Source organism: Sphingobacterium gobiense (assembly GCF_002980575.1).
Classification (GTDB): domain Bacteria; phylum Bacteroidota; class Bacteroidia; order Sphingobacteriales; family Sphingobacteriaceae; genus Sphingobacterium; species Sphingobacterium gobiense.
In genome coordinates this window covers 1,326,440-1,384,110 of the sequence record NZ_PVBS01000002.1, presented here as the reverse complement: position 1 = coordinate 1,384,110, position 57,671 = coordinate 1,326,440, and the positions used below count along the sequence as shown (strand labels likewise).

Here is a 57,671-nt window from a genome sequence, read left to right as displayed (position 1 = left end):
GGGTATCAGTTTCAGATTTTTGACTAATAGTCGTACCTTTCTCGAATAAACTTAGGATTGCGGCTTGTTAATGTAGGAAGTGTTTAGAATGAAATAACGGAAAAAGTAGACTATTAAAATGGAAGATACCATCATCCTCTGGCAGGGGGAATATTACAACTCTTTAGAACATTGCACTATTCAGCTTGATGAAAACGCAGTGAAAATCTATTCGACGATTGTGGGGCATTTGGATAATAAGATTTACAACATAGCCTACTTTATCGAAGCAAACCGCAATTGGGAAGTGCAGCATTTCAGCATCAATGCAAAAATAAACAGTTCTCCGTTTCAAGTCGAAGGACGGAAAACCAATGGCCATTGGAATGTAAACGGATCGGTTATAAACAATTTGTATGCCTGTGTGGATATTGATATTTCTTTAACTCCCTTGTCTAACTCGTTTCCGATTAACCGGTTAAAATTAAAAGACGGCCAGCAAGCGCATATCGATGTTATTTATATTGACGTACTTGAACAAAAAATAACAGCGCGCGAGCAGAAATATTCGCGGCTGAGTGCAGAAAAATATAAATACGAGAACGTACCAAACGATTTTGAAGCTATAATAACCGTAGACAAATCAGGCTTAGTAGTTAGTTATCCTGAACTGTTTGAAAGAGTGCATTAATTCGAACCTTACTGCCGGGTTTCTTGTGCGTTTTTTATCACTATGTTATATACGATAACCTGACCTAAAGAAAGTTATGATAACTTCACAGTATCTCTTGAATGGAGTCGTTGGCAACAGTTTACTTCTAAGATGAAATGAAATAGATGGAGCATAGCAATTTTAAAAGGTTGTAAGAGCCTGTTGGAACCATTGCTTGATATGCTCCAAATGATCACGTCCTTACACGTTGATAAATCGACGTGTCTCGGGAAGATTTTCATCTTCATAAACGGCCAGACGTTTCCTCGCGAATTCCAGTTTCAATGGAATCCCACACTTCTTTTCAATGCATATTTTCCAATCTTCAAAATTTTGTGGAATGCGCATAGTTATCTCATTTTTTAATTCAAAAATAAGAATAAAATACTTAAATGCAATTATATTGCTTTTAATATTTTGTGTTTCCATTTCTGAGTGCGCGTTTAATGCAGTTCTATTTGCGCTGGTGGCCGATGCATACGGAATTAATCAGCTATTTATCAAAATCTAACACAACAGCATTCAAAAATATACCATTCAGGCTCGGCTGGAATTTCAGGATGTATTCTACTCTCCGCATCCCGCTTGTTTTTTAAACTCGCTTCGATTGAAAAGGATTTGTTTCGCTTCGGCGGGAAGAGAGCGAACGGCACGAAAACGGGGTGAGAGGTGGGTGGCGGAGTAGTGAGAGAGAAAGTAACATGAGATTAATATCGGTTTAATGTTCAAAATGGTTAGATTTGCAGATAATATGTTTTAGCGCTGAAATTAATCTGAAATAGCTGTAATAAACAGCTAGCTAATAAATAGTTGACAACCTACTAAATGAAGAAGCAGTTTCTATTTTTGTTTTTTTTATTATTTACGTTTAATGCAATCGCTGGCGATGGCTGGAAGCAAGAGGTTGATTCAATCTTAAGTAAAGCAAAAGAATTCGAGATGAATGGTGAATCTTTGCCGCAGCTGGAAACTGCTTTGAGCGCTCTGGCGCTGTCTAATGTGCATAACTATGATGAAGGAAAAGCAAGAGCTCATTTTTCGGCAGCTAACGCACTTGTAAATGTTGGGGTGTTTAAAGAGGGTGTTGAGCATCTTGAACGTGTTGAGCGTACGAAATATTATAGGAAAAAAATGCTTATGCAATCCGAAGTCCATCGGGTGAAAGGGAGAGCTTATACACGACTCAAGTTGTATAACCAAGCGATTCGGGAGTTTCATTTGCAGCTAACCTGTATAAAGAATTTGACAGGGGATGCACAAAAAATATCCTATGTGTATACATATGGAAATTTAAGTACTGTTTTTGATCAAACGGAACAACTTGATTCGATGCAGAAGTATATAGAGCTTCAATTGAATGCTTTGCGGGATTTTGATGAAAAGAGTGCCGCTACGATGTATCTAGGGGTTTATGATGACCTAGGGCAGTTATATGTTAGAAAGGACAATTTTGCGAAAGCACAACAATACCTCGATAAATCCCTTGCCCTTGTGGAGAAATATAACATCCCTGTATTTTATAATACACTCACTTTTCTGGGCAATTTGGAGAACAGGAAAGGAAATCATCAAAAAGCATTGGCTTTTTATCAAAAGAGTTTAGCGAATATGCGGGAAGTTGGCAACAGAAATGCAATTAAGGACACTTACCGTCATTTAGCAGATTATTACCTTAATAACGAGTTAGATAAAGCCAAGGCTGACGAGTACGAATTGGCCTTTAGCCGGCTCAATGATTCTTTAGAAAGGGAAAATAGACAGGTGGTAGATTTGGTACTCAACCAGATTTTGAAATCAAAAGATCAGGAATCTGCCACTAAGGTTTCGAAATCAATTAGGGTTTCATTAATTGCTATGGTATTGCTTGTTGTGGCGATCACGTTTTTTGTATGGCGCGCTAGACGCAACCGTAGGATTTTGGATCAAAAAGAAGAGGCTTTACAGGAAACGGAAACCGTCAACAGGGAGCTGACGGAGCAAATCGGGGAAAATAAGTTCAGTAACTTGATTGAGCTGGCTAAAAGTAATAACCCGGAGTTCCTGACTTTATTTACCGAATTGTATCCTCAATTTATACAAGCGTTGAAATCACTTGATTCAAATCTTAGAAGCACCGAGCTTGAATTTTGCGCCATGGCGTTTCTCAACTTTTCAACAAAAAATATTGCGGAGTATACCTTTGTTACAGTCAGGGCTGTACAGATCAGAAAGAACAGATTACGTAAAAAATTTGAAATCCCGTCGGACGCAGATTTCAATAACTGGATGCGTGGATTGACTGATTCTTAATCCAGTGCAATTTGGCAACTCGACTTGAAGGCACCCTCATCCTCACCTTGCCCTGAAGGTTCTGTTCGCTGACATCCCCCTATCGAAAGACATCCCGAAGATTTCTACGATGATTACGACGAAGACTACTGGGATGGGGTTTGACGATTGATCTGTCTCTTTAGCATGAAAATGGGAGGATACCACCCCCGCGCTGATGGGAGGCGATGGTACAGGTAGCTGTCAAGCCTACACAAAAATTTTTAGGCAGTCGTTCAACGCCGAAAATAGCTCTGGAATGTTGCCCTCTATCAGCCAAAACTCGGACGAAGAGGTCGGAGGCGCCATCTGCCAGTTGGGGAGCTTCATCCCATTCGGCTGTCGCCTGAAAATATATGTCCAAGTGGTTTATCCCTATGAACTGATCTATGGATGAGTGCGCAGTTATCTGCGACAACACATTTAGTGCGCAAATGCCGAGAGCTTTGTAGCCATCGTCGGTCGATAGTTCTTCGCCGAGTTTTCCCTGATAAACAGCTTTGTTATTCCATATCGGGAATTGGATGGCAATGTACGCAATATCTTTACGAATGTTAAAGGATACGTAGTTACCACCGGGCGTAGTGGGGGTTGGAAGTTCCAGGTCAAGTTCTTTTAGTTTTTTTAATATGTCCATATCACGATTTAAGGCAGGGTAAAGATAGGGAGTGTGAGCGTGATGTTTTCGGGTCAGCTACCGGAAAGAAGATTCCCGTAGCACTACGCAGGAATCATCTTCTCTCTTTTTCTTCTACATTCATTACCGGACGGCAAAGCGATTGATCCTCCCGAAGCGTTCTTCTATAAAAACAAAGCGATGAGAAAAGTCATTCCCACCAACGCGCACGCATTTATAGACTATGGGAGGGCATTAATTTTACTTGCAGGTCATTTGTGCTCTCTGGTATGTTCTTACTCTCAATCCCAGGACAATACCGAAAACGACGATTAAGATGCCAAAGCAATATGCTAGGGCAACGTCTTTTCATTTTCACAATACATCTTTAAACGATAAAGGAACATCGCCCAATTATAGCTGCACCATCTATAGTAGTCAGTCATATCTTTCCAATTATAGTGTCTGAGTACGACAGTTGTGGTATTGTTTTTTTCTGAAAGGTCAAAAGAAATTCCCGTCCCTACCCATTCCTCATCAGATGCTATACATTCCCAAACGACTTTATCGTTTGCGTGCAATTCAATTATTTTCATTTTTGTGAGGTACCCTTCGTTGAAATCAAACTCATTTATGAAGCCAATCTCAGGTTTTACTTTCAATTTCTTTGTCCATACCTGTCCTAGGCCTTCTTCTGTTGTGAGTGCTTTGTATACTAATGTAGCGGGGGCTTTGATGTAGTTAATTTGTTCTATTCGTTCCATTTACCTTATATTTTTATGCATTGATTTTTTTCTGTCGGTTAGGATTGTTATGGTTCAAAACTATAACATAGAAAAAGGAAATCACTTGTCTTATGACAACTAATCAGTACTACGACTAGAGATTTGTTTCACCGAGTGGACAGGTACTTATCTACCTGAATGGCTATTAACTTAGGCAAATAATTAGGCGTACAATTTTTAGCCACTATTTCATCTTTATACAGTCCGGTACGTTCTCCGAGTGCAACGCATCTTGAACGATATTTTTCTTCAAAAATCCCGATTTGAGCCGCAGTGAAATTCATTGCCCATTGGACTTCCGGCACTTCTTTTTCAATGCGTGTTTCAATTTTAGAAAGCAATTCTTCCGTGTTCGGCGGGGGTGTTTGCCCAACCCAACGTAAACGGGCTTGATAGTACCAAAAAACTCGTCTTTGCAATGAAGACTGGCTGTTTTCCCAAGCTTCCATTAATAAAACTGTCTTTTTGTCTTTGGAAAGTTGATTTGCCATTAGCCAGTCAATTAATTGAAGTTTTTCATCTTCATTATGGTGCCTAATGTCGTTGTCTAAATTGTCAATTAGTTTTTGGGAAAGTTGCTTTTTGTCCATGATCAAAATGGCAAGCTGTCGAGGTAAAAATCGACCTGTTGACCAAAGTTCTAAAGCTAGTTCGTGGTCTTTTTTGATCTCACGCGCAATTTTCCGTAGGTCTCCTAACTTAGTTTCTGTATTGATCTGAGCCAAGATGTTTTCTGCTTTGGAAGAACGCTTCATATCAATCTTTGTTTTTCATAATAAAATAACTTGACCTTCAAAATTCGTCCGTGTACTTTGTCTACTAAGATACGATTTATTCAGGTTTTATTTCAATTTTGCCTGCCTCGGAAGACAGCTCACATAGTAGACATTTTCTGATGGATTAGATGGGGGTTATTTAGGAAATGACTCTTTGTTTTTTAGTCTCCAATAGAAATATACTGTTGCAATGTTTATAAAAGCAAGCACCCATAGTAATGGGAAGGAAAAGAAGCTTTGGTAACTACCACCTCTGGGAATTTCTACAAATGGTACGGTAACCACGGCGTCTAGAATTAAAGCGGTTAGGGCCATAATGATCCCAACTTTCATTCCGTGTTCTTCATTACCGTTCTTGTAAAAAATGGATGCTCCAAATATTGCATATGGTACAATTAGTATACCAACAGCTAATACCTGCAGGTTCAAAGAATCTTTAATTGTGGGGACATATTCTAATACGGCAAATGTTAAGAATATAAATACCCAAACCATGGCACCTATTGAAATTGCTCTAAAATGTTTCATTTTTCAGTCATTGATTGATGATAGCACTAATATACAGGAGCTTACTCTTTTAGGTTTGTCTTAGAAGAATTATGATTTGTTCAAAAAGAACTGTTGTTTGATTTCATTTGGCCGAACACCAAATTTCTGCCGGAATGCATTGGAGAATGAACTTAGACTATCGTATCCAACATGCCAAGCCACTTCTTGTACACTTTCGCCAGTGTTACTTAACATCTCGTAGGCTCGGTTGAGGCGTTCTTCTTGTAGAAACTTAAAAACAGGGACACCAAAAAGCTCTTTGAAATTCTTCTTCAGTTTATTGTTGTTAAGTCCAATAAGTTTGGATAGCTCACTCAAAGAAGGAGGACTGGAAATATTGTTTTCCATAATCTCTTTAGCTTTGAAAAGCTTTCCTTTATCTTCGTTAGAAATACTTTCTTTCTTATCAGAAGCAAGAAATGCAAAGAAATGAGAAAGCAACTCATTTACCTGACTCTTTAAAAACATTTGTCTAGTATTTCCTTTGTAGGTAGTGGTCATAATTTTATGAACGGCATTTTGCATATCGGGTGTCATGTAAAATCTTGGACCTTCGACAAAGTCTGCGATAGGGTTCAATAATTCCGGCAAAAAATCACTAAAGATCTCGTGCTCTTCTTGTGGTAAAATATGTAGGTTATTTAGTTTTGAAAAGATACTGACAGATTGTAGTGGTCTGTTAGGCCCAATTTTATGAGAAAACTCTACTTTACTGTTGCCGAAAAAAGAAATAGCAACGCCTTTTGTGTTAGTAACTATTTTTGTTTGATTTTGATGTTTAATTTCCAAATTAACTTCACCAGAACCATAAAAAGCAAAGCCTACTGCATCTCCATCAATGGCACAAGTTTGCACAATCGTCTTATCAGCGTTGGATTGCTCGATTAAAACTATGAAGTTGTTAACTTCTACAATATCTGTTGTCATTTTGAAGGTCAATTAGTTTCATATGAAGTTACGCTCTCATTACATCAAACGCTTGTTAAATCAAACCTTCGGAAGCACTTACCTAGCTTTGTGAAGACAGGTGTGCTTACATGTTGTCAAGTTCTTCTTTAGTGTAGCCTCCCGAACAATCCATACAAGCGTTAGCATACGCTTCGTATTCATTGTAGGCCGCGCCGACTTTTCCAAAAAGTGTTATGATACGATCTACTCTTATTCGAAGTCCATTGTCCATTAAGATGAATACTCCTGCACTTTTTTCTTCTTTTATCTCGACTATTCTTCCCCCTACTTCTTCCAGTTTGTTGTCGTCGTCAAAATAGAACACTTTTCCGCTATTCTTTTTATTGATCTGCTCTTCAATAATTTCACGGTATTCCCATGCCACTGGAAGGTAGGAATTTTTGTTGTCTGTAGTTTTGTTAGTCATTACATCTTAATTTCAGCCGATAAGGCTATACAAAGTTACAGAAAATAGTATGCCATTAAATTGGGGCTATCAGTACGGTTTTTTATAGTTCTGTTACATGAGTTTTGTCATTCAGTATATCGTAATGCCTAAAGATAAGATTTCCATTTTTAAAATGAAGCTACGAAATGTGTCCTTTTGTATGCGTACTATGTCGTATCAACCGGAGCATCAAAAAGTTTTAATAATTTTGCATTTGCTGCGTTAACTTCGAAAAGGATTATTTTTTTACTACAAAATGCTCCAACCTGATCCATAAAAAGTATTAGTCTCTACCCTACCTTTATGTAAATGCCATTTTATAAAAAAACAAGCGGTTTTTATTGTGAAAAACATATTAAAATCGATATTTTTGCGAGGATTTAACTAAATCCTGCAGGAAAAACAATGGGTTTAATAAAATTTAGCATATTAATTGGATAATGGAATACAATGCTCCGAAATAAAGACCTGAAAGTAACCAGCAGAAACTTATTTAAACACATTACCAAAGAAAAAAGCGACGTTGGAAATATTTATATTTATGCATTGTTCGCGGGATTGGTACAGCTAAGTATTCCACTAGGTATACAAGCTATTGTGAACTATGCCATGGGAGCAACTATGGTGACATCTCTTTATTTATTAATCGCCTTTGTCGTAATCGGGACCTGGTTAACGGGGTATTTTCGACTCAAGGTTATGCAAATAATTGAAAAGATCGAGCAAAAGATTTTTGTAGAATATTCTATCGCCTTTGCCGAAAAGTTACCCAAAGTTAACCTTCAAAATATCAAAAAGTATTTCTTACCCGAATTAGTTAACCGTTTCTTTGATACACAGAATCTTCAAAAAGCGGTTTCGAAAATTCTACTGGATATTCCAACAGCGCTTATTCAAATTGTTTTGGGGCTAATACTACTGGCTTTTTACCACCCGTGGTTTTTGGTTTTTGGGGCATTAGTAATCATTATTGTAATTATTATCTTTAGACAGACTATGCATTCGGGCATCCAGTCTAGCCTGGAAGAGAGCGAGAGTAAATATGAGGTTGCGTCTTGGCTAGAAGATATTGCTGGAGCGGTAAAGACATTTAAGATAAATTCTGGAACAGACTTACATCTGGGAGGAACAGACCAACGTGTAGGCGACTATCTTGAAAATCGCACGTCGCATTTTAAAGTTTTAATATTGCAATATAAAGCAATTATTGGCTTTAAAGTCATTATCACCTTCTTCTTGTTGTCTATAGGTACTTATTTGTTGGTTACACAACAACTTAATATAGGTGCTTTTATCGCCACAGAAATCGTTCTGCTTACGATAATGGCCGCCGTAGAAAAGCTGATTATAAATCTAGAGAGTTACTACGATGTCGTTACGTCATTGACCAAATTGGGTAAAGTCTTGGATCTTGACGAAGAGCCTAACGCTCAATTAGCACCGTCTCACAAAAATGGACAGGGTATGCAAATCGATCTTGTGGATGTTAATTTTTCATTTGTCGATAACAAACCGATTCTTAAGGAAATTACCACCCGAATTGAAAGTAATAGTATGACGGTAATATCGGGTTATCTGGGGGCAGGAAAAACAATTCTGCTCAACCTCATCGCTGGATTTTATGAACCCACCTCGGGCAACATTCTTTTTGACAGGGTGGCTATACGCAATATGGACAAGACTGTTTTACGCGAACAGATTGGCGTCTACCTCGAAGACATGCCATTGATTAAAGCTACCGTGTTTGAAAATATCCAATTGGGACGGGCAGATGTGAAGCGGGCAGACGTATTGGAACTGACGGAAAAACTCGGTATAGAAAATTTCTCCAGTCGGTTTACCAAAGACCTCGATACAAAAATAAGGGAGACGGATACAGAAGTATCTTTTAGTACAAAAAAGAAAATTCTGTTGCTGCGAGCTCTTCTTGGTTCCAACAGGTTACTTATTTTGGAAGATCCGATTGAAGGGATGGATCGAGATTTTTCTGAAAAATTCGTGGACTACCTACGCCAAATAAAGAAATACACCACTGTCGTTATCGTTTCGGAAAATGAAAAATTGATCCACGAAGCTGATCAGCATCTTATGCTTGAATATGGAAAAATTGTAACCTACCGATAAATGATCTTATCATAAAAATGAGAAAATTAGAATCCATAGACAAAATATATCACATACACAAAAAGAATAACATCAAAAAGTGGTTCATCATTTTTTTTGTATTTGGTGTTGTCGTACTATTTCTGCCATGGACACAGAATATAAAAGTAACGGGAAAAGTTAGCACGCTCTATCAAGATCAACGTCCGCAGCAGCTCAACTCACCCATACCGGGAAAGATTATCAAGTGGCACGTTAAAAACGGAGATTTCGTAAAGAGAGGTGATACTATATTACAACTTGCCGAGATAAAGGATGCCTATATGGATCCTAATTTAATCGAACGCACCCAGCAGCAAGTCACGGCTAAACATGGCGTGCGCAGTTACTACCAAGCGAAGATAGCTACTACTGACAGCCAAATAGCGGCCCTAAGGTCGGTACGAGACCTCAAACTCGAGCAACTAGCGGTAAAAGTAGATCAGCTTGAAAGCCGGCTAGATGGCGAGAAAGCTGAGTTGCAAGCCATTGAAGCAGAACTATCCTTAAGTGAAGATCAATACAATCGACAAAAGAAAATGTACGAAGAGGGGCTGGTTTCGCTGACACAATTTCAGCAGCGTACACTTGCCTACCGTAATGCAGTCGCAAAAAGAGCATTTGCCGAAAATAAGATAATGCAAACAAAGCAGGATATCCTCAATGCTGCTATCGAACAGCAGGCTACGCGACAAGATTACGCAGAAAAGCTAAGCAAAATGGAGGGCGATAGGTTTCAAAGTCTAGGACAAATAGAGAATAATAATGGAGAAATAGCGAAACTTGAAAACCAAATGGCGAATTATCAGGTAAGACAAGGATTATATTTTGTATTGGCATCTCAAGATGGCCAAGTCATACAGCTCAATAAATCTGGTATTGGGGAAATTCTCAAAGAGAATGAAAGTATTGGAACCGTTGTTCCTTCAGATGTTGCCTATGCGGTTGAAATAAGTATCAAACCCGTTGATTTACCGCTGTTCAAGGTTGGCCAACGTGTCATGTGTATATTTGACGGCTTTCCAGCCATCGTATTCTCAGGATGGCCAAACAGCAGCTATGGTACGTTTGCTGGGAGAGTAATTGCAGTGGAGAGTAATATCAGCCCGAGTGGAGCTTTTCGTGCACTAGTTGTTCCCGATAGTGAATCGAAACCCTGGCCTCCTCAAATTAAGATCGGCACTGGAACACAGGGTATAGCTATCCTGAACGACGTACCGATCTGGTACGAGTTATGGCGTAACATCAATGGTTTCCCTCCCGATTATTATATGTCCGAATCTGAAAAGCAAGCGCTGAAAAAATGAAGAAATTCATAGCTAGGATAATCATCCTTCTTTTGTCAATGGGCTTTAGCTGCCAGCCCATACTTGGACAGCAATATCATCAATTGTCCTTGCTTGAATTTCTAACTATTGTTAAGCATTTCCATCCTATGGCGGAATCTTATCAGACGGATCAAGAAATTGCGCGGGCGGAAGTACAGAAGGCAAGAGGGCAAGTTGATCCTGTATTGAGCGCGAAGACTGGGACCAAAACCATTGACCAAGTAGACTATTACGAGGAGAGTAACGTTCATTTGCGGATACCCACTTGGTATGGTGTGGCGTTCGAAGGATCTTTTAACCACATAGAAGGACAAAAGCTCAATAACAGCGATACAAGAGGCGGTTTGTATCAGTTTGGCGTAACAGTGCCGTTAGCTCGAAATCTAATTTATAATCAACAAAGAGCAATACTTGATCAGGCTCAGGCTGCGCTAAAAATGACGCAGGCCGAACAGGTTATGCTTACCAACGCTCTTCTCGCGGAAGCAGAAAGTGTATACTGGCAATGGGCTAAATCATATGAGTCCCTTACGCTATTATCGGAAGCGGCTAAGGTCAATCAGCTACGCATAGAGATGGTGCGCAAGTCCCATCTATATGGAGAGAGCGCAGCGATTGACACAACGGAAGCTTTGACGCAGCTGCAAACTTATAGACTACGTGAACAACAAGCCTATTTGGATTTTGTAAAAAGTACACAGGAGTTACAACTTTTTCTTTGGACAGAAAACCAGGAGATACGTAAACTAAACGAGTGGACCGTCCCCTCAGATCGGCTTAGCGATTACAACTTGGTCGATTTATATCCTGGGCTCTTAGCTGACGTGGAAGAGCAACTGATCGACGCCCATGCTTCCTTACGCGTGTATTTACAAAAACAGGATATCTTGACCAGCGAACAAAGACTGAAACGGCAGGCATTGTTGCCAAAGATAGATTTCACCTATAATTTTTTAAATAAACAACATTATAAGACAGATATATTCCCGCTATTTCTCAACAACTATCAGTATGGCGTTAAACTTGAGATACCCATATTTCTCCGACAGGCGCGCGCCGATTACCGCATAACACGTCATAAATTGGCCCAAAACCAATTAGATATTGATTTTAAGAGACAGGAGATACTGACAAAGATAGAGAACTATAAGAACGATATCGTCAACTACCAACAGCAGCTCCAGACGATGACACTGGCAGCAGCAAACCAACAAAAGTTGCTAAGCGCCGAAGAGACAAAATATAGTAATGGAGAAAGTTCCTTATTCTTGATAAATACGCGAGAAAATAGTCTAATTGAAATTCGAGAGAAAGAGATTGAAACAAAATTGAAAGCTGTTCGGTCTTACAGTCAACTAAAATGGCTGAATGAGAGTTTTTTATCTCAGGATAGCTCTGCGTCACCTCGATCAGATCAAGAATAACGTCCTCACGAGAGGTTCTGGTGTGCTTTTTGCAGATTAGAAAATTAAAATCAGAATTATGCACACTATGCGTTACGTTTTTTTGTTTTTAGCTGTAGTTTTTTACAGTTCTTGTAGGGATAGAACCTCTGAAACTAAGAAAGATACCCCGCCTGAGCTGCCCGATACTCGACTGCTGATCAGTATATCGCAACGGCAATTATATGCAATTGAAGGAGACGACACGATAAAACGATATGCTATATCGGTAGGTAAGCAGGGACACCCTACCCCGCAGGGCGACTTCGAAATACACCAGATCGACTGGAATCCGGATTGGACACCACCAGATAGTGAGTGGGCACAAGATGAGCGTTATAAGCGACCCGGTCAGTCCGGAAATCCGATGGGGCGGGCTCGTATCATATACAAAATGCCCTATACCATACACGGTACCACTGATCTTGAATCATTAGGTGAGGCGGAATCGCATGGTTCCGTACGCATGGCTAACACAGATGTGATCGAGCTTGGACGTTTCCTGATGGAGCGAACGGGTACAAAGCGATCCCAGGAATGGTTCAATCAAGTGTTGAGCGATTCAACAACTATGGAATCGGTGAAGCTGGAACAGTCTATTCCACTGACGAATGTAGAATGATTGGAGGACTAAGGAAAAGCTTTAAATAGCCTCTTTTTCGATAGATAGATTATATTTTCCTCTATCCAAACCATATACCTCCGTCATAAATTCATGAAACGTTGCATATTTCTCCTTAGGATAGATTCCCTCCCGTAATTGAATCATGCGATAACTAGTCAATACACCATTTGATATCGAAATACGTAACTCGTATACGCCCATTTCGGTTTCCAACCGTTTGTTAACGGGTATGGCGGATGTACCGATATCTTCCGGGAGCGTATAGTGTATAACGTCGATATCCGTATAGCCACGGTTAATATACAAATCATTGGTTCGGTTTCGTGTCGCAGGTATGGGTTGTGCTTGATTAAATATATTGTTATGTAAAATGGCGTACGCATCCGACCTTACCACATGGCTTTTTATAGTGAGGTCTAGGGTTTCACGAAACGCAATCGAATCCTTATCTTCTGAAATCATTTCGTAATCAATCTTCCGGACGCTGATATTATCGACATCATACCATTTCCTGATGTTTTGTGTTTGGTCCTGTTGATTTAAAAAAGTGTTGTAATAATGGTTATCAAACTGCCCACCTTTAAATGTAGTCGTTAAAACCCCTTCAAGTGAGCCGTCTGCCAGTATCTTAAAGTGGCCTTCCCGATATTGTAAACTTTCGGTATCGCTGAATTTAGGTGTACGGAGTATTTTTCCGCCATCAGCCGAGCAGGCGAGGACAAGCCGATCATCCGTAAAATTACTTAAATATCCAAAAGGGATTTTCTGATTGGTGCATTCCAGCCAAGTCGTGTCGTTTTCAAAAGGTATGCATAGGATAATATGATTCCCATCAGAAACATTGGCAAAATCGGCCGTAATGTCTCTCTTATATGAACCCGCCTCTACAACGCAATAATAAGATGGAATAGCTACAATGTCTAATAAACTCTGCATATAATTGACCAACGCTTTACAATCACCATACCCCAGCTTGTCGACCGTTTCGGCCGGAAACGGTTCAATTCCGCCTATCCCCACTTGTATACTGATGTATCGGGTTTTATCCTGCATATATTTATATAATGCTTTCGCTTTCTCTTTGGGTGATTCCATGTCCTTCGTCAGTTCCTGTACATGCCGAACAGTCGCTTCTGGAAGTGCACGTTTATCTGCCAGCAGATAATCATAATTCCATTTTCCAAGTTCCTGCCAGTCCTTGAAATGACCTGTTTTCTTAAAGTACTGAAAATTTTCCGGAACGATTCTAACATGTGTAGCATAGTGGTGACGGGGCGGGCTATAGGGTTCAGAACGCCGTGCTTTTATATCTTTTAACTCCCACCTGTATATTCTTGACTTAGCGGTCTCCTCCACGATCGCATCCCCTTTATAAGTTTGTTGATGTATACGAATTTTATCGGTCGGACGACACGTAAAGACATAGCTACTCTGTTCAATAGCCACGTCGTAATCATAGTCCGGTGCCCATGACGGAATTAACAGATTTTGATTCTCCTTAATTTCTACGCTGTAAGCAATGGTATAAGGATAGTTATATACCGCTGGATTATAATTTTTCATCCGAGTGTCATCATATAGATTACTTTGGCCGGAAGCACTCCTATCCCGAAAATCCTTCAATGAGAATTTTCCAATAGAAATACCAAATTCATTAAATATTTCCCCTTTTACACTTCGTATCTTTCTTGATTTATTATAATATAATTCGATAGCTCCGTGCGCCTCTCCATTCTTATTATGGACAGTCACCGCGCGAGTTATCCGGATGGTGACATCGTTAGCACTTTTCATATCAACTTCCAGGCATTCGTTTCTAACCGTTGCGTCTGCCCGTTCTTTTAAGTGATCACTCATGACGTCCACGGCATATATGATTTGCCCCTTTAAATATACGTGAATGACACTGGTGAAGATCAGAATTAACCATAATTTCCTTGTCATAGTCTACTTTTTGGTGAATGCAAAATCTACTTTTTGGTGTTGGATTATTCTCGAGTAAAACTCTTTAAGATGAAAATATTCATCGACCTCATAAATTGCTTTATTCAGACTCAACTCCTGCTTAAGTATTAGCGTATCCGCTCCATAATGTGACTGGAAGGTGTACCTTGCTGCAGCTTCTGGCAGCGTCAAAGCGGTATTCTTCGGTTGCCGCTCGACATGGTAGCCTTCTGGTAATTGGACTGAAATGGTGTATAATTCTTTCTGTCTGGAACCGAGGTCTACCGGATAGTTTCTTTCCTCCAAATTGAAAGGGTTTTTTGTCATTTTATTAATCAATATAGGATTGAAAACAAAACTTGTTCCTCGTAGGTTATCAGAGAAATCCATACTAATTTCGTAGCTTTCGACAAGATTATTGTCCAGACTGTCCAGTTGATAAATTGTACCCTCCTCAATTTTGATACTGGCGGAATTATTCATCCGCTCCTCTATATAGGCATCCAAAGATGAAAATCCCCGAATATAGTTTCTACGGTTCAACGCGTCCAATCCTTCATAGATCATACGGATCGTTCCTTTGAATTGACCTGCATCATCTATCTTTCCGGCGATATCAAAATGCGTAGAGGCTTTAATCGCGTTCTCAAGCTTTATCCATTCGGAAGATTTTTTCGAATAGATAATACGGCCATTTCCGTTAATACATCGCAGTGGTAAAAGACCGAATGGCAGATTTTCTTCCGATGCGTCCAGAAAATAGCTCTTACCATGCACTCGAACCTGGGCGACAAGATAGTTGAAATCGGAAATAACTGGATGTATCGTTTTAGGAAGTCCATTTTCCCGAGTAGATACCAACACGGGGTATGCCTCAATTCCCGCGGCGCTACAGGCGGAAATCAATGCGAGATTAATATCGCCAATATTGCCGTTTCTTTTTTCTAATGCTTCTTTTACTCCAAATTGACTATATTTCCCGTATACCTTATTCCACTTAATCTGCCTTTTGATATAGCTGTATATTTTACGAGCCTTATCTTCTTCGGAATCGCCTTCTGCGTATATTTCGGGCAAAATCCGTTTGAAATTATTCTCTCGATTAATCTGGCCGCCGAACGAACGGTTACTCAACAGCTCCCTGTCCACGTCTTTCCATTCTTTGGTTAGGTCCGCTCGTCCTCCATTCGTCATATAATACTGCATGAGCTCGAAGTTGATTGCCGATTTATAGTTTTTCGGCGCCAACATATAGCTTTCCTCATGGAATGCGGGAATATCTTTCATAATATAGGTTAACTGCGAACAATCAAACCGACGACCATTCAGTAAAAAATAATCTTTTAACAGCCTTGATTTTTGGTCTGTTAATTTGTAGAAACCATTCAATGTTACATTGTAATTATAGACGGCCGGAATTATCGCCGTATATTCGCTATAAAGTTTAGGTATATCGTCTTGATATTTCCAAGTTCGGTAATTAAAGATATCGGGTGATCGTATCTCGTATTCGATATCGATAATACAATTTTCCGTAATGTTGGGTAAAGTGAATTTGCTTAAGTTTACAAATTCGTTCACTTTCTCATGAAAAACAGCTCCTTTCTCCATCTCGACAGTATGTATCTTCCCATCTATATAATGTGTATATCCGCGAATATGACTCGCGCTCTCAAATTTATTACCGATTTTATACAACGGAATAACGTAGTTGGCTTTGTCAAAACCTTCCTTATCCAAAATCTTAATCCGGATACCATAGCGGTGTATGACCTGCAGCTCCCTCTCCCCTTCGTCCACCTGTATGTCCGACCTTCCTTTTTCTATTATAACTATTGCATGAGAGGCCGAATCGATTATTGGAGAATCGGGTATATTAAAATCACGAAAAGAAATCGGTGGTAGTTCATTCGTTTGGGCATGCGTATTGGAGAAACACACTTGATAAATCAAAATGAGAGCAAAGAATCTGTGCATCATATTTAGGCTATTTTGGTGTGAATATAGTAAAAAACCAATATATCTAAAATAGATGTACTATTATTTATTAATAATGATGATCGATCTCGTCCCCGTCAATAATGTTTTGAACTCCCAGTTACTCTGCCAATCGTTTCGTAAAAAAATTGTCTATCAATTCCACCACTTCGTCGAAATTTGTTTCTAACAACATATGTCCACCCTCTAAGATGTGAACCTCAGCCTGTTCCAGGTCTCTTTTATAGCAATTTGCTTCCGCCACATCAAAATATACATCATACTTACCCCAGATTATAAGAGCAGGTGGCTGGTATTTGCGAAAATACTCTTGAATAGCAGAAAATAGTTCAAAGTTGGTTGGATACGTACAGTTAAGCTTAAACTGCATGTCTAGGTTTTGTGGTCTGTTAAGTCGTTCCCAATCAATGATCCAACTCTCCGGGCTAATGTTTTGTTTGAGATTTTCTGGAACTCCTGCAAAATACTGTTCTTTCGTTCCTTCCGCGCTTAGGAAGGCATATACTTTTTTCTTTTTTTCTTCGGTAGGATTTTCCCAATAGGCTTTAGTCTCATTCCAATTAGGACCATGTCCTTCAAAATAGTTATTCCCATTCTGTACAATAATTGAATCAATTTTATTGGGATTTTTTAGACAAAGTCGCATACCAATATAACTTCCATAATCGTGGAAGTAGATGGAAAATGATTCCAGCATAATTACTTCCGTAAACTCGTTAATATACAAAGCAATGTTTTCAAATGAGTAGTCGAACTCCTTTACCGATGGAAAGTCGCTAAAGCCAAAACCCGGATAGTCAGGTGCAATAAAGTGAAACTTATCAGAGAGTGCCGTCATTAAATTCTTAAACATTAACGACGACGTTGGAAAGCCGTGTAATAAAAGAACTGTTGGATTTTTTGGATCGCCCGCTTCTCGGTAGAAAATCGCTACCCCATTTACGTAAACTGTTTTATTAACTATTTGTCTCTTCATGGTTATTCTATAAAATACTGCATAGTCAGGTTCATCGTAATCATATCACAAAAACGATATTATCGTGCAAGCCTGATACCTGTAAACTGCCAGCGTAAACTAGCGTGAAAAAAATTTCGGTAGGTATTGCGGCTATGTCCTTTGGAGGTTGCAACCGAAGCCCCTCTTAGTACCATTTGGTTAATCATGAACTTTCCGTTGTATTCACCAACAGCACCAGCTTCTTTTTTAAACCCCGGATAAGGTAAGTACGCACTTCCTGTCCATTCCCACCGTTGTCCCCAATTGAATTTCTCTGACGCTATTTCCCATTCCGCTTCGGTCGGTAAACGCAACCCCTTCCATGTTGCATACGCTGATGCCTCATAAAAATTAACGTGGCAGACAGCTTCCTGCGTATTAATTTCTTGTAAACCATTCCATCCATATTGCATCCAACTACCATCAATCAGATACCAGTACAAAGGAGCTTTCGCAGTAATCTGTTTTACCCAGTCCCAGCCCTCCGCATGCCAATACCTAAAATCATTATAGGCATCTTCTTCTATAAATTGCAAGTATTCACCATTTGTGACAAGGCTATTGGATATTTCAAAATCATGGAGATAGACTTTATGCCGCCCGAGCTCATTATCAAAACAAAACCCTGCTTTATCGAATCCTATTTCATAGATTCCTTGGGGAATTTTAATCATGCTGTATTCCTCAGCTTCTTCTTTGACAGGTAGCGTATCTTTGGTGTAAGCCGGAAAAAGTGGGTTATGTCCTAGTATGTATTTGATATCTGTCAGCAACAACTCCTGATGCTGCTGTTCGTGATTAAGGCCAAGTTCGATCAAGGGTAGTATACTTTCCGTCAGAAAATCACTTCGAAGAAATGCCTGCATTTGGCGATCTACATACTCCCTATAGCGGTAAACATCCGCAACCGAGGGGCGGCTTAGGTTACCGCGATCTGTACGAATGACTCTCGCGCCAATAGTTTCATAATAGCTATTGAACACAAAGTTGTATTGCTCATTAAACACGGAATAACCGGGCATGAATGGCAAAAGAATAAAGGTCTCGAAAAACCAGGTTGTATGGCCTAAATGCCACTTTGGAGGACTGACATCGACTATGGGTTGTACGACGTAGTCTTCAATTTCAAGTGGTTTGCATATCTGTACCGTATGATTCCGGATATCGATGTATTTTGATTGTAGTTCTTTGACGTAATCTGTCGTATGCATTACTATTGTTTCTGTACGTAATTTATTTTACTTGCCAAACCGCGTCTACAAACCATTTTTGGGCATCGGTAATTTTGGTTATCGTGTCGAAACCAGCATATTGAGCAAAGTGTTCGATTTCGGGTAACGAAAATTTCTGTGATATTTCCATCTCAATAGGTTCATTTTCTCTAAAATTGATTGTCTGGTTGCCAAAAGTCACCTTTTGGTCTTTTAGACTAACAAGATAGCTTCTGCATGCTCCACTGATAGGATCGTAGTTTTGGTAATGCTGAAATTGCCGCAGATCAAAATCTGCCCCCAGCTCCCGGTTGATGCGTGTAAGTAGATTGAGGTTAAAGGCTGCTGTAATCCCTGTCCTATCGTTATAGGCGTTCAAGATAATAGATGGGTTTTTCTTAAGGTCAAAGCCGATTACAATGATATCTCCTTTATTCAACTTGGCATTAAGTTGTTTAAAGAAATCATGTATTTCATCCCGCTCCATATTGCCTATGTTACTTCCCAAAAGCAATACTATTTTTTTCCTTTTGGAGAGGGAATTAGCTTTTTCGAGCATGTCAAAATATTCCCCTTCAAGGGGGACAATATCCAAATCAGGGATATCTTTTCTAAGGTTGTCGTTCAGTATGGACAGTATGTTACCTGATATATCAATCGGTATATATCTAAAATCCATATCCTCCCTGACAAGATATTTTAGGAGGAAAGATGATTTCATGGCATCACCAGCACCAAGCTCGATGAGATCAAATGGTTGTTCGCTGTCGGAAATGATGCCAGTGGCCAGTTCAGAAGTTTTGTTACTGAATATATCCAATTCACATCGGGTAAGGTAATATTCGGGCATGGACATAATTTGCTGGAAGAGCTGGTCACCCTTCTCATCGTAGAAATATTTTGAGGGTAACTTCTTTGGATTATAGCTTAAGCCATCGATTATATCACTATAAAAATTTTCTTGGATGCAACGCTTCGGCGGTATATAGGTTGACTGTTTATCTCGGTGTACTTCTTTGATTTTCTTTTCCGCAATTTCTTCCATAATATTTATGATGTTGAATTTTGAGTCTTTTGTTTGCGATTAGTATCGAACCTTTAAAGCAATATCGCCAACATCCAATTCGTCGTTATCTTTCAAGAATAGCACGCGACCATTTTTAACCATAACCTCCCATGCAATCGTACTCGTGATATCCTCCACACTTCCCTCTTGCAATGGGTCGTCAATCAAAGTGAAAGTCCGCTCATCATCCATCATCACGGCTTGTGCAAAATGTTCATGTACAACTAAAAGATCTCCCCGCCCATCAATTGCTGCTTGATATATCTCTTGTAAATCTGTAATCAGTAAACCTTTTCCAATGGCTTCTTGAATTTCGCCGATATCTGTTTGGCGTACTTGCTTTTGGCGGTTCCTAACAATCTCCCAAGATTGCTTTACGATTTGGTGCGTTGCCGTATTGTTGTAATCGATAGCTGCATACCCTAGGTAGATATCCTCTTGATCAGCTACTTGAAGTAATCGACTGTAATTGTCCTCGGTACAAATCACAACACAGGGTAAGTCTGTTTCTTGACAAACACGTACTACAGCCTTATCGACCTTATTGAGGAACTCCCGAACCATATTATCCACTTGCTTACCGTCGCTTGCCTGTGCTGCATTCACCAGATAATGAGGATTCTCGCCAAATGGAAAATCAGCGTTTTTTATTTCAGCAATAATAGTATCATTTACCGCTTCGTATAATTGAACTCCACTTTGTGACAAGAGCATCACAAGGTATTCGTAACTCCGTGTATAAGATTTTATCAATGACCGTGTAGCAAAATGGTCTGCTATAATTACACCTTCGTTTGAAACTGGCCAAGTAGATCTGATAACTTCTTTCGTTTGGTCCGACACAAAAAGGTGCAAACTTTCCAGATTATAATTTTCGTCGATCTCTGATTCGACCTCTTCTAAATTCGCTATCAATTCAGCAGCAGGGCGTTTGCCGAATTCGTCCTCGACTCGTTTCCGAGCTTCCGTAATGTAGTTCTTCAATTTAACACGATCATTCTGATTTGCTGGATGCGTGCGGTGTGTATTAAGAGAAATAGTTACACAAGGTGCTCCTGATTCGGCAGCAATTTTTTCTAACTGTTTTTTGATAGCCATACTTTAAAATTTTTATAAACTTTGTCTATTCTCCGCAACCAAACCCAAAAGAATTCGTATCTGAGATTTTATTCTCCTCGTAATGAATACTATTAATTAGGAAAAGTTAAAACAGATGTTTTTCTACTCCTTCTTATGGATTTTTAGAACTGCGGTTGATATACTTATATAACGACTATACCTGTAGATTGTTTGCCGCCATGATTAAATCATACTACCGTCGGAAATTTTTCAAAGCAATTAAGTTGCTTTTAAAAACACAAATACTATATTTGCATCAATGTTGCTTTTATGCAAAAAACAATTAACTTAAAAAGAAAATAAAAATGAACAAAAAAACGACGAACAAATTAGGAGTATTCGTGATGTTATTAGGTTTCACCGTAGTAGGATTCTCATCATGTAGCAATGACGACGAACCTCAACCTATTAAAGAAGGGATTGAAAAAGCGGAGCTTACGCTGACAGAAATCAGCGGGGAAGCCGTATATCCACACGGTGATCACTTCCATGGTCTGAACGGTGGAGTTGAAGGGGAAAAAGTTGTTATCGCTTTTGATGAAGATGGAGTAGCGACAAAGAATGGTCATCTACACCTCGAGGCAGACGCTGTTTACAAAATAGAATTGAAAGCGTGGGACTACGAGGGTAAGGAGGTTCAAAACACCTTTATAGAAAACAAAGCTGTCGCTAACAGTTATAAAGCGTTTCTTGTTGGAGGTAACTTTAAACTAAATACAGATTCTGAAACCGAAGAAGGCGCGATTTTTCAGCCACGCGAACAAACATATGCCGACGGTTCAGCGGTAGATGGTAAATATGATACAACCGGTATCCTGAGCTATTTTATCGTAGGCCATGAAAATGAAAGTTCGACGAAAGAAGTAACCTACGTTTTAAGAAAGCTTAATGAAGGCGTAAAAGCACAAATTGAGCGTACCGACTGGAACCGTGAAGATTACAAAACAGCGTTTGCTGGTGAGAACATACTCGAACTTAAATTCGAAATACACGCTGAACACGGGCATGACCACTAGTTCGTTTATGGACTATCTCCAAAAAGAGGTAGTCCATTTTCGTAAAATATAACTCGTCCATCCTGCTTTAAATAAAATTGCTTGATGAACGAGTTTAAGAGAAAGTTATGTTTTACGTTTTATCAATCATACCCCGGGTTCTGATATGCTGCTTTTTCTGCTCCATCTAACTCCATTGCATCCATTTGCCCTTGCGGTATCGGACGTAGATAATGGAATGGTTGAATGTCGCGGTTGAATGTAATAGGTGTATGATCTTGAATATTTGGTCCGGCAATCTGGTATGTTTTAGCCCGTTCCTGCCATGTTTGCGTTCTTACTAGGTCAAACCAACGATATCCCTCTCCAAAATACTCTCTGGAACGCTCGTCCAAAATATAGTCGATCGTTATATTCGCTGGGGTTGCCGCTGTCATCTCCGTGCTATAATCTTCGTTTTTTTCGACATTACCATTATTATCCCAACGCCATACACCAGCGCGTGCACGGATAACATTGATTAAGTCCCTAGCACTTTTTCCCGCCTGCGTTGAAGCGCCTTTGACCGCAGCTTCTGCCGCCACAAAATACAATTCGGAAAATTTTGCGATATTAAATGGTCGTGTACTTCCTCCATTCGGTTGCCCTAATCCATCGCCATTATTGGTACGATATTGTCCAAGTTTCCACAAGTTTGGATATTTCCTTCTACTGATTGCGCTCGGAGCAATAACAAAATCCGCCCTGCCCGATAAAACGCCCGCTCCGACATTACTTTTGTATGTCGTATTTGAATAATCTATGGCCTGTGTAGGTTCGTCATCTAGAATGGTCAGGATTGCATCTCCTGGACTGACCGGCATGCCGTTTGCGTTGTATAGAACCTCATTGGGTACTCCGGCTTTATTCCAATTGCCCCGCCATGTCGTTACAAACGTCCCATCATAGCGGGAGTCATTTTTCTTATCAGCAAACGTATTGATAATCACATTTTGCGTTGGCGCCATACGTGTCCATGGTCTACCATATGCTTGCGCAGCCTCACGTTGAACAGACCTCACCACAGATGACCAATTTGCAGCTGTCGCACTTTCGAGGAAGGTATAATCCCAGGTAACCATCCATACAGCAAAATTATCAGGTGCTCCCCCACTTCCATAGGAATGACTACCCCCGTTAAAGTATTCACTTTCCTCAGTGTGATCGGCGTAGAGCATAATTTCGTTATTCCGGTCGTTAGGACCATTATGCACATCATAATAGGTTTCCTGCAAATGGAACGGGCCTGGGTTGTCAATGGCCTCAATCGCAACGTCATATGCTTTTTGATAATAATATGCCGAGTTATGGCCGTCGGGATCGGCACGATCTGTTGCTGGATAAGTCGGTATATTATTTGGATTTTCTAGCCACCAACCATACGTTAGATAAGCCTTTGCTAAATACAAGCGAGCTAACGTTTTGGTTGCCCCACCTTTGACCCGACCTACGTCAGGCAGATCTTCAATAGCTTTCAGCAAATCTGGGAATACGGCGCGCGTATAAACTTCTGGAACCGTATTGCGGACGGAAGTACGGACAGTGGACGTATTGAACCGCAGTTCTCCCGAGCCAAGATCGAGCGGTACTCCGCCAAAGGTTTGAGCTAACATGAAGTAACCAAAGGCTCTGAAAAAACGTGCTTCGGCAATAATCGCTGTGGAAATGTTCTCAGCCTCCACGGCGTTTTCGATAACGCCGTTGGCGGTATTGATAGCCGGAAAAGTTTCATTCCATAACACATCCGAGCGACTCGTAATAGGTGTCAACGCGCCTACTCCTGATAAGTCTATGTCCCTAAAATTCCCATCCGCTTGCTGTGCATAGGTATACTCATCTGTTCCCGTTAAACAGGCGTTATAATAGTAACCGTTCCCGTATATATTCCGTAAATGTCCGTATAATGCCGTAACCCCACCAACGACGCCTTTCTCCGTTTTAAAAAATTCCGGGGTAAATACACTTCTCGGTTCTTCTTCTAATATTTTTGAACAACTGCCCAAACCTAACGTTACAGAAAAGACAGCACCCGATATAAGTTTTATATATATATTTTTCATAATTAACCTCCTCTTTTTAAAATGACACATTAAGTCCGATCAAGTAATTTCTGTTGGCAGGCGTATTCGTCCCGATAAGTAATAGGCGGTTTTGGTATGCTGACGTTACAGCTTGATTCTCATCGCCTCTCGAATTAGGTTCTGGATCCATCCCAGACTCCCGGTGATACGGAGAAAATAATACAAAGGGATTTTGTATCGTTCCGTAAATTCGCAATCCGCCGATACCCGCTCTTTGTAGCCATCCTTCGTTACTGAAATTATACCCCAATGAAATCGTTCTAATTTTTAAATAAGAGGCATCAAAATACCCCAGTGTGCTTCCATACTTTGGATTATCTCCACTGGCTATACCTCCCGGCTTCGGATATTTGGCATCGGTGTTCTCCGGTGTCCAATAATCCACTTTCACATTATTCCGGCGTCCGCTCATCAAGTTTAAATAACTTGCAGAAGAATAAAGCGAACTAATTAATGTTCCACCCTTCTTAAATGCCGCAACCAGTCCCAGATCAAAGCCTTTGAAAGCCAATCGCGTATTAAATCCACCTTCAAATCTTGGGTTTACGTCAATAATTTGTCGGTCATCCGCGTTAATTTGCCTTACTGGCGTCCCAGATGCGTCATATTCACCGGTATACTTCACCTTAATCATCCCCACATTGCCTCCTGGTTCAAGGATATCCAGATATGGATCACCCTCTTGCCACAGTCCAATCTTTTCGTAGTCAAAAATAACGTCTATCGGATGGCCAACGAACCACCAGTTTCCTTCGTCGCGTAAACGACCAGAGGAAAGAGCTAACAATTTGTTCCTGTTTAAGTACAAGTTGAAACCTGCTTCCCATGTCAGTCCATCGGGATTATCTAAAATAAGTCCATCTAATGAAAACTCAAAACCTTTATTTTGGGTTTCACCAATATTCCCCATGTAGCTCCCGACACCAGAGGAAGCGGGTAAACCAACGCTTAATAATAAATCTTTCGTATGTTGTGTGTAATATTCAAACGTACCTCGCAACCTATTATTCAGTAGGGCAAAGTCTACTGCGTAATTCCATGTCTTCGTGTATTCCCAACCCAGTGCGGCGTTCGGTAATTCCGTGACATAATAACCTATCGCAAATTCATCAGCAAAGTTATAAGGCCGTGTAGAAAGCTGCCCTAGTGTTTTATAAGGTGCGACGGATTGGTTCGAGGTCTGTCCATAGCCTACACGGACTTTCAACAGATCTAACCAAGCTACATCTGATAAAAAAGCTTCCCGTTTGGCATTCCAACCGGCCGAAATCGCTGGATAGGCATGCCATTTCTTTCCGGGAGCTAAGCGAGACGACCCATCCGTGCGAATCGTGGCACTTACCATATACCGTCCGTCATAATCATACATCGCACGGGCCATCCAAGACATCAGTCCAGTCTTATAATAATCTTGGTTATTAGGGTCGACTGTGATCTCACCCGTGGCATGCCCTAGATTATAAAATTGGAACTGGTCTGCCGGAATATGTAAAGCAGAAACATGTGAGCTGTTATAGCGGATTTGTTCGGCGGAGTAAAGCCCTACCACATTAAGATTATGCTTTTCAGCAAAGGTACGATCGTATGTCAGCAAATTTTCAACGGTCCATTGCGTATGCAACGAGTTGTTGATGGATGCCGTAGACGGATTATTAATCTCCGAACTGAAAATACCTTCCCCCGTATATGCGCCCCCGTTCGTCGTCCTAAAATTAAGCCCGACATTTGCCCTATATTTCAGTCCCTCTATACCAGGGATATCTATTTCGCCAAAAAATGTATTGTAAGAGCCAAAACCCTTCGCCATATCGACCCATTTATTTCCGAGGTTTTCTATGGTTTCCCGCGAATATACCCAATGATTATCCTGTGCCATCCGGACGATGTTTTTAAAGGAACCGTCCTCATTATAGGGATTTGCGATAGGTGTCGTACTCAAAGTCGTGTAGACACCTAAGTTACCACCTCTATTAACCGAGTAATTATTATTTGTACTGAAGCCGACACGTATCCGTTCCCCAATTTTTTGATCTAGACTTCCCCGCAACGAAAAGCGATCGAAATTTTGGCCGGGTAAGACAGCTTCATCTCGAAAATAGCCGGTACTAAAATTATAAATTGTTTTCTCTGTACCGCCTGAAACACTAAGGTCTTGACTGGTCATGATACCATTTTTGTATAACAGATCCTGCCAATCTACATTGACGTCATCGGTTTCGTCCTCACCGTTCTGATATAGGTTAGCGGCTTTTCTAAGCTCGACAAACTCAGCACCATTCATCATAGGATAACGCGCAAAAAGTGTTTTCAGTCCTGTATAGCTATTAAAAGTTACTCTCGCTTCCTGTCCAGTATATCCTTTATGTGTGGTTACTAAAATGACCCCGTTAGCGCCGCGCGAACCGTAAATAGCGGTCGCTGATGCATCTTTTAAAATATCTACACTTTTAATATCAATCGGATTAATATCTCCGATAGAACCCGCAAAAGGAATTCCATCTAAAACAACCAGCGGATCATTACTTGCATTTAAAGACCGCGTACCGCGGATGCGTATCTGCATAGCCGCTCCAGGTTTAGATGAAGTTTGTGTCATCTGTACGCCCGCTACACGTCCTTGCAATGCCTGGGTAATATTCGCTGCCGGCACTTCGTTCATCTTTTCGCCGCTGATAGATGCAACAGAACCGGTAATAGCTTCTTTACGCTGCGTGCCGTAGCCGACGACGACGACTTCGTCTAATTGTGCGTCTGTAGCTGCTAATGTAACCTGCACATCGGTTTCATCCCCCAGAACACGCTCTTGCGGATTGAAGCCTATGTAAGTGAAAACGAGGACGGAGCCGGGGTTCGCCTCAATGGAGAACCTACCGTCGCTTCCAGATGACGTATTTCTGTCTGTCCCTTTCACATGAACGGAAACACCCGCTAACGGTTCACCACTTTGTGAAGCCACGCGTCCTTGAATCAATCGCTCCTGTGCGAATAGCTCACCGACACCGACAAACAGGAGGAGCAACAATATAAAAGAACGCAATAACTGGCATGTGGATCGCATCAGGACACCAGCTAATAAAAAATCGGGTTTTGTGATCATAATAAATTTAGTTTTTGTTTTTCATTTTTTGCACACTACACAACCGGTTGCGTCGATTAAAAAACAACAGCTAATACGCTAGTATTATTATTGGGATTCAGTTTATAAATTGTATTCCCCACAAGTCTGTTTACCCTAAACTAGGGCTAGCTTATTTGGTTGCTTAGGCAATAATAAAGGTATCCCTGCAGAGTGACACCTTTATACGTAACAAAAACGTTTCAATTTGTTACACCTGCATTTATAGACGCTTATCGGGCGATTTTAAGGAACAAAGTTTTCAAATTGTGATCTGCCGAGGTTCCACCGTACAGGATAGAATAGTCACCCGGTTTCAACACCAATCCATCTTCACGCTCGTCATAAAATTGAAATGCGTCCGGATGGATTTCCAAATCGACCGTTTTCGTTTCCCCAGCTTTAATGGGAACACGTGTGAAAGCCCGAAGCGATTTTAAAGGAGCAAGTGTATCATCTCGCCGTGCCACGTAAACTTGTACTACTTCTTCTCCATCGACCTTTGAAACGTTAGTTACTGGAAGGGATAGTTTTACAACTTTACTTCCATCAATAGTAGGTTCGGCTAACTTAGTCTGACCATAGGAAAATATGGAATAACTTAATCCATGCCCGAACGGATATAACGGTGTATCCTTCATATAACGATATGTGCGTCCCTGCATATCGTAATTTTCAAAACCTTGCCGTGCTACGTCGCCAGTTTTGGTCAAGGCATTATCCAATTGCGCCAATGTCTTATAAAATGTTATGGGCAATCGACCCGCTGGATTATAATCACCAAAAAGTACATCTGCAACTGCCGTCCCAGCTTGTTCCCCACCATACCAAGCACAAAGTAGTGCATCGTAGTTTTTCTCATCCTGCTCTAGCGCTAAAGCACTTCCGGTACACAAAACAAATACTACCGGTTTTCCCGTTTGGCGAAGCGCCGCCAATAGATCCCGTTGGACTTTGGGCAGATCAATCGACGTCCGGTCTCCGCCTTTAAACCCTTCTGCATCAACATACATCTCCTCTCCCTCCAATTGTGGAGACAATCCTCCTGCATACACAATGGCATCTACGTTCTTCAAGCGATCAGTCAGATCCGTAAAGTCGGCCTTTTCTTTTTTAAAAACGGACAGTCCCATGGTTAGAATACTTCCTTTTTGCCTATGTTCGAACACTACGGGGTAGGTTTTTCCTTTTTGTACCTGTACTGCATATTCTGCACCACGCACAGCTTCGCGCCCTTCCATTTTTCCTAGTTCTTTCCCATCGAAAGTCAGAACGTAACCATCATTCGCGTTTGCTTTGAAAACGACTTCTCCAGTATACGGTGCTTCAAACACGCCGGATATACGGGTTGAGGTATTTTCCAAATTCACATCCTGCGCCAGGGCCGTACCGCCGCGATTCGAATATTCGATGCCCAGTCGGTTCGTCAGGGTACGTACCGGTTTTCCTCCCAAAGCATTATTGTTATAAAACTCAACTTTTAGCCCTTTTTCACCATTTTCGGTCGTTAAAAAAGACTCATATAAAGAACTTCTAACCCAGGGGTCGACCAAATCGCTTCCTTTCTCATACATTATTTCGGCATTTGGAATCTTTTTCTTAATACCATTTAAAATCGTGACGGTCGAGGTTGGCGTGCCATTATAATTGCCCCAGAGCATCATACTATCCGCGGCATTTGCCCCCACCACAGCTATCCGTTTTATATTTTTGCTTAGCGGAAGCGTTTGATTTTCGTTCTTTAGTAAGGTCATGGACTGCCGCGCCACGTCCAAAGCTTGCTTTCGGTGTTTTTCGGAAGCAACAATATCATAAGATAACGTACTCCACGGCACACGGTCTTCTGGATCAAACATCCCCAATTCAAACCAACCACGTAACACGCGCCGTAATGAACCGTCAATTTGTTTCTCCGTGATCAACCCTTGTTTTACCGACGCTAGTAAATGCTCGTAAGACTGTCCGCATTCTAGATCAGTGGAGGTTAACACCGCATTCGCTACAGCTTCCGCAGGCGTGTCGTGCGATTCATGATGGCCTTTTTTATAAAAATCATCAATCGCCCAGCAGTCCGATACCACCATGCCTTCGAAGCCCCATTTATTCCGAAGAATATCCATCATCAGCCGATCACTTCCGCAACAGGGCTGTCCTTCAAAGGCGTTATAAGCGCACATCACTTCCTGCACGTTTCCTTCCTGTACCAACGCTTTAAACGCAGGCAGATAGGTTTCCCAAAGATCACGATCGGAAACCACAGCATTATACGAGTGTCGATTCCATTCCGGCCCACTATGTACCGCATAGTGCTTGGCGCAGGCGTGCGTTTTAAAATACCTGTCATCGTCTCCCTGCAAACCTTTTACCGCCGCTAACCCCAAACGAGTCGTCAGATGGGGATCTTCTCCATAAGTTTCCTGTCCACGTCCCCATCGGGGATCGCGAAAGATATTGATATTGGGCGTCCAAAAACTTAAGCCGTAATAACGTCCTCGTTCCCCCTGTTTTACAGCTTCATTGTATTTGGCGCGAGCTTCGTCGGAGATAATTTCAAAAGTCTTCAGATGATTTTGTTCGTCCCATGTGGCGGCCATACCTATAGCTTGCGGAAACACGGTCGCTTTTCCCGAACGTGCCACTCCGTGCAAAGCTTCATTCCACCAATCGTACGCCGGGATCTCCAAACGCGGGACCGGCTTTGATGCGTTCATCATCAAACCGACCTTCTCTTCCAATGTCAGCAAACCGATAAGGTTATCAATTCGCTCCTCGACAGGGAGGTCCGGATTTCTAAAAGGATGACTATCCTTTTCATTTCCCTTGTGGGTGCAGGCCATTACGATGGTTATAACAAAAGCACCTACTAAATAAAATCTGCTTTTCATATCATGTATATTTTAGCTATTAACGCTATACCTTATTCCGAAGCAAACACTACGCGATGTGTTTTCACCACGCCTTTATAATCAAACTTCACTAACGCTACCCCTTGCGCAGACTTCGTTTGGGTAACACTTACTTGTACATCCGAGTTGTCCGCAGTTGCCGAGATCGTAGGTATACCCGTTGTTCCCGAAGGCAGAGTAAAGGTTGTTTCGTATAGATCATACCCAACAATACCATTCGCATTCGTTGATCTAACGGGCGTGTCAGAGAGGTCGATTTCCTTACCGTTAACGGAAATACTGACCGTTGGAACAATCGGGCGAACGATTTCCTTCATGTTCGAACTAAACCCAATACCCGCTAAATCGAAAAGCACCTCCGACCCATCGCCTTCAGCTACCAAGAAAATCGCGTGCTTTTTATCTAAATGATCTACAAACTTAGCGACGTCTACCGTAAATTTTGTCTCTTGCTCTTCAGAACCAGCGGGAACTATAATTTCCCCGATTTTTTCCCCTTTCCAAGCGTCATTGTCCCAAGGTCCATCTAACCAAACATTCACCTTAAAAGTTTTTGCAGTTTTGGGTGTAAGAAATACATTAAAGGCCGTTTCATTACCTTTTTTCGTTCCTTCAAAAGCTTTTAATCCTTTTTTATCCTGATCGAGCCCGCCGAAACCAAAATATTTATATCCTATAACATGACCATCTTTCACCTTTGTTATCGGCATATGGTTATCCCAGATATCCCAAGAATCTTGCATGGTACCCACGTCCGACAGGTAGCAAGCATAGCCCGCCGAGTAATACTGATAAGGGTTCAAGCCATAGACATTAAAGCCTTCTGATGTCACCTCTGCTCCCGTATATTCCCTTCCTTGGGTATCTTTGGCCGTCCATACACTGTCCGCGGCATACGGATCGTAAGCACGGATCCTGACGGTACCACCCTCGGATACCGGCTTCTCGTCCCAATCTATTGTAATAGCTGCAACTACAGCTTGACGCGCGAAACCAAAATTTCGCGGAGGCCTGTGGTAAAAAGCGTACCATTGTCCGTTAATCAATTCGATACTGCCGTGTGTATTGTGTCCGCCATTGGTCGTTTCCAAAGCACTTCCGTCCTGGCTGAGCACCGGTCCACGTGAATCAACCAATACACCGCCGCTTTTCCAAGGGCCTAATGGCGAATCGCCTACCAGATAACGTAAAGTAGAATTAGAACTTCCTATTCCATATTCAGGTCCTGAATAGCCGCTATAAACCGACACATATTTATTACCCACTTTACGTATAGACGATGCTTCAAAAAAATTGAAGGAACCTAAATCCTCGCCCTTCAGAATATGAGGATATTCCGTTCCTTCGGGATCACGCAGCTCTCCGTATCGGGCACTTGCTGGTATAAAGTAATTGATTACCTCTGTGCCCGGTCTAACCGAATACATGGTATTTTGATCTAGCTGAGCTGCCAAAGATCGTTGGAAACCCCAATATCCGTATGCGCGGAAGCCGATTTCATAATCCGGATCGTTCGGATCCGTGACGTATTCAATATATACCGCCGGATCGAATCCCAAGATACTTCCCGGCACCGTACGCTTTCCATCGGCTGTCATATTGATAGGCTTAAACGGACCGTCCGGCCGATCCCCTTTTGCCACCATAGCCTCGCGGTGCTGGCCACGGCTGTGCGGATACAAATAATATTCTTTCGTTCCATCTTTTCGTTTTACCTCTACAAGATCCGGCGCATACATCACGTCCCATTGTCCATCAATTTCGTATGTAAAAATCGCACCCTCATCCCGCCAGCTGGACAGATCCTCTACAGGCGCCGACCACATTCGAATGTCCGGCCCACAATAGCTGGTTAGTCTCAAATCGTGCGAACCAATAATATATGCCCGGTATTTTCCTGGGTTATCGGGATCCTCAAAAACACGCGGCTCACCATCCGGCAAGTGTTCCCAAAGAGGTAAATAAGGATTTCCAGCTGTCTTGTGTACAAATTTTTGCTGAGTAGCTGTCCCTTGCGTGGTCTGGTCCTGTCCTTTTACCCCAGTTACAGAAAACAACGTCGCAGCAACAACAGTTAACACGATTTGCTTTTTCTTAAACATAATTTTAAATCTCTTATAAATAATACTTCTATACATTCTTTCTATCTTCTACCAATCGTCTGTACGGAATGGCGAGGCCAACAAGCCCGCCTTGTTTTCCAGATTAGCATCTTCAGGATTGTTGCTCCACGCATAACGGACAGCTACCGGATTTTTCACCTGTGGGCTGCTCACGACCACGGTATTACCTTTAATCACTGCGTTCGCCCAAATAAATTTCTGATCTGCTTCTGCAATGGCAAAATGCGTCAATTCTCCATTTTGACTTTGCAGCCCTCCTCCCAATTCGGAAAAAGATAGCACAATTTTATCGCCTTCTATTTTCATATCCTGATATATAGGTCCCGAACTGATTAACTTTTCACTGTAAGATATTTTCCTTGCGCCTAAAAATAGCCGATGTGCGATATCCTTCTTGTTCAAGGGGTGGATGTCATTCCATTCTCCCACATCGTATGTCACGGCTAATGCTGTATTCGGAACCCGTTTCATCGCTTTAAGCTGTGCTTCGCGTATTTCCGCCCAGCCACTTTCCTCAGGTTTTTCCGATTTTCTTAAGTAGTTGGGTAACTGTACAATCAAAAATGGTAGTTCAGCATCTTGGTACAATTCCCGCCAATTACGCATCAACGACTCGAGATGGGTTTGATAATGCTGTGGGCGACCAGCGTTCGTCTCTCCTTGATACCAAATCGCCCCTCGTACCCTATAATCACGGATAGGGTAGATCATGCCATTGTACAAACCGGATCCGGCTGTTTTTATGTTTTGAAGGCGGGTTCTGTATACAGCGACTTCATCTAAGTCTACACCGACCTGATATTTCCATTCACCACTTATATCCACCTCCATATCATCTCCAATGACTTTATAAGACTTGTCCTCTACAAAACCACCGTTGCCGTTCTTCGCCGTTAATTGTACCGTAATATTATTTTTCCCAGCACGCAATACACCCGCCGGGATATGATATTCACGCGGCGGATACATATAGGAGGTGGAGCCCACAAAGTGTCCATTCACAAAAACAGAATCACTATCGATCAACATGCCTAAGCGTATTTTCGCATGTCGCCCGTCCATCGATTCGGGCATCTCAAATTCTTTTCGGAAATAGATCAGACCTTTCGTATGTATTCCCTGGGAGCGCCAAAGCCCCGGAACTGTCATCGTTTTCCAGTGGGTATCATCCCAATTCGGGTTCGCCCACTTTCCTGCTCCCCGGTCTTGCATTGCTTTAGGCAAACTGTCTACGGCCACTTGATCAACCAATAAATTCGGAAACTCTCGAAGATGTTCTTGGCTAATCCAACTTTCGATCGCGGAGCCACCCAAGCTGGAGACCAACATACCAACGGGTACCTTCGTGTGATTATAGGCTTCCCGTGCATAAAAATAGGCCAAAGCTGTCCAGTTCATCACTTCCGACGCGACCGCGGAATACCATTTTCCGCCGGCCGCAATATCTTCTTGCACCGATTCGGCTGTGTTTTGTGTAGGCACTTTAAAATGACGGATCATGTGATTATTGGATACGTTTATTTCCGGGTAACGATGCGTCAGACGCGCAATGGGTGTTTCCATGTTCGATTGTCCGGATGCCAACCATACATCACCAATGAGAATGTCGCGGATCACGATTTCGTTGACCTCCATGATATGCGGACCTCCTGCTGCTTGCGGAGGTAAAGACACAAACCATTTGCCGTCGTTGCCCGCTTCCGTATAATAGCGTTCACCTTGAAACCTGATGGTTACTTTCTCACCTACATCCGCCCATCCCCAGATACGGAGATCAATATCACGCTGCAGGACCATTTTGTCGCCAATAAGTGCAGGTAAACGTATTTTGGCCAAGGCATCGGCTCCGCCTAATAAATAAAAAACAATGGTCAGTAGAAAAAACAGTTTATCCATCCTGATCTTCTTTAGAAAACATCCAATAATCAAAATACATAATTATGCCGGGCTTATTTTTTGCTTTGAAGACAAAATAGACGTCGTGCTTCCCCCAGACCTTTGGAATATCACTTGACACTAATACCCATCTATTATCTCCTCCCGTCCGCGGCACTTCTATCGTTGTCAGTAACTGTCCGTCTATTCCATCCAAACGGACTTCCATCGTGACACCTGTGTTGTGAGTTGTTCCAATCCGGGCGGTAAATCGAGAAGCTCCCGCAGCAAAATCTACGTTCTTTACGCTCGTATAGGCACCGTCTTGCACTGCTTGTACGAATACGCCAACCTCCGCATTTTGCTTTGCTTTGACGTGTTCGGACCATGCGATCGTCTCTGCTTCTGTCTTTTGGTATGGATTCAATGGCTTCAGCGGATCGGTAATTCCCTTCGTCATTTTTAAAGGTGTGATCGCGCCCTCTTTGGTGAACTTTATTTCTTCCACCGCGACAGAACGTGTAAAACCGCTGCCCCCCGGCAATGCGCCATTGTGATAAAACAGATATGTTTTCCCTTTAAAATTAATAACTCCCGGATGGTTCGTAAAACTGCGTCCTTCCGTTGGCATTAATGTTCCGCCGTACTTCCACGGACCGACAGGTGATTCACTGGTAGAATACCCGAGGTGCTCTGGTATAGGCCCACCAGCCCACAATAGATAATACAAGTTTTTTCTTTTATATAACCATGGTCCCTCCTCATAGAGCGTGGGTCTCTTTTCCACATTTCCTTCACGCACACCGAAAGCTTCCGAAGTCATGGGAACTTCTGTAATACTATCACGCAGGGAAATCATATCTTCGTTCAGTTTCGTATAATACAGAAATGGATTGCCCCAATATAGATAAGCTTGCCCATCATCGTCTATAAACACAGTAGGGTCGATATCGCCTTCCTTGGTCTGTACTAGTGGATGCCCCAGCGGATCATAGAAGGGCCCATAAGGGCTGTCTGAGACAGCGACGCCGATTGCCGGACGGTTGTTAATAGCCGAAGTTATCGGCGCATATAAATAGAACTTATCGTCTCGCTCGACGACCTGAATTGCCCAAGCATCTCCTTTTGCCCAATGAAATGTCTTATAAGAGGCGATAACCCCATAGTCTGTCCAATTGACCATATCCTCCGTGGTATAGAGCTTCCAATCGTTCATGACAAACCAGGTAGAATTGTCTTCATCGTGGCTGGTATATAAATACATTTTGTCATTGTAAACCATAGGTGCCGGATCGGCGGTATACATTGTTTGTACAATGGGATTTTGTGCATTGACAGCATGTCCTCCGCCTAATACGATAAGCAAAAACAGACAGAAATATCTTTTTGTAATCATTGTATTATTAATTATTTCTCTATTGCCTTTCATTATTGACCGATTTCGAAATAATCAAAATCGACATATCCACCAGGAGTCTTTGTTGCATAATTAAATAAACCAAAACGATAGCCCATAAAGTGCGGGATAGTATAAGCCATCTTTAACTCCGTTCCGATGGGGTTCCATTTTTTTCCATCCAAGCTATAAAAGAAATTAGCCACATCTTTTTTATTTGTGAAATCGCATTCGGCCTTTAAATATAGTGTCTGTTGGGTTACAGAGATGTCCGCAACCTCTTCCGGCGTACCGGTTGTTGCGTTGACCATAACCAGCGATTTTTTATCGCCTTCCATACGCACGCCGACCAAACCATAGTTTTTTTGCAGAAGAGAAAGCCCTGCGAAATCGCCGTCTTTCATTTTTGATACATCGATTGCTGTCGACCCTACACAAGTGGGACCTATCGTACGCTGCGTTAAGGTATTCCTCGCTTGTAAGAAACCCTCGTCTATACGATCCGTTTTGAGACGCAGGTATCCTTTACGCTCGCTCACCGACCAAAGATGATCTGCCGGATTGTGATTCCATTGCCACACCAGCGGTAAACCAGGCTCGCCATTTTTTCGACTGAAGTCGTCGGAATGGACAATACCGGGTATAAGCCCTTTGCTAGCCGGAAGATCCAATTCCATCGGCACCTTACCGTCTATGCCCAAAACGGGCCAGCCATCTTCCCATTTCACGGGAACCATAAACGGAATCCGGCCTACCGCGCCGTAGTCTTGAAATAGGTAAGCATACCATTCTCCGTTAGGCATATCGATAAGTCCGCCCTGTGCAACACCCTTATCCTGTAGAACCACACGGCCTTCATATGGCCCTTCTAGTTGATCTGCCCGATGTACAATCACGGTACGCATCCCGCCCGGCGGCCATGATATGTTGAACAGGTAGTATTTTCCGTTCACTTTAAACAGTTGCGACCCCTCCGCTGGCAAGCCACCTTTTGTCCCTGCCGGCGTACCCGGCAAGGTTGCATTTTCGATCAGCACGCGCTGCGTTTCTGGCTTAATTCCCGAAAAATCAGACTTAAGCTCAACCATATTGAGCTTCCCACCACCCCATATCATGTATATTTTATCATCCTCAAAAAAGAGGGTATGGTCGTGCATCAGGGGTTCGAACTCCTTGATTTCCCAAGGACCGTTTTCTATATCTTTGGTGATATAGACATAAGTCTTACCCGTAGTCTGTGCAAAAGTACTGACATAATACATGCCGTTGTGGTATCGGATACTACTAGCCCATGTACCCCTTCCATAGGTGCTCTTGCCATTATTCAAATTCAATTCATCCTTATCTTGCAACGATGTATGACCATAGCCAATCAGTTCCCAGTTCACTAAGTCTTTCGACTTCATCAACGGGAGCCCCGGATTCATGTGCATCGTGGTGCTGCTCATGTAGTAGGTATCTCTCACACGAATCATCGACATATCCGGCACGTCAGCGAAGATGATTGGATTTTTCGCTTTTTGCGCATAGGAAACGTCAAAGAAACCAATTAACCCTATACAGGTGAACATTTTTAAAATGGTTGAAAATCTATTCATGGATTATCGTGTTATTTTTATAGAAATTATATTCTTTGCTGGCTACCGTAGCCACATCGTACTCATAAACCTTCCGCAAATCATTTCCTTTCAAAGAAGCCTGCCCCGAAACCATCGCTTCAGCACCTTCAAGCGCATTTAGCAAACTATTAGGGTTCTTACCGGAAGCCGCCCTCAGTCCTTTACCCGTCAATGGCACGTGCGAACGCAGTCGTAGATTTCCTCCGATAGCCGAAACCACCGTTACCTCCTGTACCTCACTGTTTTCCCATCGTATATCCACTTCAAATCCACCCCGTGCTTTGATCCCTTTCACGGTGCCTGTTGGCCAGATATCCGGAATCGCCGGTAATAAATGTACCGCGCCATCATGACTTTGGATTAGCATCTCTGCTACGCCCGCCGTCAAACCAAAATTACCATCAATCTGAAAAGGTGGATGTGCCGTGAATAAATTGGGGTAGGTTCTTCCCTCTTTATTTTGACCATCTGCTAGCGTCAACATGTTATTGATGATTTTATACGCATGGTTACCGTCCAACAAACGCGCCCATAGGTTGACCTTCCAGCCGATCGACCATCCCGTCGCCAAATCTCCCCGATAGTTTAACGAGTTGCGAGAAGCTTCAAAAAGTTCAGGTGTCCGATACGGAGAAACCTGATTACCAGGATATAACCCATATAGATGCGATACGTGTCGATGCTCGCTTTTCGGATCATCAAGGTCTTCTAGCCATTCCTGCAGTTGGGTGTGTCTTCCCACCTGCATAGGCGGAATACGTTCGGCTGTTGCCCAAAGCTTCGCCCTATACGAGGCGTCTTTCCCCAATATTTCATTCGCTACTGCTGTACGGGTCAGCATATCAAAAGCCAATTGATTGTCCATCGTAACACCTGCCGAGATAGGCCCATGTTCCGGTGAGACCGATGGAGAAAGAACTAACCAACTTTTTTCACCGTATTTCGGATGTTCAATAAGGGTTGTCAATAAAAAGTCTGCTGCGCCTTTCATAACGGGGTATACATCAAGCAGAAACTCCCGATCACCCGTGTATAAATAGTGTTCCCAGAGATGTTGTGTGAGCCAAGTTCCGCCAGTAGGCCACATCCCGGCCGCTGCAAAATCTATAGGACTTGTTACGCGCCAAATATCCGTATTGTGGTGTGCCACCCATCCATCTGCTCCGTAAAGCTTTTTCGCCGTCTCTTTACCACTTTCGCTCAGTTCTTTAATCATCTGAAATAAAGGCTCATGGGTTTCCGAAAGATTGGTTATTTCGGCTGGCCAATAATTCATTTCCGTATTAATATTGATCGTGTATTTACTATCCCATGCCGGATGCAACGAATTATTCCAGATACCCTGTAAATTAGCTGGTTGCCCGCTGGGTTGTGACGAGCTGATTAACAAATAGCGACCAAATTGAGCCAATAGGGTTACTAAAGCGGGGTCTTGTGTCGTTTTGAAATTCGCTATACGCTCGGTGATAGTCCGTACGGAATCAACCACCTTTCCCAGGTTCAACGAAAAGCGGCCAAATTGCTTATAATAAAGCGCACTATGCTTCTTTTGTGCTGTTTTGAAACTTTTTTTCTCCGCCAAATCAAGCTTGACAGAAGCTTGATACATCTGACTGTCATCCAGCGTTTTATAGTTAACAAAATTAGTTCCGATAGCAATATAAACAACAACGGAAGTCGCGTCAGATACCTGTAATGTATTATCGGTCAATGCTACTTTCCCATCTTTATGCTTAACAGCTGTATATGCTCGATATACTATTTTACCATTGATACCTTCGTGGGTTGTGCCTCTTCCCTCCAAGACTAAACGGCTACCATCTTTAAAAACTCTATGCTCGGAGGGATTACTATACTCCAAGGTGAAATTCAACGCTCCCTTTTTGCTAGCGGTCAGCTGCATGGCAATGACGTCTTCCGCAAAAGATGAAAATACTTCGCGGGTATAGGTCACACCATCTACGGTATATCGAGAGGTTGCTACTGCTTTCTCTAAATCTAATCCACGCGTATAATCGGCATAGGCTTCATGACCTGGAAAATGCATGATGACGCTTCCAGCTGTCTGAAATGGCATACCGTGCGTCTTGGTGAAGAAGGTCTCATTGATGAGCTTGTCCGCTTCGTCCGTTTTGCCGGCAAAGACCAATTGTTGGATTTGAGGCAACGCCGCTCCTCCCTTTTCATTATCATTACGATAGGGCCCGCCTCCCCAAATGGTTTCTTCATTGAGTTGCAACTCTTCGCGCTGCGGTATTCCGTATACCATCGCGCCCAAGCGTCCATTGCCTATGGGTAATGCCTGCTCCCAGACTTTCGCGTCTGCGGGCTTGTCATACGATAGTTTCAGTCGGTCGCCCTCTTGTCCGTACGAATTACTACATACGACCATAACGGACAGTCCTATAAGGGTTAATGTACTCAAATATCCTTTTAAACTCATATTATTTTGCTTAGGAATAGGCTTTTATTTAAATAGAAGCTGACTGACGTGGTACAAATCATTTTTCCATACGTTAAAATCATGCCCTCCCGGTTCGATGTAATAAATATGGGGAACTTCATGTATCTCTAAATATTCATGGGTACGCTGGGTGAATCGCATCAATCTATCTTGATCCCCACAGGAAATCCAAAGGAGTTTTAATTTATCTTTCGCTTCTTGTGGATTAGGCAACAGTTCTTCTGGCGTCTGGGTATTGGGTGCAGACGAGAAGCCCCCCACCCAGGCAAAAACATCCATATTTCCCAGTCCGAAGTTTAACGCTTGCCCACCTCCCATAGACAAACCGAACAACGCTCGTTGCTCCTGCTCTTTTTTAACAGCGTATTTTCGTTCCACAAACGGAATCAGATCGTCTAGAAGATCACGTTCAAAGGCAGAAAAAGCCTCTACTTTATCGCGCGCCATGATATCGCCGGTTGCTCGGTCATCTTTCATTGCCCGGCCATTGGGCAGTACCACAATCATAGGTTCTATCTTCCCATCCGCATATAAATTATCTAAAATAATATGCGGAACGCCATTTTTAAACCACTCGAGTTCATCCCCGCCTATGCCGTGGAGCAAGTACAACACCGGGTATTTCTTTGATTTATCATATCCCGGAGGGGTATAGATCAATACTTTACGCGTAACGCCAACGGTTTTGGAATCGTACGAAACCGTATCTATTTTGCCTTGGGCAATATCGGTTCGCTGTACATCAAATCCCTCTGGCGCCATTTTTACATTTTGTGCGTTCGAAGCAGTCCATACTAGTACCACTCCTAAGATTAAAATGATCTTTTTCATAACATGTTTATATATTTAGGAATTAGACAACACGGTCTATTGTAATTCCTTCCGAGCCAAAACCTTTTGCACAGCAATAATAATAGCTTCCGCATTCAAACCATATTTTTCCATCAACTGAGCAGGTTTGCCCGACTCGCCAAAACTATCGTCAACCGCAACGTATTCCTGTGGCGTAGGAAATTCACGTACCAATAATTGTGCAACACTATCGCCCAAACCACCAAAACGATTGTGCTCTTCTGCCGTTACCACACATCCGGTTTTCTTGATCGAGTCTAAAATCGCTTCTGCATCCAAGGGTTTGATGGTGTGAATATTGATAATCTCAGCATCTATGCCAAGGCGCTCCAATAACTCCCCTGCTTTGATCGCTTCCCATACCAAGTGTCCGGTAGCAATAATCGTGACATCCCTTCCCTCATTCAACATCACCGCCTTTCCGATTTCAAAGACTTGGTCATACGGTGTGAAATTAGGTACAACAGGACGTCCAAAACGTAGGTAAGCTGGCCCTTGATGATTGACGAGCGCCAAAGCTGCTGCTTTCGTTTGGTTAAAATCACAGGGGTTAATAACTGTCATGCCCGGTAACATTTTCATCAAACCGATATCTTCGAGCATCTGGTGCGTTGCACCATCTTCTCCCAATGTCAATCCGGCATGCGAGGCACATATCTTTACGTTTTTATTGGAGTAAGCGATGGATTGGCGAATCTGATCGTATACACGACCGGTCGAAAAGTTAGCAAACGTGCCTGTAAACGGAATCTTTCCACCGATCGTTAAGCCTGAGGCGATGCCCATCATATTAGCTTCTGCAATACCAATTTGAAAAAAACGCTCGGGGAATTCTTTTATAAAATCGTTCATTTTCAAAGAGCCGATGAGGTCAGCGCATAACGCAACCACATGTTCGTTCTGTCGGCCCGCTTCCACCAAGCCAGCTCCAAAGCCTGAACGCGTATCTTTGGATTCAGTATAAGTATATTTCTTCATTTTTTAGTACCTCTCCTATCTGTTAATAATCTCCCAAAGTTTCCGCATTCTGCGCTAATGCAGCAGCTAATTGTTCGTCGTTAGGCGCAATACCGTGCCATTTGTGCGATCCCATCATAAAGTCAACCCCATTCCCCATTTCCGTATGGAGCATGATCATCACCGGTTTTCCCTTTCCTGTACGGGATTTTGCCAGCTCCAAACCCCGTACAACAGCAGTCATATCATTTCCTCTTTCTATTTCTAACACATCCCAGCCAAACGCTTCCCATTTGGCACGCAGATTACCTAGTGAGAGTATTTGCTCGGTAGGCCCGTCGATTTGCGCTCCGTTATAATCTACAGCGGCAATGACATTGTCCATTTTATTGTGGAACGCATACATGGCCGCTTCCCATATTTGCCCTTCCTGCAACTCACCGTCCCCCATTAATACATAGATCAAACGACTGTCCTGATTCAGCTTTTTTGCCTGTGCGGCACCAAGAGCGACAGAGAGGCCTTGACCTAGCGATCCCGAAGCGACACGAACACCTGGCAACCCTTCATGGGTTGTAGGGTGGCCCTGCAAGCGCGAGTCTATCTGACGAAAAGTTACCAGCTCCGCAGGATCAAAGTAATCTGCTCTCGCCAACACACTGTAAAATACCGGAGATATATGTCCGTTTGATAAGAAAAATAAATCTTCTCCTATGCCATCCAGCTCAAATTCTCGATGACGATCCATCGCTTCAAAAAATAAAGCTACGAGATACTCCGTACAGCCCAGCGAGCCACCGGGATGTCCCGACTGGCAGGCATGCACCATCCGGACGATATCACGCCGTACTTGAGAAGCAATGGCCTCTAGGTTATGGATGCTATTCTTAGTCATTACCATTGTACTGCCTTACTTAATCTGTTTTGCTACACGTTCATGATCCGCCAAAAATTGCACTAATCCGCTATCCGTTAACGGATGGTTGACAAGCGACATGATTACGGATAAAGGCCCTGTCATCACATCGGCTCCGATTTTGGCACATCCGAGAAGATGAGCACTGTGTCGAATAGATGCGGCGAGAATCTTTGTGGCGAATCCATAATTATCATAGATTTCACGTATTTCTTCTATGAGCGCCAATCCGTCCACGGAAATATCATCTAACCGTCCAATAAACGGCGACACATAAGTCGCTCCAGCCTTCGCTGCCAAAAGTGCCTGTCCCCCCGAGAAGACCAATGTACAATTGGTTTTGATTCCCTTCTGGCTGAAATATTTAATCGCTTTCACACCGTCTTTGGTCATCGGCACCTTGACGACAATCTTATCGTCCAAAACGACTAATTCTTCTCCTTCTTTAATCATCTCCGTGTATGTGGTCGAAATTACTTCCGCACTCACGTCGCCTTCCACGATCGCACAAATTGCTTTATAATGATTTCTAACATTTTCATCTCCGCTTATCCCCTCTTTTGCCATAAGCGATGGATTCGTTGTTACACCATCCAGAACTCCTAAATCTTGCGCCTCTTTTATATCGGCAAGATTTGCTGTATCTATAAAAAATTGCATATTCTTATATCTATTTAAATGCGTGTGTGTTCATCAGTCAGCTCATGGCTAAATTACAAACTTGCTTGTCGCTTTATCAATAAACCCATGACAGGATTCGATAAAAAACCGATAATATAACTAAAAAAGACATAATTGAAATAAATAGAAAGGGATATGCAACATTTACGAAGGAGAAATCACCTGTCCGTTATTAAATCTCCTCATTTTATAAATCAAAAAAGAAAACAAATTTTATAAATATAAAACACTGATAATACGACACTTACAATCATATGTTACATACAGAAATCAGAATGAAACGAGAAAATTTGAGCACGTAAGATGTTTTATTGACATTTATCCTCATAAACCTGAGCATCTTCATTGCTAACAGAAATAGAGAACTCGGAAACAGCGCTTTATTTGTCTTGGTATAACAGTGATAAATTTAGCGCGAGAAGCAGTAACTAATTTATATAACCATTTTAAACAAGTAATATGCGTAAGATAAACAGTCCATAAACCTATTCATTCGCAATAATGTATTTGAGGGGCACAGGAATATTTTTAACCAATTTGTGCCTTTACTAAAAATTAATAATCAATTAAATAAACTATGATGATAGAATCTACTAATTCTCCTTGGAGATATTGGGAGAGTTTTTGGGGGCTCTCCCGTCGGTCGTTGATTATCCTTTTTTTAGGGTGGATCAGTGCTATAACGATTGCTTTTGCCCAAAATACCCGCACTATCCAGGGTATAGTGGTCGATCAAGACCAAAACCCTGTAGAGAATGCGAATGTTGTTGTAATGGGCAGCAACATCGCGGCGTCCACCGATGTAAACGGCGCTTTTATCTTATCACGCGTACCACAAAACGCAACAACAATAGTGGTTTCTAAAGTTGGCCACAGCCGTGCCGAAGTAACGATAGGCATTCAAGATCAGCTGCGTATCATCATCAACAATGAAAGTATCGAGATCGAAGAGACGATCGTCGTGGGGTATGGAACGCAGAAGAAAGAAAGTCTGGTAGGCGCGATCGCACAAACCACCGGTGAAGTGCTTGAACGCACGGGAGGCGTCACTAATCTCGGAATGGCTTTGACGGGCAATTTACCTGGACTGGTGACCTCTAGCTCTTCTGGTATGCCGGGTGGCGAAGATCCACAGATCTTAATCCGCGCACAAACATCCTGGAACAGTAGCTCTCCCCTCATTTTAGTCGACGGTGTCGAACGGTCTATGAGCGCTATCGATATCGCCTCAGTCGAAAGCATTTCTGTACTAAAAGACGCTTCCGCCACCGCCGTATTCGGTGTAAAAGGAGCAAATGGCGTCATCCTTATTACCACCAAACAGGGACGATCCGGAAAGGCTGTCATCCGTGGCCGTGTGAACACCACAGCAAAAGTTGCTTCGCGACTGCCAGCAAAATATGATGCATACGATGCTCTTTCACTGCGTAATCGGGTCATCGAGAATGAAATTATCGTTGACCAAATCGGATGGGGAAACATACGACCCGAAGAAATATTATTAAAATATCGGTATCCAGCCAATGCCGAGGAGTGGGATCGATATCCCAACGTGGATTGGGAAAAGGAACTTTTTCGATCACATGCCATGTCCTACGGCGCGAATGCCAACGTTTCAGGTGGAACGGATTTCGTCACCTATTTCGGGTCGGTCGATTATGTAAGAGAAGGAGATTTGTTCAAGTCGTTTGAAAACAACAGGGGCTATACTTCCAATTACGGGTATAATCGCGTCAATGTACGCAGTAACTTAGATTTCAATCTCACCAGTACCACTAAATTCTCGACAAAGCTGTTTGGTTCAAATGGTGTACGTCAATTTCCTTGGAATTCGGGTGCCCAAACCGACAATGCATTCTGGGCGTCCGCATACCGATCGTCTCCAGATGCGATGCGCCCAATTTATTCTGATGGCACATGGGGTTGGTATGCCCTCCGAAATGCAGATGTGCCCAATTCAGTTTTCAATCTAGCCGTTTCCGGGTTAGAGAAGCGAACCAATACCCAATTGACAACCGATTTTATTATTACGCAAGATTTGAGTATGGTTACCTCCGGGCTTAGCTTCCGGGCTAACTACTCCCTAGACAATACCTTTGTCGAACATGAAAGGGGAATCAATGATCTATACAATGGTCCGCCACGCAAATGGATAAACCCCGAAACGGGCTCAATAACTTGGGAAGAACAAGTTGATGGGTCCACGCAACTCGATTATTCCGATCGTATCCGTTGGACGACCGCATCTGGTGCCCTAGATAAAGGAGCAACATATCGTCGTATCAATTACTCTGCCCAATTAAACTACAACCGACAGTTCGATAAACATGATGTGGGTGTAATGGGCTTGTTCTTAAGAGAAAAGTTTGCTGTTGGGAGCATGTTTCCGCGTTATCGCGAGGATTGGGTGTTTCGAACAACTTACGCTTATGACTCCCGTTATCTTTTCGAAGCAAACGGCGCTTACAATGGTTCGGAAATGTTTGGCCCGGATTATCGCTTTGATTTCTTTCCCTCACTTTCTGCCGGTTGGGTAATCAGCAACGAAAAATTCATGCAAAGCCTTCCATTCATCAATACTTTAAAAGTCCGCGCATCTTGGGGGAAAATCGGTGACGACAACGTTAGTGGGCGTTGGCTGTATAGAGACCAATGGGCATTTGGCGGTAACGCACAAATGGGTAGCCCTATTCAAAATACTCCATTTACTTTTTATCGGATTACGGATTTAGGTAACCCAAATATCTTTTGGGAGAATGTGGAAAAACGTAATCTGGGCATCGATTACTCCTTCTTAAATGGGATGCTCTCTGGCAGTGTCGATTTCTTTCGGGACTTAAGAACCGACATTATTATCGACGGAAATGGACGGGCTATTCCCAGTTATTTTGGACAAACTGCGGCGAGGGCCAATCTCGGAAGTGTGCGCGGACAAGGCTATGAACTGGAATTAAATTTCAATCATCGGTTTGCCAACGGCCTACGCTTATGGGCTAACACCAACATGACACATGCAGTTAATGAAGTATTATTTCGCGATGATCCAGAGTTATTACCTGCTTATCGGAAGCAAGCCGGATGGCAACTGGGACAACACAGAACCCATATCGATCATGGACATTTAGCTAGTTGGGACGATATATACGGTAGCACCGAACGCACCTCGAATAATCATTTAAAATTGCCTGGCGATTATAACATTATCGACTTTAACGGCGACGGTATCATCGATCTATTCGATTCCGCGCCTTACGGTTATTCGGGTTCTCCACACAATACCTATAATGCGAGTATAGGTGCCGAGTGGAAAGGCCTAAGCCTGTTTTTACAGTTCTACGGAGTGAACAATGTATCTCGAACGGTAGACTTTCCGACCTTCAACACGTATTCGGGGTCAAACGTCGCGTTTGTGGAAGGTAGCTATTGGACGAAAGAAAACGGTGGTGGCGATGTTCCCCTTCCTAGGTGGGGTACACTTACGCCTTACGCCGGAAATGCTACTCGCTATCTGTATGATGGATCTTATGTGCGCCTGAAAAATGCGGAAGTAGCTTATACGCTCAGTGGACAAATTGTAAACAGATTAGGGATCAATGCCTGTAGAATCTATGTAAACGGAAATAATTTGCTTTTATGGACAAAGATGCCGGACGACAGGGAATCAAATTTCGCAGCCAGTGCGGGTGGTGGAGCGTACCCCACCGTACGTCGCTTTAACTTGGGTCTGGATATAACCTTCTAAAACTAGCTAAAATGAGAACATATTTTAAAAAGATATTATGGCAATTCGTTGTCATATCCACATGTTTAGGTGCCAGTTCGTGTCAAAAATATCTTGATAAATCGCCGCTTGCGGATATTGACGAAACGGAAGCCTTTAAAGATTTTCGGAATTTTCAGGGATTTACCGAAGAATTATATAATTGCGTCCCCGTGATTACCGCCATTGGTTCGCACAATAACTGGAATTTTGGAGACGAAGAAATGTGGGAACCGACGGAAACGCGGCTACTTGCCTATAATATAGACCATGGAGATTATTGGGCATGGAATACCGCAATTTTTGGGTCCTGGTTCAAATCTGGCGGAAATCCGAACAATCAGGTTCGCGAGAACAAAGGAAACCTGTGGGGACTATCTTGGTATGGCATACGTAAAGCCAATATCGGGCTAGCCAATCTAGATTTACTAATCGATGCGACGCCGGAAGAAAGACGTCTGATTGAAGGACAATTGTATTTTTTCCGGGGATGGTTTCATTTTATGCTTATGCAATATTGGGGCGGTTTACCTTATATCGATGTGGTGCTGCCTCCAGATGAAGCACCAAGGGTCGTTCGGTTGAATTATCATGAAACGGCAGAGAAAGTGGCTGCCGATCTTCGGAAAGCGGCTGATCTACTTCCCGTATCTTGGGATGAAACCGCTGTAGGTCCCACCATCGGAAATACTGATCGTCGGGCAAATAAGATCATGGCCTTAGGATTCCTGGGGAAAAACCTATTGTTGGCTGGGAGCCCACTCATGAACGAAGAATCTACCGGCGAGCGATCTTATCATACGGAATATTGCAAACGAGCTGCAGATGTATTTGGAGAAGCCTTGAATCTTGTAGAATCTACTGGCCGTTACCAATTGATTCCCTTCTCGCACTATTCGCGCATTTTTTACACCTTTAATCAAAATTATGCCATTCCAGGCTCTGTGGTCGTAAATAATCAACGCTACACAGAAGCTATTATGATGGAAAATCCAGCGAATGTTCCCGACAATCGTTTCCGATGGAACCAGGTCAATGACTATCGTCCGATGACCATTAATGGCTCCGGAATCAAAGTGTATCCTACGGCAAATTATGTGGATTATTACGGTATGGCTAACGGTCTCCCTATAAAAAATCCGACGCAGGCAGATCCCGAATCGGGATATGATCCGGAGTATCCTTGGCGGGACCGCGATCCGCGTTTCTATCATGACATTATGATTGACGGCGAAAAAGCAATCAACAACGGTGGTCTTGTTGGCAATAACGAGTATCGACAATACGCCAGTCTGTTTACCGGGGGGCTTTACCGCACTGACAACCCAACTAAAGCGGTGTTCACCGGTTATATGTTCTCCAAATTCGTCTCCAAACAGATGAATCAATGGGAAGGATTTGCCGATGGAAATGCTGTTCTTTTGAGTCTACTACGCCTATCTGATGTATATTTAATGTATGCCGAAGCGGCATCGGAAGGGTATAATTCTCCAACCGGGAAAGCGGCCGGTTATAGTAAAACCGCTGTAGACGCCGTTAATTTTGTACGAGATAGACCGGGACTCGGGGTGGGTCATGTCGCTCCTCAGTTTTTAGTCTCGCAAGAAGCGTTCCGGGAAGAATACAGGCGAGAACGCGCTGTCGAGCTGGCCTTTGAAGGACATCGATTCGTAGATCTTCGTCGCTGGCTTCTGCTCTCCGAACGCCCTTATACCTATAAGAAAGGGATCGAGTTTGATCGAGCCACACCCAACGACGAAGTATATGCCGATCCGAGAAACGCACGGGTAAGAAATTTCCGACAAACGATTTTATTCGAGAGACACTACACCAAACGACATTATTGGTTCCCATTTCTCGTAGACGACATCAGTATATACGAAGAGTTTCCTCAGAATCCAGGTTGGTAGTATAAAATTCTAGCTAAAATGATGAAAAAACATATAAAAGCTTGTTGTGTCTTTATTTCACTCTCTTTAACGACGGTTGGATTACAGGCACAAGAAGTTGTAGAAAATAGGTCACAGACGAAACCAGACAGTTCCATCCATGTGGCATTCGGGAAAATCAACGAAAGAGACGTGTTAGGTGCCGTCACTTCTGTGGATGTTTCTTCCCTGATAGACAAAAACTATAGCACCTATAGCTTAGACAATTTAGAAAGTTTCGTGAGCGGATATAGCGGGAATATCTGGGGACAGTCACCGCTTATTTTAATCGATGGAATACCACGCCGTGCAGAAGATGTCCGGATGGTCGAGATAGAATCCATCACCGTATTAAAGGATGCGAGCAGCGTTGCTTTATATGGGAGTGCGGGTTCCAAAGGTGCTATACTGATCAATACACGCCGGGGATCGATCAAACCGCTCAGCATTGACGTCCGAGCTAACACCGGAATATTAGTTCCGAAGCGCTATCCTACGTATCTAAGTGCGGCAGAATACATGACGCTTTACAATGAAGCCTCACGCAATGACGGTATTGCAGAGCGGTATACGCCCGAAGCGATCTATAATACGACGGTAGGGTCAAACCCTTATCGGTATCCGGATCTTAATTTTTTCTCGGACGAATATTTAAAAAAATATTCGTCTAGATCTGATATAACAACGGAAATCTCAGGCGGGAATGAGCGCGCCCGTTATTATACCAACATTGGGATGTCTCACTTCAATGATATCCTTAAAGTTGGAGAAGGCAACAATAACAAAGACCTCACCTTCAACATCCGTACGAACGTGGACATGAACCTTACGAGTTGGCTAAAAGCTTCCACAGATGCCGTCGCTATCATAGCAGATAACAACTATGCTAGAGGTAACTTCTGGGGTGCCACGGCAAATATCCGCCCTAATCACGATGGATTTCATCCTTTTGTTCCTATAGATCGGTTAGATCTTACCAATCCTGATCTCCAAGCTATCGTTCAAAACAGTAATCACATTATTGATGGCAAATACTTGTTAGGCGGATTATCCAATATGCAGACAAATGATCTTTCGCAAATGATCGCATCCGGCTACATTAAGAACAGAAATCGAACTTTTATGTTCAATGTCGGTGCGGAAGCAGATTTGAGCAGCATCACACCGGGTCTAAGTTTCAGCACCCGTTACAGCATGGATTATACGACGCGTTACACCGAAGGATATAATGTACCCTACGCTACGTATCAACCTCACTGGCAAATGGTCGATGGTCAAGAAATGATTACCTCGCTGACTAAATTTGGTAATGATGGGAACAGTACCAATGAGTTCATCGGTACCTCATTATATTATCAGACGATGTCACTCACATCTCAATTCAGTTATCAACGCACCTTCAATCAACATCATAACGTGACCGGTACCTTATTAGGATGGGGTTATATGCGTCAGTTCTCTAGTGACGTCGATACCAATCAGGGTGGAAGCGACTACCAGCCTTTTCGAAATACCAATCTCGGTATCCATGCCGGTTACAATTACAAACAACGGTACTATATCGATTTTACGGGATCTGTTGTTCATTCCGCCAAACTGTCCAACGACAACCGAAGAGCCCTTTCACCCAGTGCGACACTCGGTTGGCGAATCAGCGAAGAAGATTTTTTTAAAAACCAAATATCATTCGTAGATGATCTCAAATTAACCGCTTCTTATGCTTCTTTAAAACAGGACTTGGATATCACCGGCTATTACCTTTACCGCGAAAATTATGGCAATAGCACTGCGGAAGGTGCTTTGGGTGCATGGTATCAATGGCGAGACGGAGGCACCACGGGTGGTGGTGGTGCCACTGTTCTCTCTGGTCGTGGGGCTAACCCGAACCTAACCTTTGTGGAGCGCAAAGAGTTCAGAATTGGTTTAGATGCATCGCTTTTAAATAACCGCATCCAATTAAATGCCAACTATTTCAGACAATACACCAACGGTTTGCTTACTCGAGGAGACGCTACAGTTTTTCCATCTTATTTTTTGGGCAATGGAGATTTCCGGCCTTGGCTTAATTTCAACAACGATATGCGTACTGGAGCTGACTTGTCTTTAAATCTCAACGATAAAATTGGTAATGTAGAGTATTCTCTAGGCTTCGCGGGGATGATCTACAACTCCAGAGCAACAAAGAGAGACGAGGTATACGAAAATGAGTATCAGTATCGGACAGGGAGACCATTAGACGCTTCTTGGGGATATATTGCAGAAGGATTTTTCCAGAACCAATCCGAAATCGAAAACCATGCCCGACAAACTTTTGGCGGAGACTTGAAACCTGGTGACATCAAATACCGGGATATCAATGAAGACGGTCTGATCGATAGTAGAGATCAGGTTGATCTGGGACATAATGGTGGGGCCGTCAATCCGTTTAGTTACGGATTGAACATAACCCTAAAGTGGAAAAACCTAACGTTTTTTGCACTAGGGTCAGGACACGCCGGAAGTATTGGCTTTAAAAACAACGCCTACTATTGGGTAAGAGGATTAAGTAAATACGCTGAACCCGTTTTGGGTCGTTGGACGGAAGAAACGGCAAGTACGGCGACTTATCCACGTTTAACCACAACCGGCAATAATAATAATTTCCAAAATTCCACTTTTTGGATGTACAAAAACAATCGTTTTAATCTAAACCGTGTACAGTTTACCTACGACTTCGACGAACATCTATTTCAAAATTCGTCGGTTGTCAACCGCATGAGCGTTTATGTAAACGGGGATAACCTACTCGTTATTTCAAAAGAGCGAAAAATGATGGAAACCGGCTTTGGAAGTGCGCCGCAAATGCGGTTTTATAACGTAGGAGTTAAAGCTTTCTTTTAAATCTAATCAAACGTATTATAATATGAAAACGAAGTTATTCATGATCGGTATCATCGCTGCAACGTTAAGTAGCTGTGAAAAGTGGTTAGAACCCGATCCCGAAAATATAAGAAATGCTGAGCAAATGCATGTTGATACACATTTTGCACAGGGTTTTGTAACGACTGCGTATAGAGCCATTCCTGGTTATTACAATAATAGCGATTTTGCTACAGACGATGCCGTTACTAATCAACGTACAAATTCCTTTCTGCAAATGGCTACCGGCTCTTGGAGCGCTGCCAACAATCCATTAAGTGTTTGGAACCAATCCTATGCCACCTTATTATATCTTCACCAATTTTTGGAAAATTCACATGAAATAAAGTGGGCGGAAGACGAAGAAGCGACTGCACTTTTTAACATGCGATTGCGAGGAGAGGCGTACGGTCTACGAGCATTATATATGTACTTCCTGTTACGTAATCACGCTGGTTTCACGCCGGATGGACAACTACTGGGCGTTCCTATTGTGAGCGAATTCTTACCCGCCACCGCGGATTTCAATACGCCTCGCGCTACTTTCGCAGCCTGCTTAGATCAGATATACCATGATCTAGACAGTGCCGAACGGTTTTTGCCCCTAGAGTACGATGATATCAGTAATGCTTCTCAAATACCCGAACGGTTCACTTCGATAACACAGAACGCCTCCACTTATAACCGCGTTATGGGTAGATACAGTCGTCAGCTTTTTAATGGACTTATCGCTAAATCTTTTCGAGCAAGAACAGCCTTGTTAGCTGCTAGTCCGGCCTTTCAGCATTCGTCTAATCCGGTGACCTGGGAAGACGCCGCCAATGCAGCGGCAGCAATTATTCAGTATAAGGGTGGTGTTGATGCTTTGCCTGCTAATGGGCTGACTTTTTACAATAATGTCAATGAAATAGATGGTTTAAGTGATGGTAACAATCCACCCGAAATGATCTGGCGAGAAAACATCCAAGCAAACAATGGTGATCGCGAGGCTCAAAATTTTCCTCCATCATTATATGGCGAAGGTTTAACAAACCCGACACAAAATTTAGTAGATGCGTTTCCGATGGCCGACGGATATCCTATCGATCATCCAAATAGCACCTATAACGCGGACAATCCTTATTCCGGGCGCGATCCTCGCCTGAGTTATTATATCATCTACAACGGTAGTACAGCAGGTGTTACAAATGCCGCTATCTATACGGGGAGTGCTTCCGCCACTGACGATGGATTGAATAAACTGGCAACGTCTACCAGGACCGGTTACTATATGAAGAAAGGGTTGCGGATGGATGTCAATAGAACACCGGGCAATATCGTGGGGAGAAACCGTTACACGCCACGTATTCGATATACAGAAATGTATTTATCTTACGCGGAAGCAGCGAACGAAGCATGGGGTCCAACGGGCACCGGAACCCATTCGTTTTCCGCATACGACGTTATCAAAGCCATACGTCAAAGAGCTGGTGTAGGGACGAGTAATAATGATCCCTATTTAGAGGAGTGTAAAGCTGATAAAGAAAAGATGCGGGAATTAATTCGAAATGAACGCCGATTAGAACTGTGTTTTGAGAGTTTCCGTTTTTGGGATCTTCGCCGCTGGAAGCTCGGTTTGACAGAAACCGCTCGTGGCTTAGATGTAAACGGAACGAATTATACACCGACGACTGTGGAGGTACGATCCTATCAAAACCACATGTATTACGGTCCCATCCCATTTTCCGAGATACTCAAATACAACAACCTAGTACAAAACGCCGGTTGGGAATAACGTAAAGGTTAATTTAATTTTAGAAGAAATGAAAAGAAATAAAATTTTAATAGGTTTAGTGATTGTTTTTGGAATGGTGAGCGGCTGCAAAAACAACACCCTTGACTTACCGGATTTCGATTACCAAACGGTCTATTTTGCTAACCAATACCCCGTTCGCACGGTGGTGCTGGGCGAAGATATGAACGTAGACAATACGCTAGACAAAGAACATAAGGTAGAAATAAAGGCGACCCTCGGTGGAACACGGAATAACACCGAAAATGTTATTATTGATGTAGAAGTAGACAATACATTACTAGACGATCTATATTTTCCGAATAACGGACCGAAAATTGAACCCCTTCCAGCGAACTATTACAGTTTGGCATCAGACCAAATCACTATTTCTCCTGGAAACATCATGGGTGGTGTTCAAATCCAATTAACGGATGCTTTTTTCGCAGATCCTTCAGCTATAACAAATACTTATGCGCTACCGTTGAAGATGAAAAATGTACAGCATGCCGACTCCATTCTATCAACGAAAGACTTCGTACTCTATACCCTCAAGTATATCAACCAATGGCATGGCAATTATCTACGTCGCGGTACAGATGCCATGACGGGCGATGTTGTTCGCGATGTTACGCGTCGTGCAGCATACGTGGAAAATGACGAACTCAACAAGTTAAATACCCGCTCGCTTCATTCCACCGCTTTTCCGGTACAATTTAGGGACGCGGAAGGAGGCAATATTTTTTCCTGTACGTTATTATTAGATTTCGATCAGGAAGGAAAGTGCACGATTTCAACGAACACGACGGGTTATACCGCGACAGGGACAGGTTCTTTCGTCACGAAAGGAGAGAAAAACAGTTGGGGTAATAAAGATCGTGATGCCTTGTATTTAGATTATCAAGTAACGTATAGTAATATCTCCGTGGGTAGTAGCGATAATACGAGAATCATCAGCGGCAATATCGCTAGCAAAGATACGCTCGTCATGCGTGACCGTGCGGTGTCGCCAGAGTATATTACCCCTGTAGTGCGTTAACTTCAAAAAAGACAAATTATGAAAAGTAATACGAAATGGAATAAGAGGCTTGCTATTTGCTTAGCAGCCTCTACCCTGCTCGGTAGTTGTGCCGAATTTGAAACCCGTGATTTCTTTGCTGACAGACCTCAAAGTTTAATTGACCAAGAAGAACGGGATGCCTACAACGAGCTCAAAACTTACGCCAATTATGACGGTCAACCGCATTTTAAATTGGGTGTCGAGCTTTCTTTAGCCGATCTGGCGAGCAACAACGTTTTCTATCGGTTGATGCAGCAACATTTTGATGAGGTCAGTTTAACCACAGATTTGAGACACGTGAACGCTGTCCAAGAAGACGGGTCGATCGTCTTAAACAATAATGTGAGCGCAGCTCTGGAAACGCATGCAACCACCGAGATGTCCACCCATATGGGGCATTTGGTCTGGCATGAAAATCAAGCATCGGCTTATTTGAACGCTTTAGTTGCCGATATTATTATTCCCGGAGAATCAGGAACAGAAATGTTACTGAATTTTGAAGAGGACGAATTGGGTGCATCTTATCCCGTCATCGGTTCAGGAAGCACAAGCGTGAAAAACGATCCGGACGGAAAGAGTGGTAAGACGTTACATGTGCTAGGCCCTCAAACCTTTCCCCAGTTTGAAATCACCTTACCTGAAGGGATTACATTAGGTGATTCTAAATCTGTGACGATCGATTTTAAAGGTGCAGGCTGTTGTGGCTTATATGGAGCTGGTATGCGTATGGCGATCAGTAGTTCTATAGGGTCGGTTTCTTTGATTAACTATGGAAGTCCCGCCAGTTATGGCGCTCCAGATGGTCAATGGTTCAGAAACGGCATTATTTTACCGATTGCTAACCTAAATCTCAGTGATGCGCAAAAACAGCTCACCAGTTTTGTATTGACTATTGGCTCGGCCACAGGAGCTGCAGATTATCTGATAGACAATATCTCCATGCAATGGGAAAAAGTAGGCGGAACAATTATCAAAACTCCAGAAGAAAAAGCGGAGATATTTACGGGTGAACTTGATAAATGGATCGCAGCCATCGGCACCACCGGTAAAGACAAAGTTAACTCTTGGAGCGTTGTATATCAGCCTATGGATGAAGAAAACCCTTCTGAATTACGCAGCGGCATTGGTGTAGCCGAGTTACCTACCAACACGTTCTATTGGCAAGACTATCTCGGAAAAGATTACGCCAGCATTGCCATCGGTATGATTAAGCAATATGCCAACGCAAGTGATCAGATATTCTTTACGGAAACAAATTTAGTCAATAATCCTGCTAAGATTCAAGGTTTAGTAGATCTTATTGCTTATACCGAAGATAAGGGAACGCCAGTCGATGGTATCGTGGCCGAATTATCCTTAAATGTCGGTGATAATAAGGAAAAAATCGAATCTGCCGTACAACAGCTATCCGAAACGGGTAAATTGATAAAGATATCGTTTGATATCGGCACAGAGACAACGATTAATCAAGCAACAACTGCCCTATATGAGCAACAAGCTGCGATGTATAAATGGTTTGTACAAATGTATTATCAAATAGTTCCAGCAGCTCAACGAGCAGGCATTATATTCCGTAGCCCGGTGGATCGTCCTAACAATGCGACTTGGAGACCAAATCAACCAGTAGGTCTTTGGACAAATAGCGGAGGTTTTCAACGTAAACCTGCTTATGTAGGTGTTGTTGAAGCATTGGAACAGCAAAAATAACAATGACCTAAATTAATTGGTTTTTTTGGGTTAGGGATCTACTCGCGCAAACAGTAGATCCCTTTTTTAGCTAGGAAAAGCGTTATTATTAGTTCATTATTAATTAACGTTCTCAACTCTCTAGTTATTTCCAAATAAAATTTTATGAGTACATTTAGCTAGCAAAAAACAAGACATCATGTTTAACACGCGAATCTTACAATTTTTTATAGGCACGGTATTGCTATTGAGCCTACATATATCTTTAACCTATGCCCAAGACAAAAACGTCTATGTCTTTTTATGTTTTGGACAATCCAACATGGAAGGTACCGGAAAAATCGAAGCACAGGATACCATAACGAACGCTCGGCTACTCCATTTACAAGCTGTCGATTGTCCCAACCTTGACCGGCAGAAGGGCCATTGGTATGAAGCGAAGTCACCTCTTTGCCATTGCAATACCGGTGTCAGTCCTGCTGAGCAATTCGGCAAAGCCCTTGTCCAAAATTTACCAGATAGTATTACCGTAGCGTTAATCCACGTGGCCATCGGCGGTTGCCACATTCAGCTATTCGATCAAGATAGCACCGCCGCCTACGTGGAAAGAGCACCGGGCTGGATGAAGAGCAAACTCGCTTTGTACGACAACAATCCTTACAAAAGATTGGTTGAAATGGCGAAAATAGGACAGCAGAAAGGTGTCATCAAGGGAATTCTCTTACATCAAGGAGAAAGCAATACCGGCGACCAAGACTGGCCTAATAAGGTTAACAAGGTTTACACCAATCTGTTAAATGATCTAGATCTCCCGGCTAACGAAACACCTCTTCTTGCGGGGGAAATGCTATCTGCGCGGCAAGGAGGAAAATGTGCCAGCATGAATGAAATCATTAATACCTTACCACAGACCATTCCAAACGCGTATATCGTTTCTTCCAAATATTGCGAAGCTGCTCCCGACGACATACACTTCAGTTCGGCCGGATATCGCAAATTAGGAAACCATTACGCCGATGTATGGTTGGATTATCATTACAATCGAAAATAACAGCGCTTTCGGAAATATTGCAAGTAAGCATTACATCTAGAAACAAAGAGGCACTGCAATATGCAGTGCCTCTTTGTTTTAACAGCTCGTTGCGAACAAATCAATCTTCCACCAACCTCACCCGAAACACCCGCCCAGCCCGATGTCCATTATGAGGAACAAACTTCACTGTAACAAACGCTGCATCTTTCAAGTACGCTTTCGGTATCTCATAACTAACATCGAAGAACTTACTTTGATTCCATTTTCCACCCAGCTTTTCTGTTGCCAACAGTTCCCCATCTACAAGAATATCGAAATCACGATTTCCAGATTCGTACCCCCAATAGGTAATCAATAGCGATAGGTCTTCCTTTTTGGCAGTTTGCAATTCAAAAGAGAAATAACCACCATTTTCAGCATCCCGCCAAGACTGGCCGTTATGCACACCACGAGAGGATTTCTCGTCTTTAAACCGATGATCCGCCTCAGGCTGTTGCTCGCCAAGTTTTACCGCATCAACGGTA

40 protein-coding genes (1 of these 40 cut by a window edge) are annotated in these 57,671 nt (G+C 42.6%); 14 read left to right on the top strand and 26 right to left on the bottom strand.

The features are described 5' to 3' along the window. The first annotated feature begins 118 nt into the window (after positions 1 to 118). Complete coding sequence (locus C5749_RS14550) at positions 119 to 670, top strand: putative glycolipid-binding domain-containing protein (protein WP_105726868.1); 552 nt, start codon at positions 119 to 121, stop codon at positions 668 to 670. Between the two features lie 222 nt (positions 671 to 892). On the opposite strand, the gene C5749_RS19670 is transcribed toward C5749_RS14550, so the two are convergent. After that, positions 893 to 1,039 carry a hypothetical protein gene (locus tag C5749_RS19670; protein WP_181151440.1) on the bottom strand — a complete coding sequence of 49 codons (147 nt, stop codon included), beginning with the start codon at positions 1,037 to 1,039 and terminating at the stop codon, positions 893 to 895. A 477-nt stretch (positions 1,040 to 1,516) separates the two neighbouring features. Between C5749_RS19670 and C5749_RS14540 the strand changes: the two genes are divergently transcribed. Continuing rightward, positions 1,517 to 2,980: a tetratricopeptide repeat protein gene (locus C5749_RS14540; protein ID WP_105726866.1), complete on the top strand. Its 1,464-nt coding sequence runs from the start codon at positions 1,517 to 1,519 to the stop codon at positions 2,978 to 2,980. Between the two features lie 160 nt (positions 2,981 to 3,140). Here the strand turns inward: C5749_RS14540 and C5749_RS14535 are convergent, their stop codons facing one another. The 6 genes from C5749_RS14535 to C5749_RS14510 all read right to left on the bottom strand — a co-directional run bounded on the left by C5749_RS14535 (position 3,141) and on the right by C5749_RS14510 (position 7,099). Then, positions 3,141 to 3,635 carry a RidA family protein gene (locus tag C5749_RS14535; protein ID WP_105726865.1) on the bottom strand — a complete coding sequence of 165 codons (495 nt, stop codon included), beginning with the start codon at positions 3,633 to 3,635 and terminating at the stop codon, positions 3,141 to 3,143. 332 nt (positions 3,636 to 3,967) lie between these two features. Further along, positions 3,968 to 4,378: an SRPBCC family protein gene (locus tag C5749_RS14530; RefSeq protein ID WP_105726864.1), complete on the bottom strand. Its 411-nt coding sequence runs from the start codon at positions 4,376 to 4,378 to the stop codon at positions 3,968 to 3,970. Positions 4,379 to 4,506: 128 nt separating this feature from the next. After that, positions 4,507 to 5,154 carry a DNA alkylation repair protein gene (locus C5749_RS14525; protein WP_105726863.1) on the bottom strand — a complete coding sequence of 216 codons (648 nt, stop codon included), beginning with the start codon at positions 5,152 to 5,154 and terminating at the stop codon, positions 4,507 to 4,509. A gap of 156 nt (positions 5,155 to 5,310) precedes the next feature. Continuing rightward, a complete protein-coding gene (locus tag C5749_RS14520; RefSeq protein ID WP_105726862.1) occupies positions 5,311 to 5,703 on the bottom strand; it encodes a DUF5367 family protein in 393 nt (130 codons plus the stop codon). 69 nt (positions 5,704 to 5,772) lie between these two features. Then, positions 5,773 to 6,651 carry a helix-turn-helix domain-containing protein gene (locus C5749_RS14515; RefSeq protein ID WP_105726861.1) on the bottom strand — a complete coding sequence of 293 codons (879 nt, stop codon included), beginning with the start codon at positions 6,649 to 6,651 and terminating at the stop codon, positions 5,773 to 5,775. A 106-nt stretch (positions 6,652 to 6,757) separates the two neighbouring features. Next, positions 6,758 to 7,099, bottom strand: a complete 342-nt coding sequence (locus tag C5749_RS14510) for a hypothetical protein (protein WP_105726860.1) — start codon at positions 7,097 to 7,099, stop codon at positions 6,758 to 6,760. Between the two features lie 471 nt (positions 7,100 to 7,570). Here C5749_RS14510 and C5749_RS14505 point away from each other — a divergent pair, with 471 nt between their 5' ends. From C5749_RS14505 to C5749_RS14490, 4 genes are all read left to right on the top strand, one after another. Beyond that, the gene (locus C5749_RS14505; protein ID WP_105726859.1) at positions 7,571 to 9,244 is read left to right on the top strand and encodes a peptidase domain-containing ABC transporter; all 1,674 of its coding nucleotides are present in this window, start codon (positions 7,571 to 7,573) and stop codon (positions 9,242 to 9,244) included. A 17-nt stretch (positions 9,245 to 9,261) separates the two neighbouring features. Continuing rightward, entirely contained in the window at positions 9,262 to 10,569 is a 1,308-nt protein-coding gene (locus C5749_RS14500) for an HlyD family secretion protein (RefSeq protein ID WP_105726858.1), read from the top strand. After that, entirely contained in the window at positions 10,566 to 12,014 is a 1,449-nt protein-coding gene (locus C5749_RS14495; RefSeq protein WP_105726857.1) for a TolC family protein, read from the top strand. The genes C5749_RS14500 and C5749_RS14495 overlap by 4 nt, the downstream gene beginning before the upstream one ends. A 67-nt stretch (positions 12,015 to 12,081) precedes the next feature. Beyond that, a complete protein-coding gene (locus tag C5749_RS14490; RefSeq protein WP_181151438.1) occupies positions 12,082 to 12,654 on the top strand; it encodes a L,D-transpeptidase in 573 nt (190 codons plus the stop codon). A gap of 21 nt (positions 12,655 to 12,675) precedes the next feature. Here the strand turns inward: C5749_RS14490 and C5749_RS14485 are convergent, their stop codons facing one another. From C5749_RS14485 to C5749_RS14460, 6 genes are all read right to left on the bottom strand, one after another. After that, positions 12,676 to 14,601 (bottom strand): DUF3857 domain-containing protein, encoded by a 1,926-nt coding sequence (locus C5749_RS14485; RefSeq protein WP_105726855.1) that lies wholly within the window; start codon positions 14,599 to 14,601, stop codon positions 12,676 to 12,678. Positions 14,602 to 14,604: 3 nt separating this feature from the next. Continuing rightward, complete coding sequence (locus tag C5749_RS14480; protein ID WP_105726854.1) at positions 14,605 to 16,581, bottom strand: transglutaminase family protein; 1,977 nt, start codon at positions 16,579 to 16,581, stop codon at positions 14,605 to 14,607. A 118-nt stretch (positions 16,582 to 16,699) separates the two neighbouring features. After that, positions 16,700 to 17,575 (bottom strand): alpha/beta fold hydrolase, encoded by an 876-nt coding sequence (locus C5749_RS14475; protein WP_105726853.1) that lies wholly within the window; start codon positions 17,573 to 17,575, stop codon positions 16,700 to 16,702. 59 nt (positions 17,576 to 17,634) lie between these two features. Further along, positions 17,635 to 18,807, bottom strand: a complete 1,173-nt coding sequence (gene egtB / locus C5749_RS14470) for an ergothioneine biosynthesis protein EgtB (RefSeq protein WP_105726852.1) — start codon at positions 18,805 to 18,807, stop codon at positions 17,635 to 17,637. Positions 18,808 to 18,829: 22 nt separating this feature from the next. Continuing rightward, the gene (gene egtD / locus C5749_RS14465) at positions 18,830 to 19,852 is read right to left on the bottom strand and encodes an L-histidine N(alpha)-methyltransferase (RefSeq protein WP_105726851.1); all 1,023 of its coding nucleotides are present in this window, start codon (positions 19,850 to 19,852) and stop codon (positions 18,830 to 18,832) included. A 39-nt stretch (positions 19,853 to 19,891) separates the two neighbouring features. Beyond that, positions 19,892 to 20,971 (bottom strand): baeRF3 domain-containing protein, encoded by a 1,080-nt coding sequence (locus tag C5749_RS14460; protein WP_105726850.1) that lies wholly within the window; start codon positions 20,969 to 20,971, stop codon positions 19,892 to 19,894. Between the two features lie 326 nt (positions 20,972 to 21,297). Between C5749_RS14460 and C5749_RS14455 the strand changes: the two genes are divergently transcribed. Next, on the top strand, positions 21,298 to 22,008 hold the full coding sequence (locus C5749_RS14455; protein ID WP_105726849.1) for a hypothetical protein: 711 nt from the start codon (positions 21,298 to 21,300) through the stop codon (positions 22,006 to 22,008). 122 nt (positions 22,009 to 22,130) lie between these two features. Here C5749_RS14455 and C5749_RS14450 read toward each other — a convergent pair whose 3' ends face one another. The 12 genes from C5749_RS14450 to fsa all read right to left on the bottom strand — a co-directional run bounded on the left by C5749_RS14450 (position 22,131) and on the right by fsa (position 42,990). Next, positions 22,131 to 24,086, bottom strand: a complete 1,956-nt coding sequence (locus tag C5749_RS14450) for a RagB/SusD family nutrient uptake outer membrane protein (RefSeq protein WP_105726848.1) — start codon at positions 24,084 to 24,086, stop codon at positions 22,131 to 22,133. Between the two features lie 16 nt (positions 24,087 to 24,102). Then, on the bottom strand, positions 24,103 to 27,204 hold the full coding sequence (locus C5749_RS14445; RefSeq protein ID WP_245893789.1) for a SusC/RagA family TonB-linked outer membrane protein: 3,102 nt from the start codon (positions 27,202 to 27,204) through the stop codon (positions 24,103 to 24,105). Positions 27,205 to 27,455: 251 nt separating this feature from the next. Further along, positions 27,456 to 30,107: a glycoside hydrolase family 3 C-terminal domain-containing protein gene (locus C5749_RS14440; protein WP_105726847.1), complete on the bottom strand. Its 2,652-nt coding sequence runs from the start codon at positions 30,105 to 30,107 to the stop codon at positions 27,456 to 27,458. 32 nt (positions 30,108 to 30,139) lie between these two features. After that, positions 30,140 to 32,230: a glycoside hydrolase family protein gene (locus tag C5749_RS14435; protein WP_105726846.1), complete on the bottom strand. Its 2,091-nt coding sequence runs from the start codon at positions 32,228 to 32,230 to the stop codon at positions 30,140 to 30,142. Between the two features lie 48 nt (positions 32,231 to 32,278). Next, entirely contained in the window at positions 32,279 to 34,147 is a 1,869-nt protein-coding gene (locus C5749_RS14430) for a sialate O-acetylesterase (RefSeq protein ID WP_105726845.1), read from the bottom strand. Next, a complete protein-coding gene (locus tag C5749_RS14425) occupies positions 34,140 to 35,522 on the bottom strand; it encodes a glycoside hydrolase family 43 protein (protein ID WP_105727069.1) in 1,383 nt (460 codons plus the stop codon). Before C5749_RS14425 ends, C5749_RS14430 begins: the two co-directional genes overlap by 8 nt. A 32-nt stretch (positions 35,523 to 35,554) precedes the next feature. Then, positions 35,555 to 37,120, bottom strand: coding sequence for a glycoside hydrolase family 43 protein (locus C5749_RS14420; protein ID WP_181151436.1), 1,566 nt, complete (start codon positions 37,118 to 37,120; stop codon positions 35,555 to 35,557). Further along, positions 37,113 to 39,584, bottom strand: a complete 2,472-nt coding sequence (locus C5749_RS14415; RefSeq protein WP_105726844.1) for a glycoside hydrolase family 95 protein — start codon at positions 39,582 to 39,584, stop codon at positions 37,113 to 37,115. The genes C5749_RS14420 and C5749_RS14415 overlap by 8 nt, the downstream gene beginning before the upstream one ends. Before the next feature lie 24 nt (positions 39,585 to 39,608). Next, positions 39,609 to 40,436 carry an alpha/beta hydrolase gene (locus tag C5749_RS14410; protein WP_105726843.1) on the bottom strand — a complete coding sequence of 276 codons (828 nt, stop codon included), beginning with the start codon at positions 40,434 to 40,436 and terminating at the stop codon, positions 39,609 to 39,611. A 36-nt stretch (positions 40,437 to 40,472) separates the two neighbouring features. After that, positions 40,473 to 41,435: a transketolase family protein gene (locus C5749_RS14405; protein WP_105726842.1), complete on the bottom strand. Its 963-nt coding sequence runs from the start codon at positions 41,433 to 41,435 to the stop codon at positions 40,473 to 40,475. A 22-nt stretch (positions 41,436 to 41,457) separates the two neighbouring features. After that, a complete protein-coding gene (locus tag C5749_RS14400) occupies positions 41,458 to 42,309 on the bottom strand; it encodes a transketolase (RefSeq protein WP_105726841.1) in 852 nt (283 codons plus the stop codon). Positions 42,310 to 42,324: 15 nt separating this feature from the next. Then, entirely contained in the window at positions 42,325 to 42,990 is a 666-nt protein-coding gene (gene fsa, locus C5749_RS14395; RefSeq protein WP_105726840.1) for a fructose-6-phosphate aldolase, read from the bottom strand. A 598-nt stretch (positions 42,991 to 43,588) separates the two neighbouring features. Between fsa and C5749_RS14390 the strand changes: the two genes are divergently transcribed. The 7 genes from C5749_RS14390 (at position 43,589) to C5749_RS14360 (ending at position 57,165) form a co-directional block, all read left to right on the top strand. Continuing rightward, on the top strand, positions 43,589 to 46,753 hold the full coding sequence (locus tag C5749_RS14390) for a SusC/RagA family TonB-linked outer membrane protein (protein ID WP_245893788.1): 3,165 nt from the start codon (positions 43,589 to 43,591) through the stop codon (positions 46,751 to 46,753). 11 nt (positions 46,754 to 46,764) lie between these two features. Next, positions 46,765 to 48,681: a RagB/SusD family nutrient uptake outer membrane protein gene (locus C5749_RS14385; RefSeq protein ID WP_105726838.1), complete on the top strand. Its 1,917-nt coding sequence runs from the start codon at positions 46,765 to 46,767 to the stop codon at positions 48,679 to 48,681. 18 nt (positions 48,682 to 48,699) lie between these two features. After that, positions 48,700 to 51,579: a SusC/RagA family TonB-linked outer membrane protein gene (locus C5749_RS14380; RefSeq protein ID WP_105726837.1), complete on the top strand. Its 2,880-nt coding sequence runs from the start codon at positions 48,700 to 48,702 to the stop codon at positions 51,577 to 51,579. A gap of 22 nt (positions 51,580 to 51,601) precedes the next feature. Beyond that, positions 51,602 to 53,371, top strand: a complete 1,770-nt coding sequence (locus C5749_RS14375; protein WP_105726836.1) for a RagB/SusD family nutrient uptake outer membrane protein — start codon at positions 51,602 to 51,604, stop codon at positions 53,369 to 53,371. A 28-nt stretch (positions 53,372 to 53,399) separates the two neighbouring features. Next, positions 53,400 to 54,407: a DUF5627 domain-containing protein gene (locus tag C5749_RS14370; RefSeq protein ID WP_105726835.1), complete on the top strand. Its 1,008-nt coding sequence runs from the start codon at positions 53,400 to 53,402 to the stop codon at positions 54,405 to 54,407. Positions 54,408 to 54,425: 18 nt separating this feature from the next. After that, positions 54,426 to 56,135 carry an endo-1,4-beta-xylanase gene (locus C5749_RS14365; protein ID WP_105726834.1) on the top strand — a complete coding sequence of 570 codons (1,710 nt, stop codon included), beginning with the start codon at positions 54,426 to 54,428 and terminating at the stop codon, positions 56,133 to 56,135. Between the two features lie 178 nt (positions 56,136 to 56,313). After that, positions 56,314 to 57,165: a sialate O-acetylesterase gene (locus tag C5749_RS14360; protein WP_105726833.1), complete on the top strand. Its 852-nt coding sequence runs from the start codon at positions 56,314 to 56,316 to the stop codon at positions 57,163 to 57,165. 100 nt (positions 57,166 to 57,265) lie between these two features. On the opposite strand, the gene C5749_RS14355 is transcribed toward C5749_RS14360, so the two are convergent. Next, positions 57,266 to 57,671: the final stretch of a glycoside hydrolase family 127 protein gene (locus C5749_RS14355; RefSeq protein ID WP_105726832.1), read on the bottom strand. It continues 1,970 nt past the right edge of the window; 406 of the gene's 2,376 nt are visible here — the last part of the coding sequence; its start codon lies off the right edge, out of view; it ends in the stop codon at positions 57,266 to 57,268.

Excerpts from the sequence above, each read along its gene's own strand:
- C5749_RS14550 (WP_105726868.1), top strand. The coding sequence starts at position 119 with ATGGAAGATACCATCATCCTCTGGCAGGGGGAATATTACAACTCTTTA.
- C5749_RS19670 (WP_181151440.1), bottom strand. The coding sequence starts at position 1,039 with ATGCGCATTCCACAAAATTTTGAAGATTGGAAAATATGCATTGAAAAG.
- C5749_RS14540 (WP_105726866.1), top strand. The coding sequence starts at position 1,517 with ATGAAGAAGCAGTTTCTATTTTTGTTTTTTTTATTATTTACGTTTAAT.
- C5749_RS14535 (WP_105726865.1), bottom strand. The coding sequence starts at position 3,635 with ATGGACATATTAAAAAAACTAAAAGAACTTGACCTGGAACTTCCAACC.
- C5749_RS14530 (WP_105726864.1), bottom strand. The coding sequence starts at position 4,378 with ATGGAACGAATAGAACAAATTAACTACATCAAAGCCCCCGCTACATTA.
- C5749_RS14525 (WP_105726863.1), bottom strand. The coding sequence starts at position 5,154 with ATGAAGCGTTCTTCCAAAGCAGAAAACATCTTGGCTCAGATCAATACA.
- C5749_RS14520 (WP_105726862.1), bottom strand. The coding sequence starts at position 5,703 with ATGAAACATTTTAGAGCAATTTCAATAGGTGCCATGGTTTGGGTATTT.
- C5749_RS14515 (WP_105726861.1), bottom strand. The coding sequence starts at position 6,651 with ATGACAACAGATATTGTAGAAGTTAACAACTTCATAGTTTTAATCGAG.
- C5749_RS14510 (WP_105726860.1), bottom strand. The coding sequence starts at position 7,099 with ATGACTAACAAAACTACAGACAACAAAAATTCCTACCTTCCAGTGGCA.
- C5749_RS14505 (WP_105726859.1), top strand. The coding sequence starts at position 7,571 with ATGCTCCGAAATAAAGACCTGAAAGTAACCAGCAGAAACTTATTTAAA.
- C5749_RS14500 (WP_105726858.1), top strand. The coding sequence starts at position 9,262 with ATGAGAAAATTAGAATCCATAGACAAAATATATCACATACACAAAAAG.
- C5749_RS14495 (WP_105726857.1), top strand. The coding sequence starts at position 10,566 with ATGAAGAAATTCATAGCTAGGATAATCATCCTTCTTTTGTCAATGGGC.
- C5749_RS14490 (WP_181151438.1), top strand. The coding sequence starts at position 12,082 with ATGCGTTACGTTTTTTTGTTTTTAGCTGTAGTTTTTTACAGTTCTTGT.
- C5749_RS14485 (WP_105726855.1), bottom strand. The coding sequence starts at position 14,601 with ATGACAAGGAAATTATGGTTAATTCTGATCTTCACCAGTGTCATTCAC.
- C5749_RS14480 (WP_105726854.1), bottom strand. The coding sequence starts at position 16,581 with ATGATGCACAGATTCTTTGCTCTCATTTTGATTTATCAAGTGTGTTTC.
- C5749_RS14475 (WP_105726853.1), bottom strand. The coding sequence starts at position 17,575 with ATGAAGAGACAAATAGTTAATAAAACAGTTTACGTAAATGGGGTAGCG.
- egtB (WP_105726852.1), bottom strand. The coding sequence starts at position 18,807 with ATGCATACGACAGATTACGTCAAAGAACTACAATCAAAATACATCGAT.
- egtD (WP_105726851.1), bottom strand. The coding sequence starts at position 19,852 with ATGGAAGAAATTGCGGAAAAGAAAATCAAAGAAGTACACCGAGATAAA.
- C5749_RS14460 (WP_105726850.1), bottom strand. The coding sequence starts at position 20,971 with ATGGCTATCAAAAAACAGTTAGAAAAAATTGCTGCCGAATCAGGAGCA.
- C5749_RS14455 (WP_105726849.1), top strand. The coding sequence starts at position 21,298 with ATGAACAAAAAAACGACGAACAAATTAGGAGTATTCGTGATGTTATTA.
- C5749_RS14450 (WP_105726848.1), bottom strand. The coding sequence starts at position 24,086 with ATGAAAAATATATATATAAAACTTATATCGGGTGCTGTCTTTTCTGTA.
- C5749_RS14445 (WP_245893789.1), bottom strand. The coding sequence starts at position 27,204 with ATGATCACAAAACCCGATTTTTTATTAGCTGGTGTCCTGATGCGATCC.
- C5749_RS14440 (WP_105726847.1), bottom strand. The coding sequence starts at position 30,107 with ATGAAAAGCAGATTTTATTTAGTAGGTGCTTTTGTTATAACCATCGTA.
- C5749_RS14435 (WP_105726846.1), bottom strand. The coding sequence starts at position 32,230 with ATGTTTAAGAAAAAGCAAATCGTGTTAACTGTTGTTGCTGCGACGTTG.
- C5749_RS14430 (WP_105726845.1), bottom strand. The coding sequence starts at position 34,147 with ATGGATAAACTGTTTTTTCTACTGACCATTGTTTTTTATTTATTAGGC.
- C5749_RS14425 (WP_105727069.1), bottom strand. The coding sequence starts at position 35,522 with ATGATTACAAAAAGATATTTCTGTCTGTTTTTGCTTATCGTATTAGGC.
- C5749_RS14420 (WP_181151436.1), bottom strand. The coding sequence starts at position 37,120 with ATGAATAGATTTTCAACCATTTTAAAAATGTTCACCTGTATAGGGTTA.
- C5749_RS14415 (WP_105726844.1), bottom strand. The coding sequence starts at position 39,584 with ATGAGTTTAAAAGGATATTTGAGTACATTAACCCTTATAGGACTGTCC.
- C5749_RS14410 (WP_105726843.1), bottom strand. The coding sequence starts at position 40,436 with ATGAAAAAGATCATTTTAATCTTAGGAGTGGTACTAGTATGGACTGCT.
- C5749_RS14405 (WP_105726842.1), bottom strand. The coding sequence starts at position 41,435 with ATGAAGAAATATACTTATACTGAATCCAAAGATACGCGTTCAGGCTTT.
- C5749_RS14400 (WP_105726841.1), bottom strand. The coding sequence starts at position 42,309 with ATGACTAAGAATAGCATCCATAACCTAGAGGCCATTGCTTCTCAAGTA.
- fsa (WP_105726840.1), bottom strand. The coding sequence starts at position 42,990 with ATGCAATTTTTTATAGATACAGCAAATCTTGCCGATATAAAAGAGGCG.
- C5749_RS14390 (WP_245893788.1), top strand. The coding sequence starts at position 43,589 with ATGATGATAGAATCTACTAATTCTCCTTGGAGATATTGGGAGAGTTTT.
- C5749_RS14385 (WP_105726838.1), top strand. The coding sequence starts at position 46,765 with ATGAGAACATATTTTAAAAAGATATTATGGCAATTCGTTGTCATATCC.
- C5749_RS14380 (WP_105726837.1), top strand. The coding sequence starts at position 48,700 with ATGATGAAAAAACATATAAAAGCTTGTTGTGTCTTTATTTCACTCTCT.
- C5749_RS14375 (WP_105726836.1), top strand. The coding sequence starts at position 51,602 with ATGAAAACGAAGTTATTCATGATCGGTATCATCGCTGCAACGTTAAGT.
- C5749_RS14370 (WP_105726835.1), top strand. The coding sequence starts at position 53,400 with ATGAAAAGAAATAAAATTTTAATAGGTTTAGTGATTGTTTTTGGAATG.
- C5749_RS14365 (WP_105726834.1), top strand. The coding sequence starts at position 54,426 with ATGAAAAGTAATACGAAATGGAATAAGAGGCTTGCTATTTGCTTAGCA.
- C5749_RS14360 (WP_105726833.1), top strand. The coding sequence starts at position 56,314 with ATGTTTAACACGCGAATCTTACAATTTTTTATAGGCACGGTATTGCTA.